This is a genomic window from Bifidobacterium sp. UTBIF-78, from assembly GCF_006408945.1.
Taxonomy (GTDB): Bacteria; Actinomycetota; Actinomycetes; order Actinomycetales; family Bifidobacteriaceae; genus Bifidobacterium; species Bifidobacterium myosotis.
This window is the reverse complement of sequence record NZ_JFAO01000021.1, coordinates 1-57671: the sequence shown is the minus strand read 5'-3', so window position 1 is coordinate 57671 and position 57671 is coordinate 1. Positions and strand designations below refer to the sequence as shown.

Here is a 57671-nt window from a genome sequence, read left to right as displayed (position 1 = left end):
CCACTACGTACGGCGTGAAGTTGTACGAGCTCGCCACTTCGATTTGGGCGGCGCGCACCGCGTCGACCGCGCCCAGCACGGAGATGAGGCCCACATCCTTCTGCATGGAGATGAAGTCGTTCATCAGCGCCGGAGCGACCTTGCGCAACGCCTGCGGGATGACGATCATGCGCGTGGTCTGGCCGGCCGTAAGACCCAGGGATCGGGCCGAGGCGCGTTGCGAGGGATGCACGTCGTTGAAGCCGGCGCGCAACACTTCGGCGACGTAGGCGCTGTAGCCCATGATGACGGCTATCGTGCCGAGGATAGCCGGATTGATGCGGCCGAACAGGCCGAGGCCGGGGATGCCGAAGCCGATGAGGTAGAGCACGACGATCATCGGGATGCCGCGCATGACGGTGGTGTACAGCGCGGCCAGCACGCGCAACGGGAACATTACCGGGTTCTTGCTGGTGCGTACCAGCGCGATGAGCGTGGCGAAGATCGCGACGCCGATCACGGCCACGACCAGCACCTGGACGTTGAGCCACAGGCCGTCCAAGGTCTCCGGCAACGACTTCATGAAGTACTCGGGGGAGAAGAACGTCTGCTTGACGCGCGGCCAGCCGGGGGACATCTTCAGTCCGGCGACGACGATGACGGCCAGCACGATGGTGCTGACGAGACTCGTGACCACCGACTTGAGCTGTTGCCGGCGCCGGTAGTCACGGCGGGAAAGTTCCACCTCGCTCACCGAAGACGTGGACGTCGTTTCGGCGGCAAGGTCATGCGTGGATTGCGAATCGACCATATGTGGATTCTATTGCAGTGTCCGAACCGGTTTGATGCCAGACGTCCATTCTGCGAGTCGCCTTGACGGCAAAGCCCGTTCCCGGCATGACGAGGCGATGGGGGACGGGCTTTGCTCTGCGATTCTCCGATGGACGTGGCGGCGCGGTGGTTACTTGAGCTCGGTCAGGTCGGTGGTGTATTCGGCCAGCCACTTGTCCTGCAGCTGCTTGAGGGTGCCGTCGGACTCGAGATCGTCCACGGCCTTGGTCACGGCCGCGGTGAGCTTGGAGTCCTTCGGCAGCACGATGCCCAGGCCGTCCTTGTCCTCCGAGCCGGCGATGCGGCCCAGCACCTTGGCGTCCTTGACCTGTTCGGACTGCACCATGTACACGCTTTCCACCGTGTTGGTGACCAGCGCGTCGATCTGACCGGCGTCCAGCGCCTGGCCGAGCGCGGCGTCGTCGTTGAACGTCTGGATGTCGTCCTTGATCTTGTCCTTGACGATGGTGTAGGCCTGTGTGCCCACCATCACCCCGATCACGGCGTCCTTGAGATCGGCAAGCGACTTGGCGGAGGCGAACTTGCCGTCCTTCTTGACCACTACGGACTGCGTGTCCTTGTAGTAGCCGGAGGAGAAGTCGACGGCCTGTTTGCGCTCATCGGTGATGCCGAACTGCTGGATGTTGAGGTCCCAGTCCTTCGGACCCGGCGCGATGGCCGAATCGAAGGTGGTACGGGTCCAGACCACGTCGGCCTTGTCGAAGCCGAGCTTGTCGGCCACGTCGTAGGCGAGCGCGGCCTCGAAGCCCTCGCCGGATTCCGGCTTGTCGTTCATGACCCACGGCTCGTAAGCGGGGTCGCCGGTGGCGATGGTGAGCTTGCCCGGCGTGACGGTCTGCTGCGTGATGTCGGAGCTGTCTGCGTTGGCCGAGGCGGCGTCGGACGAGCCGCTGTTGGAGGCGCCGCACGCGGTGGCGAGCATGAGGGATGCCGCGGCGAGTCCGGCCGCGACGAAGCGGATGGTGGTTTTGAATGACATGGTTGCTCTCCTTCTTCGTTGTCTGTGTCGGTCGTTTTTCGGAACGAGACGTACCGATTCCGGCTGGACGGAACCTCTCCTGACCCTTGTGCAACTGGCAACTATAACGTGCCTGCGTAAGCGACATGTTGCCGGGGCTATCGATTCCTATGATGGCCGGTTATCGGCGGCGGCTGGTCGTCGGCTTGTTGGCTGATTGGCTTGGCCGTGTGCGACGAACCGGTTGAGGATGGGTTGGCCTCTTGGTTATCGGCTTCCGGCTTATCCGTTCATCGGTTCATCAGTTCCTTGACAGGTCACTCCAGAGTGAACCCCTCGAAGGTGAAACCGGGGGACACCACGCACGAGACCAGGGCATCGCCATGCCCGGGGACGGTGCGTTGCCAGACGCCGGCCGGGACGACCGCATGGCCGACGGGCATGGTAGGCGTACCGGCCGGTGCGTCGATGCCTTGGCCCAGCACGACGGCCCGCCGTATTGCGGGGTCGTCGGACGGGCTGTCTCCGTCGCCGCCGAACTCCAGCGTGACCGGTGCGGGCCCGTGCCACAGCCAAATCTCGTCCGCGTCCACTTTGTGCCATGCGCTGGCGTCGCCCTCCGGCAGCAGGAAGTAGATCAGCGACGTCAGCGGACGGCCGGTGGACGGTTCCGGCAGCGGTGACTGCCAGTCTCGCCTATACCATCCGCCTTCGGGATGGGGTTCGAGGCCGAGACGGTCCACCAGGGAACGGGCGTAGGGGCTCATGGCCTCCAGTGCAATGCTCATCAGGTCATCATCCTTCTCGTTACTTGTCATGCTGCAGCGTACGACTGTGCTCTATCATGCGTCGCTCCATCATGCGTCGCGCTGTCATGCGCCGCTTTACCATGCACCGTCGTTGTAGGCGATGCGGCCGGAGATCACGGTGGCGCGATTCGTTCCGGCTCCATGGCATACCAGCTCCTCGAGCGTGTCCTCGATGCCGCGCGGGGTGGCCACATACACGGGCACGTCGAAGAACGCCAGATCGGCCATGGCTCCGGCGTTGATCTGCCCGATGCGGCCGGCGCCTACATGCATGCCGAGCTCCTGCGCGCCGCCTAGTGTCATCATGCGGATCAGACGATGGGTCAGGTCGTCCTTCGCATAGCCCTGCTCGCGGGCCAGATCGTAAAGCACCGCCACATCGTCGAGCACATCCAGACTCGGCGAGCTCGACAGCGAATCCGTGCCGATGGCCAGCAGATTCCCCTCTTCGAGATATTCGCGGATCGGTGCGTCACGACCGGTCACCGTGATTCGGTTCGATCGGGGACACAACGCCACGCCCACGCCGCGCTGGCGCAGGATGCGTCGGTCCTCGGCGTCGGCCCACACGCCATGCGCGATATGCACATCCGGGCCGAGCGAACCGAGCTGGTCCAGGAATTGGATGGCGGACGCGCCCTTGCCCGCCTCCTTGAGCTGCTGGTAGCTGGTCCAATCATGGTCGCGCCAGGACGCCGTGGAATACGTGGATAGCGTGGTCTCGCGTTCGCCGGCCTCCATCGGCGTCTCCGCCAGATGGATATGCAATCGCATGTCAAGCTGGCGTGCGATATCCGGCAGATCCACAAACGGCGCGGTCTCCAGCGTATAGGGGGCGTGCGGACTGATGCCGATACTGGGCAGGTCCTCCTGACGCATACGGCCCAGATGCCGGACCAGTTCATGTACGCCGGCGTTGCGCCAGTCGTCGTTATGCCAGTCCATCACCTCCCAGTACGCCACGCCGTGTATGCCTTGCGAGGCCAGGGCCCCGGCTGCTTCGGCATCGGTGACGATGTCCGCCGCGGCGGTGGTCCCCGCCTCGACCATCATGCGCGCGCCCTGCTCGGCCGATGTCTTCCAGTCGCCTTCCTTGCACAGGCGCTCGTATACCGGGTTGAAACCGAGCTCCCAATCGCGGAAGCTGCTGTAGGAGCCGCGGCCGACCTCGGCCATGTTGGTGTATTGCAGATGGGTATGCGCGTTGACCAGGCCCGGCGTGATGATGCCGTGCCAGTGATGCTCCTCGATGTGGCCGTGCGCCGACATATCCTGCTTGAGCGTATCGAGTACCCAGCGCCGCGTGCCTACATGCACCACGCGGCTGCCGGCCACCGCGACGGCTCCGTCCATGATCACCGGTCCGGTGACCGGGATGATGAGTGGTGCGCTGTATAGCGTCACCGAATCCAATGGGGCCGGGTGCGCCGCCGCATACAACGGGTCGAACGAATCGTCGGTCAGAGTCATACCTCCTTTTATACCGGGTGCCGTATGGGTGCCGACCATAGGCATGTCGTACGTCATACGGTGTCGTCGAATCGGGTGAGACGCCAGTCATAGCCGTTGTCGGCCGTGGCGTGGCTGGCGGACAGACCGCGCGTGCGCAACGCGATGGCGGCGATATGCCGGTCGGATGCCGCTGACAGACGATGCACTTGCGGTGGCAGGCGATGCTGTCCGCTTCGATGCGCGAGCAGATGATGGACCGCACTGACCTGCACGGCGAAACTGAGATCCATGATCTCGATGGGATTGCCGCCGCCGGCCGTGTAGTTCACGCCGTCGCCCTGTGCCAGCAGCGTGAGCGTCGGGCCGTCGGGCACGGCGATGGCGTCCACGGGTTGCGTGTTGTCGTGATGGAAACCGGGGATGTCGTCCAAGGCGATTTCGTTGGCGATGCCTCCGATGACCGACAGCACCGCGCGCTCGCGCATGAGCCGCATATGCTCCACGGTGATGGTGTGCCGTACGCCGGTGGCCGAAACCACGATGTCGGCATCGACGACGGCCTCGTTGATATCGCGGGCGTCGAATCCATCGAACACGGCCTTGAGCGCGGCCACCGGGTCGGTGTCGCAGATGGTGACGTTCGCGCCGAGCGCGCGCACCCGCAATGCGAATCCCCGCCCGACCGGACCGTAGCCGATCACGGTTACGGAGGCGTCTCGGAAACAGTGCGCGCCAAGGAGCTGCTGCATGGTGGTGACGCAGGTCTCGCCGGTGCCATGCGCATTGTCGAAGCCGGTTTTCAGCACGCTGTCGTTGACCGCCACGACGGGGAAGGTGAGTGCGCCGGCGTCCTGCATGGCTTGGAAGGCGCGCACTCCGCTGGTCGTCTCCTCCGCCACGCCGATCAGGCCATCCAACAGAGCCGGGCGCTTGGCTGCGGCGAGTCGGGCGAAACTGGCGCCGTCATCGATGATGATATGCGGTGCGATCGCGTCGAGCAGCCGCAGCGCCCCGGCCTGCGCCTGCTCGGCGGTCCAGCGCGCATCGGCTTCGACGGTGATGCCTTCGCGCCGTAGCTGATCCGCCACACGCTGGTCCGTCTCCGATGGGTCGGCGAACACGCCGACCAGTGCTCCGGCGGCCTTCAGCTGGCGCAGCAGCACCGCCGTTTTCGGCTCCAGAACGAGACAGACGGCAATGCGCAGACCGTTGAAATCGGTGCCGGACCGCAACTCGGCCATCAGCGTGCGCATCACCGGCATGTGCCGTTCGGCGTAATCGATCGCATCCTTGCCGCTCAGCGTCCGGGCGTCCTGCACCTCCCGCACGTCCAGCGCAATGGAGGCCGTTCCTTCGGCATTGACGTCGGTTCTGGCACCAATGTCAGTGTCATCGGCATCGGCCGACACGGTCACGCCCCACTGGACGGCCGCATTCCGGAATGCGGATGCCGGCTGTTCCCGTTCCGGTCGCAGGCGCGACCCGGCCAGCGACCGGTTCGTTCGTTGGGAGTAGGTCATCGCCCATTCGGCGAAATCCTCATCTGCCATGTCGCTTCCTTTCTTATGACTGTCATCACTTACGTGACTTACGTGACTTACGTGACTTACAGGGTCGTTGCATGCAACGTTATCGTCTATCACATCGAACCGAAAAGACCGGTGCGGCACACGTCGTATGCCGATGGGCGAATCGCCGCCCAGGTGTTGTCCCGCGTCAGGAATTCGTTGACGAATTGACACCCCTCAGTCCCGCTTTGCGGGCCAGCTCCTCCTGACGGGGGATCTGGCCCGCATCACTCAACGCGCCGGCGAAGAATCGGGCCAGCTCCTCCTGACAGGGGAAGCCAAAACATAATCAACGAATTAACGGCGAGACATAAGAGTGAAGCCCGCACGGTTGCAAGACGGTGTGGTCATGCCGCCTCCTTGCGCCGTGCCGACCGTGCGTTGGAGGACAGCCCCAGCGCGTCCAACGCATCCTGCAGCGTGCAGACCTCCACCAGCGTGCACCCCTCGATATGCAGGGGTTTGCGCAAGGGTGGCACCACGGCGGTGGTGAAGCCCAGACGCGCGGCTTCCCTCAGACGGTATTCCATACGCGGCACGGGTCGAATCTGCCCGGTCAGGGAAATCTCTCCGATCGCACATGCGGTGCGCGGAAGCGGCTTCGACGTGGCGGCACTCGCCAATGCGCCCACAATCGCCATGTCGCAAGCCGGCTCCCGCGCCTGACCTCCCGCGATGGTGGAGATGTACAGATCGTTGGAGAGCAGGTTCATCTTGCCATGGCGGGACAGCACCGCGGCCAGCATGGCGATGCGGCTGGGGTCCACTCCATTGACCGCGCGACGCGGCGTCGGCAGCACGGACGTGGTCACCAACGCCTGCACCTCGACGGGCAGGCTCCGATGCCCGTCCAGCGTGAACGTCACGCATGTGCCTTCGACGGGTGCCGCGTTCCCCGCATCCGGACCACTGCCGGAAAGGAACAATCCGGCCGGTTCGGTGACCTCCTCGATGCCCTCGCCGCTCATGTCGAAGCATCCGACCTCGTCGGTGGGGCCGAAGCGGTTCTTGACCGCGCGCAGCATCCTCAGTGCGGTCTCGCTGTCGCCCTCGAACTGGCAGACCACATCCACCAGATGCTCCAGGGTTCGAGGTCCGGCGATGGAACCATCCTTGGTGACGTGGCCGACGAGAAACACGGGGATATCAAGGGTCTTGGCGGTATCGATGAGGGCGCTCGCCACCTCGCGCACCTGCGTCGAGCCTCCGGAAATGCCATCGACCTCCTGAGAGACTATGGTCTGCGCGGAATCGACGATGGCCAATGCGGGGCGATGCTCCTCGATAAGCCCCAGCACCGTGGCCAAATCGGTGGTGGAGGCCAGCAGCAGGTTCGGTTCCACGGCATTGATGCGCGAGGCGCGGAGTCGGACCTGCGCCTGCGACTCCTCACCGGAGATGTACAGCACGGTATCGGAATGGCCGTCGCCGGATGCCGAAGCGGCGACGTCGTGCCGTGCGCCGCTGCGGGAAACGGATCGTGCCACATTGCCGGCCGTCTGCAGCAGCAGGGTGGATTTGCCGATACCCGGTTCTCCGGCGATAAGCGTGACCGATCCGGGAACCACTCCGCCGCCCAGGACGCGGTCGAATTCGGAGAACCCGGTGCCCAGACGCTTCACGCTTTCCGTGCCGATTTCGGTGATCGGACGCGCCGCCGTGCGCCCGGTCGATGGCACGGCCACCGATTGCGTGCGTGACGTCCTGCCCGGTGCGGCCGTGCGCGATCCCGCGGCGGCACGGGCCTCGTGGAATTCCTCCACCGTGCCCCACTGCCCGCACTCAGGGCAGCGGCCGTACCACTTGGGGCCGTTCCAGCCGCACTCGGAACACACATACTGCACACTTGATTTCGCCATACATTCACCCTAACCCCGAAAGATAAGGTCGGTAAAATTTTACCGAAACGCACGAAGTCAAGCCGAAAACAACCGTTTGAGGATCTGGTGGCGGTGATCAGGGTGGCAGCTCGGCGCAGGCGGCCGTCGCCACACGAGGTGCGGCGGGGTCTCCTGCCGATTCACGATACATTCACGCAGGAGTCGGGAAACGAGCTGAGTGGGGCTGTCTCGCGTCACGCCGCTGTGAGAGAATCGGGGACATGACTAACACCGAGAACTCTTCGACCACGCAGTCTCATGGCAAGCTCATCGCGGTGGTGGTTGCCGCCGCCGTTGTCATCATTCTGGCGGTGCTGTCGGCTTTCGTCTGGCCGGGCTGGGCCATCAAGAAGGACGCCGGCACGGCCGCCCCGAACGGCAGCAGCCAGCAACAGTCCGCCGAGGCCGAGCCCACCACGCCGACCATCGAGGCCACCGCGCTGCCGGACGATGCCACCGAACTGCTCAAGGCCATGCCGGACAGCGTGCTCAACTACGCGCGCACCAAGGCGGAGGCGTCCACCACATGGAGCGCCGCTTCGCCGCTCGAAGAGTACACGTTGACCTACTCCACCGGCGACAAGGCCAAGGATGTGACGTTGGTCGCCGCGCAATGGTCCACCGCGGACAGCGCCAAGACCCAGTACGATGCCTTGGTGAGCGCCCAGACCGGTGATGATCAGGCCTCCGGCAACGTGAAGGTGTCCGGCAATGTGACCGGAGCGTATGTGGTCAAGGCCGATGCCGCCGATGCCAAGAAGTCCGTGGCCATCTGGCAGAACGATACGGTGGTGTTCCAGGCCACCGGCACCAAGGAGGCCGTCGAGCGCTTCTATCAGAAGTTCCCGATGTGATGCAAGCCGATTTCCGAGGGTGCGGCCGTCCGGCCGTTTCCCTCTGAAACCCGCATGTTTCCTAGCATTCATGCAGGATTCATCCACGGGTGGGCCGTGATTTCGACGACACAGGTATCATGTCGGTTTCGTCTGTCTGGTTGGATGTGTAGTATTGTGCGAGTTGCAACTTTTACGATTAATCGAAATGGAGGCTTCAGATGGGTTCTGTCATCAAGAAGCGCCGCAAGCGGATGAGCAAGAAGAAGCACCGCAAACTGCTGCGTAAGACCCGCCACCAGCGTAAGTAGTCTTACCTGCAATCAAGGCATGAAAACCCCGCAAACCTCAGTAGGTTGCGGGGTTTTTCGTAAGCACAGAGCCCCTGAATAGTAGGGGAACGGCGGCGTGGCTCGTGCGAGTCCGATGCCGCCCTGGCGGTCCAATCAGGCGGCCTTCTTGCGTCCGCGGCGCTTCATGGTGCCGGCGGTGGCATTGGCCACGTCGAAGATCACGGTCTTGCTTTCCGGGTAGGCGGCGCCGGCCACGGACTGGTACGCCACTTCGCCCTCGGGGGCCTCTCCGACGGGCAGGTATTCCTTCACTGCCTCGACCAGCACGGGCTCCTTGACGCTTACGGATGCCGTCTGCTTGCCTTCCGGCTTGCTGAACTTGATCGCGTTGTCGGCCGATTCACTGGCCGGCGTGACGGCGATCTGCCGGGTCTTCCCGTTGATGAGCACCTTCACATACGCCGGGAAGCCCAATGCCTCGGCGGTGGCCTTGTTGAAACGGATAGCGGTATCCGTAACGGTCAACACCGTTTTGCCAAGCGGCTTGACCAATTGCACTTCTTCAAATCCCTGCAGCAAGGAAGCCATGACATTCTCCTTAATGATTGACGTTATCTCGTGAATTCCGGTTCCGATTGTAACGTTTTTCATCCACGAATGACAAATGAAAAAAGTGGCTTCCGCTATATATGTCGCGCGAAAAACTTTGTGGAACAACGTCGTGCGATTATCGCGTGATGTGACTGTTGGTTGCTGCTATCGATGCCGCTATTGTCACGCAAGGCAACCGCATGAATAATGATTATCACAGTGGCTATTGTGCGGATGGTCACATGACCGTATCGGATGTTGAGGCCGTAGGCGAATCAAATATCATGTTGATTCCACGCTTGATTTCCGCATATACCCGCACGAATACTTCGCGTGATTGGCGGTGAGGGTCCACGGTGTCGTTCGCTCGGGGAAGGAACGGCCGGATCATCGACATGGCGTCCAGCGTTTCGCGGATTCCGACGTCATAAGGGGTGCCGATGGGTGAACCGTGATGATGCAGGTATTCGCATGCATTGACGAAATCGTCGAATAGCGCCGTCTTGCGAACGGCGGATGGATTCCACCTCGATAATTCGTTGATGTGATCGCGTTCAAAACATAGGGTTACATCCGCATTCGAGATGATTTCCCGATTGATGGACGTGGAACGGTGGCCTGTTGCGTCGATGCCATCACCGGCCAGTAATTCCACGGTCATCGGGTCGGCGGCGTGCGGTGGATATTGCAATGTGCCGGCGCTGGATACGGTGATATCCGTATCGGCTGCGTGGGCATTGATGGTCGCGCGCGTGAGATATTCGGCCATCACCGAGCGGCACTGATTACCGGTGCAAACGAAAAGAATGTGCATGGATATCCTTCGTAATGGCGAGTGTTGACAATGTAAATCGCGTTGGGTTGCGTCGGCGAAAAGCCGCGTCCGGCAATGGCAGGGATACTCCGGAGACTCATGGTATGGAATCTGCTTCTCGGCATCCTTTGCCTATTCGGCGCAGTGTGATACGCGGCGAATTGCCGAATGATGGATATGGTAAAGACAATGAAAAACCGGGAATCACAAGATTCCCGGTTTTATAGTGCGACTGCTGGAGGGGATTCTGCGGTCGCACTGGGCTGTCCAGATACTGCCATGCCGCAGGCCGTTAGCCGGCTGCTCTCCAGCGTTATTTCAGTGCCCCTAATGGGGGTCAGCGGCGCTGCCCGGCTCCTCGGCGGACGGCGAACAGCGCGAGGCCGGCTGCGGCCAACAGCACGGCGGCCACGCCGTACGGCGCGATGGCGGCACCGGTATTGGCCGTAGTGCCGGACCCGCCGGCGTTACCGATGATGCCGCCGATGCCGCTGTCGCCATTGCTGCCGGACTGGTCGCCGGTGCCGGTGGCCGGTACGGTGATCTGCGCGGTGCGGGAGCCGGACTGCGCGCCGACTACGGTCACGGTGATCGTCTGGCCGGCGGCCTGTCCTTCCTTGAAGATGTAGCGGAGGCTCAGCGAGCCGTCCGCGGCGGCGGTGAACGTGCGCTCGCCGATCTGCTGCACGTCGGCGACGATGTTGTCGTCCCATGTGACGGTCACCTGCTCGTTCGGCTGGAAGGCTCCGGCCGGGAACGTGACGGTGGCGGTGTTGCCGCTGACCGTCACGGAGGCGCCGTAGCCATCGCCATCCACGGCGAAGGCGGTGACGGTGGCGAAGCTCAGTCCGAGCGCGGTGGCAATGACGGCCAGAATGGCCATGATTTTCTTAGTCATATCTGCTGTTGTCTCCTTGGGGTCGGGGGCTGCATACCGTGATTCAAGCCGGTTCGGTATCGGTGCCTGTGCTGGCGCAACGCCAAAGCGGGTGCTTGTGGTGATGACGATGCCGGAGTCCGCAAACCATGGCGTGATGCCGCGGACGGCTCGGCGTCGGTGGTGTGTTCCGTGCGTTTGATTATCACGGCGCAGCGGTCTGTTCCTGCGCAATACCCCCTACTGTACATCCCCCCGTACGACGATATACGGGGTATTTCGGTGGATGGAAGGGGGTGTGGATGAGTGTGAGCGGTAACATTGACTGTCGCTCTGTGGCTTCGAACGGCATAGGGTGCCCGGAAATCGTTGCATAAGTTGACTTTTGGTAATTTGCCGCAGGGTGCATACGATACATGCCTTGCCGTGAGGGGCGCCGACACGCCGAATGGTGCATGACGGCAGCGCGCGGCGTGATTCCGGGACGCATTGCCTGTATGCGCCGATGGATAACGGTGCGCGAACGGGAATCGCCGAGACGGAAATCACCGATATTCCGCAATATCGCGTGCGATGCCGGCGAAGCAACTGCCTGCTGATCAGCCGTCGCTGATCAGCGCAAATCGACGCAGCTCAATACCAAAGGTGGCAACAATCAGTAGCTCTTGTAGGTGAGCCAGTAGTTGTAGGCCGCCGTGATGCCGCCGTAGCGCTGGTTGCAGTAATCGATGAACCACTTGAACTGCGTCTGGTAGTTCGTCTGCCAATCGGCGCCCGCCGAGGCCATCTTGCTGCCCGGATACGCCTGTGCGAGGCCATATGCGCCGGAGGAGGGGTTGGTCGCGGTCGGGCTCCAGCCGGATTCGTGGCTGATGATGTAGTTCGCGGCCGTGAAGTCCTCTTCGGAGTAGCCATTGGCCAGCAGATAGTCATGCGCCCAGGACTGGATCTCACCGGCCGGCGTGGTGGTGCCCAACGCGCCGCCGGCCGCGCTGGTGGCATCCGAGCCGGTGCCCACCAGAATCACCTTGTCGACCGGGGCCTTCTTGACCCACGAGGCGAACACGTTGGAGGAGACGACCTTGCCGCCGGCGCGCGTGACCAACGCCGTGGTCTCCATCACGCCGTTCTCGCCCTCGGTCTCCACCTTTTCCTGACCCTTAGGCAGGCTGGAGGTCTCCTTGCGCACCTCGTTGAAGGCGATCGGAGTGTCGCTGGTCTCCACATTGGCGCCTGCGCGGTCGATGGTGATCACCGTGGCTTCGGTGACCTTGGTCTTGAGCGACGGGCTCACCGCATCGTTCGGGTCAAGGGTGATGTTGCCGGTCTCCAGCACATCCTTGACGGTGGTCATGTTCTGCTTCTCACCGAGCACCGTGCGCGGATCGCCATTGATCTTCACGGTGACGAAGGTGGTGTTCTTGTCCGCGCTGCCGATGGCGCCGCGGGTCGCGGAGCGCGAGGCGGCGGAGTCGGTGGCCGAGAACGCGGTGACGTTGGAGTATGACTGCGGCGCCTCGTTCTGGTAGAAGTTGCGGGAGACCACGCCTGCGGCTGCGATGAGACCGACTGCCGCGACCACTGCCGCGATTCTGGTCCACTGGCGTTTGCTCAGGGACTGCAGCAACGGGGTATGCCTGACGTGCTTCGACATTATGCTCCTTGGTCGGCCATCAACGGTCGTGATTCACACTGCACACCATGATAAGGCGGCGCGTGGATGAACGGAAATCAAAGGATATACGGCAACCGCCATATGTAGTCGCTGTGAAATCATGCGGACACTACATATGGCGGTTGATGGGGGTTGGCGGTGATTGGCGCGGAATCGGCGCCTGCGCCCGCGTCTTGCTTCCTTCGCGCCGCACCTCGCTCCCGCGCGGCGGCCGAATGCCCCCCGCTCTTATGCCTTCGTCGCCGGGGCGGCCGGGGCTGGAATCAGTTCTGCTGGGCTGCCGCGGCCTGAGCCTTGGCCGCCGCCAGGTCGAGGGCCTTGGCCTGGGCGATGAGATCGTCCAGATCGGCGGCCTGCAGCGCGCCGGCCTGCTGGAAGATGACCTCGCCCTGCTTGGCGATCATCAGCGTGGGCACGGCCTGAATGCCCGCGGCCTGCGCCAGATCCTGGTTGGCGTCGATGTCGACCTTGACGAAGGCGATGCCCTTGTTCTCCGGATTGTCGGACGCGGCCTCGAAGATCGGGCCGAACGCGCGGCACGGGCCGCACCATGTGGCCCAGAAGTCCACGAACACGATCTCGTTGTCGGTGATGGTCTGCTCGAACTCGGCTGAGGTGATGGCCTTGGTTGCCATAATGTCTTCCTCCTGCTTTCCCAACTTCAGCTGTATAAGAATTGAATGGTATGGAACCTTCCAACCAACAGCTTTCCAGCACCACCCAACATTTTGCCGGGAATGAACCGGCGCAAGCGGTGCCGGGCCTCGGGCTCGTCTGCTGCCGCCATGCGGGAGCCGAGTCGGGAAATATTCGGGATACATCCACCTGCCTCCCTGCTTTCGCGCGATAATGGGAGGCATGCCAGTCATGAATGACGAAGTGCCCGACGAGGGCGACTACGACGCGGGCCGCAACCGCGGCGAATTCGACAACATCACGCCCGAGGACTTCATCCACGGCGGGTCCGGCCACGGCAACCCTCCGGGATGGCTCGGGCCGGCGGACATCAACCGCGCACGCCACCAGATGCCGATCGCCTATGTGGAGATCGTCCCGGTGCGTACGGACGACATGGGCCGCATCTCGCAGGTGGGTTCGCTGCTGCGTGTCTCGGACGACGGCTCGATCGAACGCACGCTGATCACCGGCCGCGTGCTGTTCCATGAGTCGCTGCGCGAGGCCATCGCCCGCAACGTGGCCAAGGATCTCGGCGACATCGCGCTGCCGATGCTGCCCGCCTCGCTCCAGCCGTTCACGGTGGCCGAATTCTTCCCCACGCCGGGCCTGAGCGAATACTACGACCCCCGCCAGCACGCCATCGCGCTGTGCTACGTGGTCGCGATCGCCGGCGACTGCAAGCCGCAGGACGAGACGCTGGACGTGGAATGGGTGGCGCCCAAGAGCGACATGATGGAGACGTTCATCGACCAGATGGTCAACGGGCACGGCCGGATCGTCCGTCAGGCGCTGGCCTGGGCCGGCGCGTAGGGCGTGTCGATGCGCCTGGCGATGCGTAAATGCGTGAATTGACGAACGACGAGTGGTGAAGGAGCAAGGAACCATGGCAATCGAATTGGCCAATCATATCTACCGCGAGGGCGAAGGCGTGCCGGTGGTGCTGATGAACGCCTACCCGGTGGACCATCGCATGTGGGACGTGTGCGCGAAGGCGCTCGCCGACTTCGCCGATCTGGACGACGTGCCGCCCTTCCCGATCTGGGCGCCGGACATGGCCGGCTCGGGTGCGTCCCCGGTGCCGAGTGAGGCCGATTCCGGCCCCCGCATGGCCAACGGCGCGTATAGCGAGGCGTTGGACCGACTGGCCGGGGCGTATGTCGATCTGGTGAAGTCCGCCGGCTACGATCAGGCCATCTGGGTGGGCCTGTCGATGGGAGGATACGTGGCGATGGACATCCAGCGCCTGTACCCGCAGTCCGTGGCCGGGCTGGCCCTGTGCGACACGATGGCCGCCTCCGACGGCGTGGGCGGCGAAGGCCGTCTGGCCATGGCGAACGCCGCCGAAGAGACCGATTCCGTGGAACCGGTGATGCACTTCGCACGTCCGTCCGAGGGTGATTCCACAGTGAAGCGCACCCCCGAATTCATCAGGACGATGACGGACTGGATCGGCGAGCAAAGCCCGGCCGGTCTGGCATGGCGGCAGCGCATGACCTACGGCCGCCCCGAGATGGGCGACGTGCCCGCCGCCATCACCGCGCCCACGGCCGTGGTCTCCGGCGAACTGGACCCCACCAGCAATCCGAGCGTGATGAAGCCGTTGGCCGACAAGATCCCCGGCGCCACGTTCACGGCCATCCCGGATTGCGGTCATTTCAGCGCCGTCGAGCATCCGGACACCGTGGCCCGTGCGCTGCTGGCACTGGTCCGGCGCGTCCAGGCCAGGGGCTGAGGCCCGACATGCGAATAATCGCGGGCGTTTGAGCGTATTCGAAAGCGCGCGATCATTCGCGGGCAGCGCCGTGGCCCGCTGTGTCATGGCTGTAATGATTGCGTCATGGTTGCGTCATGAAGGAGTTTCGTATGACCGCTGACATTCATTTCTCGCCGCTCGCCCTGACGCGGGCCCTGCCGTTCCTGCCGTTGGCGCAGGGCGACATCGATTATCAGGTGGACCGCCGCAGCGAGCCCGGGCTTATCGGGCAGCTGCTGGCCGACCCCAACACCAAGGTGATTCTCACGCGCAGCGGCCGCATCGCGGTACCCCGTGGCCAGGGTGAGCTGGTGGACTACGAGTCCGTCAAGATGCGCCTCGCCACGCTGCCCGGCGCCTACGTGTCCGCCGAGCTGGAACGCCAGCCGGAAGCGGTGGCCATGTTCCTCGGCTCCTACGGTGGCGTGCGCGGCGAATGCGTCGTCGCCGTGGACATCACGCGCGTGCCGGTCGCGGGCAAGACCAGCGCCTCCGACTCGGCCGGTCAGGGCGCGGACGACGCCTTCGACGACAGCGTGGACGACGGCGGTCGTTCGGCCGCGAAACCCACCCTGCTGCAGGAGGCCGTGGGGCGGTTCGATTGGGTCGACCTGCGCGGTTTCGCACCCCACGCCAATGCGCGCGAGGCCGGACAGGCCACCAGCGCCGTCACCCTGAGCATCTGGCACACCCGTCAGCGGTTCTGCCCCACCTGCGGCGCGCCGGTCGAAACCGCGCTCGCCGGCTGGGCCCAGCGCTGCACCAGTGAGGCGGACGGCAACCGTGTGCTGTTCCCGCGCGTGGAGCCGGCGGTGATCACCGCCATCGTGGATGGGCAGGATCGTCTGCTGCTCCAGCACAACGCCGCATGGAAGGACAGCCGGCTGTATTCGGTGTCCGCGGGATTCGTGGAGGCGGGGGAGAACCTTGAGCACGCCTGCCGCCGCGAGGCTCTGGAGGAGACGGGCATTCGGCTCGGCGAGGTGCGCTACCTCGGCTCCCAGCCCTGGCCGTTCCCGGCCTCGCTGATGATGGCGTTCAAGGCCCACGCCATGACCACCGACGTGCATGTGGACGGCGAGGAGACCATGACCGCGCGCTGGGTCACGCGAGACGAATACACCGCCGAACTCATCTCCGGCCGCATGGCGGCGCCCGGCAAGGCCACCATCGCCCGCTACATGATCGAGGAGTGGCTCGGCCGCGAATTGTAGTCGCGTCGTGCGCCCGGAATCATGCGCCGGAAAGCGCGCGGCGGACGCGTGCGGGCCCGGGCGATATGGGTTAGTCTGGTATCCATGAACGAAGACGACAACGAACAGCCATTGAACCTCGACATCCCCGACCATCTCGAGTACTCCGAGGAGCATGTGTGGGTGGACCGTTCGGTCGACCCCGCAATCATCGGCATCACCGAATACGCCGCCGACCAGCTCGGCGAACTGGTGTTCGTGGACATGCCCGAACCCGGCTCCCGCGTGGAGGCCGGTGACGAAGTGGTGGAGCTGGAATCCTCCAAGGCCGTCCAGCCGCTCATCAGCCCCGTGGCCGGCACCGTCCGGTACGTCAATCATGACGTGGCCGACGATCCATCCGTCGTCAACGGCGACCCGTACGGCGAAGGCTGGATACTGAAGATCGAGCTCGATGATGACGAGCCCGAGCTGCTGAGCGCCGACGAATACGCCAAGATCGTCAAGTAGCGTCGTCCGCATCCCCGCGTTGGAGATCCGCCACCGCGCAGCCAACGCCCTCGAACCCGTTTCGTGGGGCCGGCTCCCCGGGCGGGGAGGTCGTGACATGACCGGTGGGTCTGACGCGGGACGCCGGACGCTGGCAGTAGCTACACCGCAATGACCAAACTGGTGATTTAAGGGTTTTCCCTGAGCCTTCTCATAAGCCCCATGTCCTACTATGGGGCTTATGAGAAGCCCACGTGAGGATTTTGAAGCGGCCGACCGACGGCTAAGGCATCAGGCGCAGCCCGATTTCGACGACATGCCCACCGTGCCCATTCCCGCGCGCAAGGCCGTCACCACCTTCGATGCCGCGTCCAAGCGCGAGCGCATCGAATTCAAACCGTTCACCACACGTCTCATCCGTCGCACGATCACCGGAGTGTTCGGCGCCTGGTCCCGCATCTCCACCGCCGTGGTGCGTCACCTCGGCTGGTATCCGCGTGTCGAGCCATATGTCGGCTACGGCACCGGCGACTACTCGCGGCTCATCTGCCGCACGGTATACGCCCCCGAACGCGCACAGTCCGGCGTGCTGAGCCGTGGCATCCGTGGGATGCTCGCGGTGCCGGCCCCGCGCACGCATGTTCAGGCGAGCATCGACGGCGTGCCGCTCAACACCGTGCAAGTGGGCGTTTCCGAAACCTATGACAAGGTCGATTCATCGCAGATCCGGAGCGTGGAATACGCCGTCTCCGACTCGGCGGGCTATCTCGACCTGGTGGCCGAGCACCGACTGACCCCCGGCATCCACCGGGTCTTCTACACGGTGGGCCGGCGCAAGCCCGTGGGCGCGAACCTGTACACCATCCCGGCCAGTGCCAAGGTGGGCATCATCTCCGACGTGGACGACACCATCATGATCACCCAGGCGCCGGTGTTCTGGAAGGCCGCCTACAACCTGCTGTTCCTCGATCCCAAGAAAAAGGCCTCCGTTCCGGGCATGAGCGTGCTGTTTGCCCGTATCGCCGACCTGTTCCCGGGCGCGCCGTTCTTCTACCTGTCGACCTCGCCGTGGAACGTGGAGAGCTCGATCCGCCACTTCATCACCGACCACGGCTTCCCGGAAGGGCCGCTGCTGTTGCGTGACCTCGACCCCCGGCCCAAGACCTTCGTGCCCACTGGTCCCCAGCACAAGCTCGAGTTCGCCGAGCAGCTCATGGCCGACTTCCCGGACATGAAGTTCATCCTCGTGGGCGACGACGGTCAGAAGGACCCCACCACGTATGCCACCATCGTCCGCCGGTATCCCGGTCGCGTGCTGGCGATTGCCATCCGCCAGCTGAGCCCGCGCGAGACCCCCGGACTGGCTTCGGTGGCCGGCATGACCTCCACCCAGCCGATTCCGGTCACGGATGTGCCGGTCTTCACCGGGACCACGGGGGCGAATCTGCTCAAAACGATGATTCCGTATCTCAAGACGCATCTGGAACAGTGAGCGTTCGGCCGCCCATCGGCTGATCATCGGCCACCCATCGGCCACCCATCGGCCGCACGGATGGCCCGCGATGCCGGGAGCCACGCCTATAATCGCCTCCATGACTGAAAGCATGAACGAGACGGCCGCGATGCCGCCGGTGGCCAAACGCGAGCCCACACGCCGGGAATTCCACGGCGATGTGTTCGAGGACGATTACGAGTGGATGCGTGACAAGGAGTCCGCGGCGGTCCAGGACTACGTGGCCGCGGAGAACCGCTACTGCGACCGGCGCATGGCGCATTTGGAGGGCTTCCGGCACATGCTGTTCGAGGAGCTCAAGGCGCATGTGGAGGAGACCGACATGTCGGTGCCCACGCGCGTGAACGATTATTGGTATTTCACCCGCACCCAACAGGGCAAGCAGTACGGCGTGCAATGCCGCATGCCCGTGCGCGGCGCCGACGATTGGGACCCGCCCGTAGTCGATCCGCAGGGCGCGCCCGGTTCCATGCCCGGCGAGCAGATCGTCTTCGATGCGAACGTCGAATCCGAGGGGCATGACTTCTTCCGCCTCGGCGGCTTGGACCTGAGCCATGACGGCCGATGGCTGCTGTACGGCGTGGACGTGAAGGGCGACGAGCGCTACGACTTCCGCATCCGAGACCTCGCATCCCGCACCGAGGACGGCGGTCCGGTCGAGCTGCCCGAGCGGTTCGACGGTATCGGTGGCGCGTCCTTCACCCCTGACGGCAAGTGGGTGTTCTGGGTCGAACTGGACGATTCCTGGCGTCCCTGCGCGATTTGGCGTCATCAGGTGGGCACGCCGACGGATGCGGACGTGTGCGTGTACCGCGAGCAGGACGAACGGTTCTGGGTGGGTGTCGGCATCAGCTTCGACGAACGCAGCATCGTCATCGGCACCGGCTCCAAAACCACCACCGAAGTGCTCATGCTGCCGGTGGCGACCCCGGAAGGCGAGTTCCAGGCGTTCATACCCCGGCAGCAGGACGTCGAATACGACGTGAGCTTCGCCTGCTTCGAAGGCGCGGGGGAATACGGCGAGGACGTGCCGCTCGCCGTCGTCTATCACAACGCCTCCAATCCGAACTTCGAGATCGACGTCATCGACATGCGCGACCATGAGCCGCCGTACCGGCTGGGCGAGGGCGTGTGCGTGGCCGCAGGCTCACCCTATGGATGCGAACACGGCGAGCCGGACCGTCCGATCACCGAGGCCTACTTCGATCCCGTCAACCCGGCCATCCTGCAGGGGGCGCACGGACTGGGCATCGAGGGCATTGGGCTGCACCGCCATTTCGTCACCTTGAGCTACCGGTCGGACGGTCAAGCGCATGTGGCGTACATGACCAAGACCGATGCCGCCGCCGATTTCCTGGCCGGACGGCCCTGGAGGTTCGTCGAACTGCTGCCGCCGCCGCTCGAGAACGACTGGGACATGGTCGCCGCCGACCGCGCCGACGAGACCGGCGACCACGGCGAGACGTTGTGGACGGGGGCCGACGGCGTGCGCCCCGCCGACCACACCTCCTCCTCGGACGGTGCCAGCGACGACCATCTGCCTGGCGAGACCCGACGGCTCTACACCATTGGCACCGGAGGCAACCCGTCCTATGACGCGCCGCGCATGCGCTACTCCTTCGCCAGCTACACCCGTCCCGGCGAGCTGCATGAGATCGACCCGATCACCGGGCGGGATACGCTGCTCAAACGAGCCACCGTCCTAGGCGACTTCGACCCGCGCGATTACATGGAGCGGCGGGTGTGGATCACCGCACGGGACGGCGAACGCATCCCGGTCTCGCTGGTGTGGCACCGGGACTTCCCCGCGCAGGATTCCCCGATGTTCATCACCGGATACGGTGCGTACGAGATTTCCTCGGACCCGGGCTTCTCGGTCTCGCGTTTGAGCATGCTCGATCGTGGCGTGCTGTACGCCGTGCCGCATATCCGCGGCGGCGGCGAAATGGGCCGTGCCTGGTACGAACAGGGACGGCGGCTCAACAAGAAGCATTCGTTCGAGGACTTCGTGGACGCCACGCGCGCGCTCGAGGAGGCCCATCTGGCCGATCCCCGGCGCACGGTGGCCAACGGCGGCTCGGCCGGAGGCCTGCTCATGGGCGCGGTGGCGAACATGGCGCCCGAATGCTACGCGGGCATCGAGGCGGATGTGCCGTTCGTGGACGCTCTCACCTCGATACTCGACCCGGACCTGCCGCTGACCGTGACCGAATGGGACGAGTGGGGCGATCCGCTGCACGACCCCGAGGTATACCGGTACATGAAGTCGTACACGCCGTATGAGAACACGCCGCTCACCGTGGTCGACGCCGCGGACTTCCCGCGCATCTTCATCACCACGTCGATGAACGACACGCGCGTGCTGTACGTCGAGCCGCTCAAATGGCTGGCCCGGCTGCAGGCCGCCGGCGTGGACGCCGTGGCCAAGATCGAGGTCGAGGCCGGTCATGGCGGCATCTCCGGACGGTACAAGCAGTGGGAGGAGGTCTCCTACGAGAACGCCTGGTGCATGGACGTGATGCATCTGGCGCGGTAGCCCTCGCGCCTCGACTCGTCGCATGTATTCCCGGCTCCGCGTGTGATAGGAGCCGGGGCGGCGTGTCCACCAGCTGAGCGGATGATAACCGGCTTGTGGGCGCGCGAGTACGCTCCAGAAGCTATGGCAAAGACATACAAAATCGCCGTCATCCCCGGCGACGGCATTGGCAAGGAAGTCACCCCGTGGGCGCAGAAGGCCTTGGAAAAGGCCGCTCAGGGCGTGGCTGATTTCGAATACGAGCACTTCGACCTGGGTGCCGAGCGCTACCTGCGCGACGGTGCCATCCTCCCCGAAGAGGAAGAGGAGCGCATCAAGGCCAACGACGCGATTCTGCTCGGCGCCGTGGGCGACCCGCGCATCAAGGCCGGCATCCTCGAACGCGGTCTGCTCCTGAAGCTCCGCTTCGATCTGGACCAGTACGTGAACCTGCGTCCTTCCAAGCTGTACAAGGGCGTGACCTCGCCGCTCGCCAACCCGGGCGACATCGACTTCGTGGTGGTGCGCGAGGGCACTGAAGGCCTGTACTGCGGCGCCGGCGGAGCGGTCCGTCGCGGCACCCCGCAGGAGGTGGCCACCGAGGTGTCCATCAACACCGCGTATGGCGTGGAACGTGTGGTGCGCTACGCGTTCAAGCTGGCCATGAAGCGCCGCAAGCATGTCACGCTCGTGCACAAGAAGAACGTGCTAATCAACGCCGGCGACATGTGGCAGCGCATCGTGGACAAGGTGGCCGAGGAATACCCGGAGGTCTCCCACGACTACCTGCACATCGACGCGACCACCATCTTCCTGGTGTCCGACCCGTCCCGCTTCGACGTGATCCTCACGGACAACCTCTTCGGCGACATCATCACCGACGAGGCCGGCGCCGTGGTGGGCGGCGTGGGCTACTCCGCCTCAGGCTGCATCAACGCCTCCGACGAGTATCCGTCCATGTTCGAGCCGATTCACGGCTCCGCACCGGACATCGCCGGGCAGAACAAGGCTAACCCGACCGCCGCCATCCTCTCCGCCGCGATGCTGCTCGAGCACCTCGGGTTCGACGATGCGGCCAAGAAGATTCACGCCGCGGTTGAGGCGGACATCGCCGAGCTCGGCTCCACGGTCCGCAGCACCGACGAGGTCGGTCGCGACATCCTCGCCCGCATCTGAGCTGAGCGTCCAAGCGGGGTCTGCGCGACGTCTGTGGAGGCCCGCACGGGTATCCACAGGGTTCAAGTGGGACGAAACGTAACATGGCGTCGTCGCTGACTTACGTTTCGTCCCGTGCAAACGACGTCGCGGGCGCCTGGGTCGATTATTTGCCGATAATGAATCCCGGGGAGTGGGTTAATGGTCTGCCACCATCCCGGGGATTGGGTTATGGTGGTGGAATGAGCGGGATAATCGGACGCGGCGAATACAAGACTCCGGGCGGCAAACTGGTGGCGGTGACCGTGGTGCTGGCGGGTCACGCCATGACGGATGTCGCCGCAGTGGATGGTGCTATAGCTGGTTACACCATGGCGGATGGCTTCGCAGCAGATGGTGCTGTGGCTGATGATGCCACGGCGAATGGGACCGCGGTTAATGGGAGCGTAGCTGATGGCACCGTAGCTGACGATGCCACAGCGAATAGCGGTGATATCGTGCGCGGTGCCGGCACCCAAGTCGGTACTCCAGTCGGTGCCGTCGTGGAATCCTGCCGCGTGGACGGCGATTTCTTTGTGGAAGCGGCGTCGGATGCCGAATCCGAGGCGCTGCTGCATGACATCGAACTGGCCTTGGCCCAAGGCCGCCCGGTTCGAGTTGCGTTGGACGCCCATCCCGATGTCCGACTGGTCGGTACCGATGCCGACGCCATCGAAACCGCCTACGCGCGCGCTCTCGCCGGACTTCACGCCGGCGGCACAGAGCAATCGGATGACTCCCGAAAGTATCGGGGTGAGTCCATCAGGCGGTCATGCAAGGAGTCGACTCGGCGCCGACAGCCTGTGCAGAAAAGAGCTTCCGTCAATCCGTCACAGGGGGATTCCTTCGCCCTTTTCGAGCGGAACTCGCCGGACGCGGTCGCCGATTCGTCACAGGGGGATTCCCCGGACGTCGCGCCGGGCCAAGCCGGGGGATTGGGGCATACCGGGGAGCTAGGCCATACCAAGGAATGCCACGCCGAGGAACTGAGTCATGCCGAGGAATACCGCGCCCGCTGGGAGTCGCTGCGGCGGAATCTCGTCGTGGTTCATGACATCCCGCGCATGCCCGCCGAACAAATGACGATTGACGAGACTTGGGCGCGCGAGGTCGCGACGGGGGAACGCCGCCCCACCCTGCGTCTGTGGGAGTGGGCAGGGCCTGCGGTGGTGATCGGACGGTTCCAGTCCGCCCCGGACGAGGTCAATCTGGACGTCGCCGAACGATACGGCTTTGATGTGGTACGGCGCTGCACCGGCGGCGGTGCGATGTTCATCGAACCCGGCAACACCATCACCTATTCCCTGTATGCGCCGCTGGATTTCGTACGGGGCGTCAGCATCGAGGAGTCGTACCGGCTGTGCGATTGGTGGCTGGTCGAATCCCTGCGCGGACTGGGACTGGACGTGCGGTTCGCCGGACTCAACGACATCGCCTCGCAATACGGCAAGATCGGCGGCGCAGCACAGCGGCGATTCCCGGTCGATACGGGTAGGGCCGGCGCGGCAGCGGTGACGGCAGACGCCGATGCCAAGGGCGCGGCCGAGGATGCCGGTGCCGGTTTCGGGCGCGGGCGCGGACGCGGCGCCGGCGCGGTGCTGCACCATGTGACCATGGCGTACGACATCGACGCGGCGAAGATGGGCGCCGTGCTCAACACCAGCCGTGAGAAGATGTCCGACAAGGCGGTGAAGTCGGCGGTCAAACGCGTCGACCCGCTCAGAAGCCAGACCGGACTGAGCCGCGAGGCGATCATCGACCATTTGCTGGCATGGTTCGCGTGACCTTGCACCGCAGGGTGAACGTCTCGGGAGAAACCAGCGACGGCGCGCTACAATATGACGGACGGCCGAAGACGGTCCTGGATCCCGGAGTGAAGGCAAGGATGGTGTAATGAGCTTGAATACGCCCAATGCGTTTGCCGACGAGGAGAACATCCTGTTGCACACGGCGCTGTTCAAGCAGGTGTCACCCACCGAAGCCGAGGAGCTGTTGCCGCATCTGCGGCGTGCGGCATACGACAAGGGCGATTACATCTTCTCCGAAGGCGACACCGACCACCGTATGTACCTGCTCGAACAGGGGCGGGTGAAACTGATTCGCACGTCGTCCGACGATCGTGTGCAGCTGCTGTCCATCCATGCGCCCGGTGAGGTGCTGGGCGAGATTCCGGTGTTCGACCCGCACGGCGGCCCGCGCACCGCCTCGGCGGTGGCTATGAGTCACGGCACCCGTGTGGCATGGCTCGAGCATGACGCCCTGTTCGCATGGCTGGACGAGCATCCCCGCGTGGCCATCGACATGCTCCAGGTCATGGCCAACCGCCAGCGCGCCAACAACGAACGGATCTCCGATCTGGTGTTCATGGACGTGCCCGCCCGTCTGGCCAAGACGTTGCTCAATCTCGGTTCGCGATTCGGCGAGCCGGTGGAGCAGGGACTCAAGGTCCCGCACGATCTGACGCAGGAGGAGCTCGCGCAGCTGGTGGGCTCGAGTCGCGAGACGGTGAACAAGGCGCTCATGGACTTCTCGAACCGTGGCTGGATCGCGCGAGACGGACGTTCCATCATCATCTTCCAGCCCGGCATGCTCATCCGGCGTTCGCGGCGATAGCCTCGCGGCATAGCGGTTTGTTTCGTCATTGTCTGAGCGGTGTTGGCTCCCTCTGATGAGATGGGCTGGCAGTGAAGCTGACTGGGGAGAGACGGATATCAGTGAGACGGATCACTAAGCCCTCCGCGACATATTCGGCGGATATTCAGCGAATCTTACGCTAGTGCGGTTCTTGTGATGATATGCCCGCGCCCGTGGTGGTGGCGGGCGGTTGGTAGGGCGGCCCCTTTAGAATGGCCGCATGCCCAAAAAGAAGTCCCTCACCGTCCATCGTGTGCTCATTCTCCTTCTGGCCTACGTCATGCTCGCCGTCTCCGGTGGCGTGGCGGCCAGCGTGTTGTTCGTGCCGGGCGTGTTCGCCGCCAACAACGCGGCCAAGGCCGTGATCCCCTCGCTCAAGGTGGAGAACGTGGACTTCGATGTGACCAGCCTGCCGCAGAAATCCATCATGTATGCGAACGACGGCAAGACCGTGATCGCCACCTTCTACAACCAGAACCGCATCGTGGTGCCGCTGAGCAAGATCTCCAAGACCATGCAGCAGGCGGTGGTGGCGCGTGAGGACCGTCGATTCTGGACCCACTCCGGCGTGGACGTGCAGGGCGTCATGCGCGCCTTCGTGCAGACCTATCTGCTCGACCGTGAACAGCAGGGCGGTTCCTCGCTCACCCAGCAGTACGTCAAGAACGTGCTGCTCATGCAGGCCATCGAGGACGACGACCCGATCGCCCAGTACCACGCCACCGAGGACACCATCGCCCGCAAGGTGCGCGAGATGCTCATCTCGGTGCAGATGGAGAAGAAGTACTCCAAGCCCGAAATCCTGCAGGGCTACCTCAACATCGCCCAGTTCGGCGTGAACACGTATGGCGTCGAGACAGCCGCGCAGCGATACTTCAGCGTTTCCGCCGCGGACCTCAACGTGGTGCAGTCGGCCACCATCGCGGCCATCACCAAGAACCCGAGCCAGTTCGACCCGCTCATCGAGGCCAACCAAAAGGCAAGCCAGAACCAGCGCGACACCGTGCTCAAGCTCATGCTCGATCAGCAGTTCATCACCCAGAAGCAGTATGACGAGGCAGTCAACACCCCGCTCAAGGACACGCTCAAGCCCCAAAGCGTCAACGTGGGTTGCCAGGACACCGGCGACTACGCCTTCTTCTGCGATTTCGTGGTTCACCGCATTCAGAACTCCAAGGAATTCGGCAAGACCCGTGCCGAACGCAGCAAGCTGCTGCAGGAGGGCGGCCTGAAGATCGTGACCACACTGGATGTGGATGCCAACGCGCAGATGATGGAGGCCGCGCGCAACGCCATCGCTCCCAACGATTCGAGCGGCATGGAGATCGCGATGGCTTCGGTCAAACCGGGCACCGGCGAGGTGCTGGGCTTCGGCCTGAACCGTTACTACGACGCCACCTCCGCGGCCGATAGCGATCCGACCAAGTCCGGCCAGAACTTCGCCGTCGATCTGGCGGACGGCGGCGGCTCCGGATGGACCATCGGCTCGTCCTGGAAACCGATTAACCTCATCGCGTGGATGGAGTCCGGCCATTCGATCAATGACAACCTCCAGACCACCACGAACTATCCGACCACCGACTTCGCCTGCGACCGATACTCCGGCGGCGCCGACTCCTGGTCCGTCCAGAACGCGTTGGGCGCCGGCACCGTGAACCCGGAAAGCCCGTTCCTCGGTCTGGTTCGCTCCCACAACACCACACAAGCCACGATGGGCACCATCATGAAGCTGTGCAAGGTGGCGGACACGGCCACCGAAGTGGGCTACCATGATGCCGCCACCGGCGAGACCATCGACAAGACCTCGCAGTTCACGCCGTCCATGATGATCGGCTCGGTCAACGTCTCCCCGCTCACCATGGCCAGCATCTACGCCGTGTACGCCTCCAACGGCGTGCAGTGCAACCCGATCGCGCTGAAGAAGGTCACCGACCGTGATGGCAACGATCTCAAGGTGCCGTCCGCCAACTGCCATCAGGCCGTGGACAAGGACATCATCCAGACGCTCGCCTACACGCTGAACCAAGGCGTGGTCAGGGCCGACGGTGCCGGCGGCACGTTCCAGCTCAACAACGGGCGCAAGTCCTTCGGTAAGACCGGTACCAGCGACGATCTCGCCATCTCCGGCGGCTCGTTCATCCCGAACCAGATCGCCACGTTCGCCGTGGCCGGCGACGCGCAGAACCCGTACTCCAACCGCATGTCGAACATGACCATCAACGGTGTGTACGCCAGCGTGTGGGATGGTTCGATGATTCCGGCGCCCGCCGTGCGCAACTTCCTGAACGCCTATGCGGACAAGAAGCAGCTGCCGATAGACAACGACTATGGAACGCCGGTCGCGAAGTACACGAGCACCGGCAAGTACTACGGCATCGGCGGCCGCGCGTACACCGTGCCGCAGCAGTCCACGAACAATAACAGCAACCAGTCCACCACACAGGGGCAGGGCCAGACTCAGACTCAGAGTCAGGGCAACCAAACCGGAGGCACCACGACGACTCCGGAAGCCAACCAGAACGGCAATCAGAACCAGACCCAGAACCAGGGCGGGCAGACCAACAGCGGTCAGTGACGGACTGCCGGGTATCGGCTGATTGGTTTGCGGACGGCTGGTTCGCGAATGGTCGGTCCATGACCATTCGGTCGCGGTTCTTCCGTAATTACGTAGTTAACGGGCGTTTGTCTCTTCAGACGGCGCCCGTTCTACAATATTGAGGGATTGCATTGAACCGGGCCGCGGGGACGGCCACGATGAAGGGGAGCGATGAGCGATACCACTCACGACGAATTGACACACGAGAATTTTGATTTCCGGGGATTCGATCTGCCGGATCTCAAGGCGGTGACTTTGAACGCGGCGAATGTGTCGGGCAAGGGACCGAAAGGCTCCGGACCGGATGGCGCCAACGGTGACACGACCGGCGGAGCCGGCAAAGCCGGCAAGAGCAAGGGCAGGAATTCGAAGAAGAGCGAGAAAGGCGGAAAGGCCGTGGCCAAGGAGAAAAACGAGAAGAACGGCGTTGACAAGAAGAGCCGTCCGGGACTGTTCACACCGATGGAGCTGCGCGGGCTCACCGTGCGCAACCGCATCTGGCTGCCGCCGATGTGCACCTATTCGGTGTTCGCGCGCGACGGCAGGCCCACGCCCTTCCACTACCAGCATTACGTCTCCCGCGCGTTCGGTGGGTTCGGCATGATCATCGCCGAGGCGACCGCCGTGGCGCCGGAGGGGCGTATCTCCCCGTGCGATACGGGTCTGTGGGAGGACGGCCAGATCGATGCATGGCGCTGGATTGTGGACGGCATCCGCGAAGCCGGCGCGGTGCCGGCCATCCAGCTCAACCACGCCGGACGCAAGGCTTCGACCGGCTGCTTCGCGTTGGGGTACGAAGGCCAGAGCGTGCCTGAGGAGGCGGGCGGCTGGCCCACGGTGGCGCCTTCGCCGATTGCGTTCGGCGGGCTGGCCACGCCTCGTGCCCTGTCCGTGGACGAGATCCATGGCATTGTCGGAGCCTTCGCCGCGGCCGCCGGCCGTGCGGTGACGGCCGGATTCCAGGCCATCCAGATCCATGCGGCCCATGGATACCTGATTTCCCAGTTCCTCGACCCGCTGTGCAACGAGCGCGACGACGAATATGGCGGCGGTCTGACCGGCCGCTCCCGCTTCCTCATCGAAGTGGTGGACGCCGTGCGCGGTGTGGTGCCGGAGGATATGCCGGTGCTGGTGCGCGTCTCTGCGACCGACTGGGCCGCAGGCGGTTGGGATCTCGACCAGACGATCGCACTGGCCAAGGTGCTCAAGAACCATGGCGTCGATCTGGTGGACGTCTCCACCGGTGGCATCGTGGCGGGTGTGTCCATTCCGGTCAAGCCCGAGTATCAGGTGCCGTTCTCGGAGCAGGTGCGACTCAAGGCCGAGGTGCCGGTCACCGCGGTGGGGCTCATCACCAAGCCGAAGGAAGCGGCCAAAGTGCTCTCGCGCGGCAAGGCGGATGCCGTGGAGATTGGCCGCGCCGGCCTGCGCGACCCGTTCTGGCCGTTGCGCGCCGCCAACAAGCTGGGCGTGCCCGTCACCGAGGCCCCGTATGCGCCGCAATACGTGCGCGGCGCGTTCTGAGTGGTGTTGGTGATGGAAGTGAGTGCGTAGCGATAGGGCTCTTTTGGCGCTTCATCGTGGAGCGTAGATAGTTGAGGGGAGTTACGGGTGTTGGCCCGTGGCTCCCCTCAGTCAGCTTTGCTGACGGCTTCCCTCAGGGAAGGGAGCCGCTGTGTGGGGAGGCTTGTCTTTGTCCGTCGGGTCTCCTCGGGGAGAGAGCCGCTCTGTCTTATGCGTCTACACCGACGGCGTCGGATACGTGCTCGAAGCCGTCGCGGCGCAGAAGCTGCGCGAGGCCGCGCTTCAGTACCGTGATCTGCTGCGGGCCGCGGTACATCAGCGAGCTGATGAACATGACCAGATCCGCACCGGCGCGAATCTTGGCGTAGGCCTGCTCCGGGGTGAAGACGCCGCCGATGCCGGCGATCGCGAACCGGTCGCCGAATTCGTGGCGCACGCGACGGACCAATTCGGTGCTTGCCGTCGAGCACGGTCCGCCGGAGAGTCCGCCCTCCCAATCGCGCGGAATCTCGAGGCCCGTGCGGTCCTTCTGCAGATTGGCTAGGGACACGCCCTGCACATTGTGCTCGGCGAGCACGTCAAGCAGCTCACGATATTCCGGCCACGGCTTGTTGAGCGGCATCTTGACCAGCGTAGGCTGCGGACGATCGATCTTGTCCAATGCGGTGAACAGGCGGTCCAGATTCTCCGGGCTGGCCGTGAACGGCTCGCCGACATGCGTGTTCGGGCAGGAGACGTTCACCTCCACCATCGCGGTGCGGCCGGCAGCCCGGCGCATGGAGATGCAGTAGTCCTCAATGCCCTCGTCCAGGTCGCCGCACAGCTCATCGTTGGTGCGCGCGATGGAGACGGACACCTGCATCTGCCGGGCCTGCGTCCAAGCCTGCTCGGCGCGGGCGATGACCTTGTCGGAACCGATGTTGGCGAGTCCGACATGCACCATCATCGAATCGTATTCGGGCAGACGATGGAACCACGGCTTGGGGTTGCCGGGGCAGGGGCGCGACGTGGTCGACCCCACGGTCTCGAAGCCGAAGCCCGCGTTATCCAGCAGCACCGGCATCTCGCAGTTCTTGTCCAATCCCGCCGACAGGCCGAACGGATTGGTGAAGTCAACGCCCATCACCTGCGTCTCGAGAATCGGGTCGGTGTAGTCGAGCATCGTGCGCTCGGCCCACAGCAGCGGCGGCATGTGCTTGACCACGCTGCAGAACGTGATCATCTGGTCATGCGCCTCGTCGGGGCGGTGGTTGAACACGAAGTTCGGCTTGATGATGTGCTTGTAGCCGAAGGTGAAGAGGTCCGTGGTGGCTTTGTTGACGGCATCATGCCAGAAACTTTGCGAAACGTAGGTCATGCTTCCATTGTCTCACGGGCCCGTCGCCCTCGGTAGGGGTGGGGCCGTCAGATGGGCGGAGGCAAGGGCGCGCACAATGCCGCCGCGTCCATGAGAAGCGTGGAACAGTGCGGCGGATTGTTCGGCGGCCTCCGGGAATGCCGACGCGCCCGTGAGAAGCATGGACCGTCGGTCGGGTGGAGTCTAAGGCGGACGCTCGTCATGTCACTTTGTGCGGTTTCCTGCTTGGTCCTTCTGCGTGCCTGCAGCGCCTGCATATCCTCGTCGCCGGGGTGTCGCCCACTTCGTCTTCATCGCCCCAAACATGCGTGCCCGTTGCGCCCTCGTCGCCGGGGCGTCAGGGCGTCGGGCGGCACAGGAGGGTCGTGAGAAGACGCATGACGACGGCCGACTGCCGAACCGACAACGACCGGGCCGATACGTAGTTTCGCGACCGCGAATGTGAGATTTTGCGCGGTTTGGCGGTGGTGAGGTGGCAAAACTACCGAAATGGGCGCCAAAAGCTTCATAACGTCGGAAATTTGTCCTCAAAACGCTCAGTTCGGTTTGGTTTGTGAGCTTTTGTGTGCGATAATGTTCGTATGATTTCGTCACAACGTCAGCACCTGATCCTGAGCAGGCTGCGCACGCGAGGTGCCGTGCGCATCACCGCGCTCTCGAAGGAGCTGGGGGTGTCAGCGATGACCATTCGCCGAGACATCGCCGAGCTTGCGGACAAAGGTCTGCTCAAGCGCGTCCATGGCGGTGCCGTGACCACCAGTACCTTGTTGAGCGAGCCATTGTTCTCCGTCAAGTCCCAGATGGACATCGGCCTCAAGGACGCCATCGCGCAGGAGGCCGTCCGATACGTGGCCCCTGGCGACGTGATCGCCATCGGCGGTGGCACCACGGCGTATGTCTTCGCCCAGCATCTGCTTGAATCGCAGCAGTCCAGCGGCATCACCATCCTCACCAATTCGATTCCGGTGGCCGAACTGGTCCAGGCCCTCGAATCGAAGGACGTCGAGGTGATCGTCACCGGCGGCGTGATTACCCGCTCGAATTCGCTCGTCGGGCCGATCGCGGACAAGGTCGTCGCCTCGCTGCGCGTGAACACCGTCTTCCTCGGCACCCATTCGGTGTCGATTCCCCGTGGCTTCCTCATGCCGAACTCGCTGGAGGCCGCAACCGATATGGCGATGATGGACATCGCCGATCGCACCATAGTTTTGACCGATCACACCAAGTGGAGCTGCACGTCGTTGTCGTTGTTCGCGCGCTTCGATCAGGTCGACACGGTCATCACCGACGACGGGCTCGATCCCGATTCCGCCGCCAAAACCAAGGATTTGGTCAAGGAACTCGTGCTGGCCCACCAGAGCGAGACCAATGAGGAAAGTGAGTGACACCCATGGCTGATTTCGCCAACTACACCCCTGGGGAGTATGCGAAGGAGCACATCCGCATCACGCCGACGACGCTTGCCGACGGCCGTGATTTCTTCTACCTGGACGACGACCCCGAGTACGTCTCCGGCGCCAAGACCCGCGAGCTCAAGGACCCGCGTCCGCTGGGCTACCGCTTCGCGCCGCATCTGGACGCCGACGGCAACGAAGTGCCGTACGCCGCCCCGCAGATGCGCCGCGACCCGCTGACCGGCGACTGGATTCCGATGGCGACCGCCCGCATGAACCGCCCGATCACCGCCGGCCCCGGCGCCACCGCCAAGGGCAACCCGCTGGCCGCCCGCAAGCCCGGCGACCCCTACCAGGACGGCGAGGTGCCGGACACCGACTACAACGTGGTTGTGTTCGAGAACCGTTTCCCCTCGATGGTGCGCGTGCCCGGCGAGGACGACTCCACGAAGTTCGTGAACGGCAACCAGCTGTGGGAGCAGAAGCCCGCCGCCGGCCGCTGCGAGGTCATCTGCTTCGACCCGAACGAGGATGGTTTGCCGGCCGACCTGCCGGTCTCCCGCCTGCGCACGGTGGTCGAGGCCTGGGCCTTCCGCACTGCTGAAATCTCCAAGATGGACGGTATCGAGCAGATCTTCCCGTTCGAGAACCACGGCGCTGAGATCGGCGTCTCGCTGGCCCACCCGCACGGCCAGGTCTACTGCTACCCGTTCATCGCGCCGAAGATGGAGAAGGAGCTGCAGCACACCGAGGCCTACCATGAGAAGACCGGCGGCAACCTCCTCAAGGACATCATGAACGCCGAGCTCGAGGCCGAGGAGCGCGTGATCATGCGCAACCACAGCTGGGTCGCCTACGTGCCGGCCGCCGCCCGCTGGCCTCTCGAGGTCCACGTCGCCCCGGTGCGCGACGTGCTCACCCTCGACCAGCTCAACGACGACGAGCGTTGGGACCTCGCATCGATGTACTCGCACCTGCTCAAGCGCGGCAACGCCTTCTTCGACAAGGGCGACGGCAAGGGCATGGACCTGCCGTACATCGCCGCCTGGCACCAGTCCCCGATCCACGACCCGCGCCGTGAGAACTACCGCCTGAACCTGCAGTTCTTCTCCTTCCGTCGTGCCGCCAACAAGATCAAGTACCTCGCCGGCTCCGAGTCCGGCATGGCCGCCTGGATCTCCGACACCACCCCGGAACTCATCGCCAAGCGCTTCCACGAGCTCGGCGACGTGGACATCGCCGACTGAATCCAGTTCTCTCCTCTCTCTTCTGCCCGCCTTGCGTCTGGCTCCCCTCCATGAGGGGAGCTGCCGGGCGAAGCCGGCTGAGGGGAGCCTAAGCAATTGCGTACAGAAAGAAAAACATCAATGACTGCTGTTGAATTCATCGAACCGATCTCACATCAGGCCGGTGTGGAGCAGGCCACGGCGCTGTTCGCCAAGACCTATGGCGTCCAGCCCGAAGGCGTCTGGGCCGCTCCGGGCCGTGTGAATCTCATCGGCGAGCACACCGACTACAACGCCGGCCTCTGCCTGCCGATCGCACTGCCGCATCGCACGTTCATCGCCCTGAGCCCGCGTGAGGACACCAAGGTGCGTGTCGTCTCCGACGTCGCCCCGGACAAGGTCGCCGAAGCCGAGCTCCAAGACCTGCAGGCCCGTGGCGTGGACGGCTGGTCCGCATACCCGACCGGCGTGGCATGGGCGCTGCGCGAGGCCGGCTTCGACAAGGTCAGGGGCTTTGGCGCCGCGTTCGTCTCCTGCGTGCCGCTTGGCTCGGGTCTGAGCTCCTCCGCCGCGATGACCTGCTCCACCGCTCTGGCCCTTGACGACGTGTACGGTCTCGGCTACGGCGCATCCGACGCCGGCCGCGTGACCCTCATCAACGCCGCCATCAAGTCCGAGAACGAGATGGCCGGCGCCTCCACCGGTGGCCTCGACCAGAACGCCTCGATGCGCTGCACCGCCGGCCATGCGCTGCTGCTCGACTGCCGTCCGGAACTCACCCCGCTGGAGAACGTCTCTCAGCAGGAATTCGACCTCGACAAGTACGGCCTCGAGCTGCTCGTGGTCGACACCCAGGCCCCGCACCAGCTCAACGACGGCCAGTATGCCCAGCGCCGCGCCACCTGCGAGCAGGCCGCGAAGATCCTCGGCGTGGCCAACCTGCGCGTCACCGCCGACGGCATCTCCAAGTCCGATGATCCGTTCCAGGCGCTGAAGGAGACGCTGGACGCCCTGCCGGACGAGACCATGAAGAAGCGCGTGCGCCATGTGGTCACCGAGATTGAGCGTGTGCGCTCCTTCGTCCGCGCCTTCGCGAACGGCGACATCGAGGCTGCCGGCCGTCTGTTCAACGCCTCCCATGATTCGCTCGCTGCGGATTACGAAGTCACCGTGCCCGAGCTCGACGTGGCTGTGGCCGTGGCCCGCAAGAACGGCGCCTACGGTGCGCGTATGACGGGCGGCGGCTTCGGCGGCTCCATCATCGCGCTGGTCGACAAGGGTCGCAGCCACGAGGTCGCCCAGGCCATCGCCGACGAATTCGAAAAGCAGGGCTTCCACGCGCCGAGGGCGTTGGCCGCTGTAGCGGCTGCATCGGCGTCGCGCGAGGCGTGACGTCAATTCAGCCGAGGAGAGCCCAGTGGGCTCTCCGGCTACAGCGGCCGAGGGTGAGCCGATAGGCGAACCCGAGGTGATATTGAGTCGGCCGTAGGCCGTCCTTAATTGCAGGACTGCGGTCGCGGCATCTCACCTACGGGCAGTCCACTGGACTGTCCGTTTGACGGTTTGGCACGCGAAGCGTGACAAGAGCCGACGGCGCGTTGGACAGTCCAGTGGACTGTCCAACGACCGCGGCCGAGACAAGCCGATAGGCGAGTCGAGGTGGCATTGAGTCGGCCGTAGGCCGTCCTTAATTGCAGGACTGCGGTCGCGGCATCTCACCTACGGGCAGTCCCACTGGACTGCCCATTTGACGGTTCGGCACGCGAAGCGTGACCAAATATCGGCTTGGCTCCCCTCTATGAGGGGAGCTGTCAGCGAAGCTGACGGAGGGGAGTCGTCAGCGAAGCAAGGTGAGAAGGGAGTCCTAAGGAAATCCCGCAAGTCAACTCCATCCACCCCGCGACACGCGCGGCCCGACTTACGAAAAATCGAAAATCGTATTACGGTACCCCGTGACTTGATAATCGCATGCCTTTGGCGTTTTCCGCCTGAAGGCATGCGATTTTTTGTTGCCGACCGAGACCCGGACGTTAGGGGTGTTCGGCTTCAGCCAAAGACGCCACGCAACGGTTCGGGCCGCGGCATGCTCCGCGGGCCCGGCCCGGCGTGAGCCATGGCCAGCCGCCGGTGGCGACACAAGCGCACATGAGAGAGGTATTTCAGTTGTCCGTCGATAAGACAACCGTACGTAAGAATCAATTGATCGATGCGTCGTTCGTGCCGGACAGGCCGCATCACATCGACCATCCGCACAAGGTCATGCTCGGCCTGTACATCAGCGTGTTCCTGGGCATGCTTTCGGAGACATCCATGAACATCACCCTGCCCGACCTGATGACCGATTTCGGCGTCTCGTCCGGCACGGTGCAGTGGATGGTCGTCGGCTACATGCTCGCCATCGGCGTGGTGCTGCCGTGCGTGGGATTCCTGCTGAAGTGGGTCAAGGCCAAGACGCTGGCGCTGTTCGCGCTCACCTGCTTCCTGATCGGTGCAATCGTATGCACCTTTGCCCCGACCTTCCCGATCCTGCTCGCCGGCCGTATCGCCCAGGGCATTAGCACCGGCATCGTGCTGCCCACCATGTATGCGGCCATCATGCGCGTATTCCCGCCGCATAAGATCGGCGCGGCCAACGGCGTCGCCGGTCTGGTGATCATGTTCGCTCCGGTCATCGGTCCCACCATCGCCGGAGCGCTCATCGGCGCCCTGTCGTGGCGCGCGATTTTCGCACTGTTCGCCGTGGTCGCCGTCATCGCAATCGTGTGCACGGCGCTGTTCTTCATCACGCCGATCGAACGCACGCGGCCGTCCGTCGATGTGCTGTCCGTCATCGCGTCCGCCGTCGGCTTCGGATGCCTCGTCGCCGGCGTGAGCCTGATCAGCGACATGGGCTTCTCGCCGGTCGTGATCGGTCTGCTCGTCGTTGGTGTGCTGGTGTTGGCGTTCTACGCGCGCCGTCAGCTGACGATCGCATCGCCGTTGCTTGATCTGCACGCGTTGGGCATCGCGGCGTTCCGCGTTCCGGCCATCATGGTCAGCTGCTCGTTCGCCTGCACGTTGGCGTTCATGTACTTGGTGCCCCAGGAACTCCAGCGCGGTCTTGGGCTGAGCTCCACCGTCGCCGGTCTGCTCATGCTGCCCGGCGGCGTCGTCAACGCGATCTGCACGCTGATGGCCGGGCGTCTGTTCGACCGTCATGGCGCGAAACGACTGGTGTGGTTCGGCGTGGCGATGACCGTGATCGGTGGCGCGATGTTCTTCGCCATCGGCACGGATTCGACGATTGCGCTGTTCATCGCCGCGCACGTCATCGTGATGGTCGGCATCCCGTTCATCCAGCAGTCCGCGCAGTCGGCGGCGCTGAAATCGCTGCCCATGCACATGGCGGCGGACGGCAGCACGATCATGAACACCATGCAGCAGGTGTGCGGCGCCATCGCCACGGCTGTGGCCACATGCCTGCTCGGCCTTGGCCAGATGCGGTATGTCGCGGCGGGCGGCGACAACCCGGCCCAGGGCTTCGTGGACGGCTCCCGGTACGGGTACCTGTTCGGTCTGGCGCTGGTGGCGGTGGCCCTGCTGTTCTCGTTCCTGCTTTCGGAGCATACGGATGAGCCGAAGCTGGTGCCGGTGCACGTCGATATCGAGAAACTGGCCGCGTGACGCGCCGCGCGCCCCTCGGCAGGTGCTTCCCGATTTCCCATGATTCCCTGTAATCAGCGCTGAATGGACCATGCTACGGCATGGACATTCCGGGTGTTCGCAACGGGTGTTTCCCTATACTGGAAACACCCGTTTTTTCGTCTTCAACCTGAATCAGGAGAGCCATGAACAAGGCCATCATCACCGTCGTCGGCCAGGATACCGTCGGCATCATCGCGCGCGTGTGCACGTACCTGTCCAATCACCACGTCAACGTGCTCGACATTTCGCAGACCATCATCGACGGCTTCTTCAACATGATGATGATCGTCGACTACTCCAATGCGGACAAGGAATTCAGCGCCATGGTGGGCAACCTCGAGGATCTCGGCGACGACATCGGCGTGCGCATCCGTTGCCAGCGTGAGGAGATCTTCACCAAGATGCACCGCATCTGAACCAGCCCGCTGGCCAGGCTGGTTCACGCGAGGAAGCGGAAAGCCCGGTGTGCTTTCCACCGACGGAACCAGCCTTGTCGCCACCAACACATGGATAGTATGCCGCGTCGTAAGTTCGTTGATGATGCCATGTTTCCCCTTGTCAGAGGAACCGGGCCGCGAAGCGGGCCTGAGGGGCAGTCGATTCGTCAATGAGTTTTCCGATGCAGGGCAATAGAACCTAAGGAACACACCATGCTGAACATCATGGAGGTCCACGAGACCAATCAGATGATCGAGCAAGAGAAGCTCGACGTCCGCACCATCACGATGGGCATCTCGCTGCTTGACTGCGCGGCGTCCACCGTGGACGAGACCTGCGACAACATCTACCGCAAAATCACCACGTACGCCAAGGACCTCGTCTCCACCGGCCAGTCCATCGAACGCGACTACGGCATCCCGATCGTCAACAAGCGCATCACCGTCACCCCGATTTCATTGGTCGGCGCGAGCTCCTGCAAGACCAGCGAGGATTTCGTCAAGATCGCGCACGCGCTGGACCGCGTCGCCAAGGAGGTCGGTGTGGACCTCATCGGCGGCTACTCCGCGCTCGTCTCCAAAGCCATGACCCCGGCCGAGAAGCTGCTCATCGAGTCGCTGCCGCAGGCGCTCGCCGAGACCGACATCGTTTGCTCGTCGGTCAACGTGGGCTCCACCAAGACCGGCATCGACATGAACGCCGTCGAGCTGCTGGGCCGCATCATCAAGGACATCGCCTACAACACGCGCGACAACGACTCCTACGGTTGCGTCAAGTTCGTGGCCTTCTGCAACGTTCCGGACGACAACCCGTTCATGGCGGGCGGCTTCCACGGCGTGACCGAGGGCGACGCCGTGATCAACGTCGGCGTGTCCGGCCCGGGCGTGGTCTCCCGCGCGCTCGACGCGGCCAAGGGCAAGGACTTCGAGTTCCTGTGCGAGACCATCAAGCGCACCGCCTTCAAGATCACCCGTGTCGGTCAGCTCGTCGCCCAGGAGGCGTCGCGCAGGCTCGGCGTGCCGTTCGGCATCATCGACCTGTCGCTTGCCCCGACCCCCGCCGTAGGCGACTCGGTGGGCGAGGTGCTCGAGAAGATCGGTCTGGAGCAGGTCGGCGCCCCCGGCACTACTGCGGCACTCGCCATGCTCAACGATCAGGTCAAGAAGGGCGGCATCATGGCGTCCTCCTACGTGGGTGGCCTGTCCGGCGCGTTCATTCCCGTCTCCGAGGACAAGAACATGATCGACGCGGCGTCCTCCGGATGCCTCACCATCGAAAAGCTTGAGGCGATGACCTGCGTGTGCTCGGTGGGCCTCGACATGATCGCCATCCCCGGCGACACGTCCGCCGCCACCATCTCCGGCCTCATCGCGGACGAGGCGGCCATCGGCATGGTCAACCAGAAGACCACGGCCGTGCGCGTGATTCCCGTCTACGGCAAGGGCGTGGGCGATATGGCCAACTTCGGCGGTCTTATGGGATACGCCCCCATCATGCCGGTCAATCAGACCAGCTGCGAGGCCTTCGTGACCCGCGGCGGCCGCATCCCGGCTCCGATCCACAGCTTCAAGAACTGAGTCGTCGGGGTATCTGCGTTGCAAGGGGTACTTCTTGCCACTTGCGGACAGCTATCCGCTTTGCAAGGGGTACCCATATACGAAAACCACGGGTATGAACGTTGCAATATCAACGCCCATACCCGTGGTTTTCTCGTTGAAGTACCCCTTGCAAAGCAGATAGCTGTCCGCGGAAGTGAAAATGTACCCCTCGCAAGGCAGATAGGGCTGCGAAGGCCGTTGCGCACGGGTGTACGGAGGAGGATGCGGTCGATGTGGCCGCTTCTCCCAATTTCATGGTTCCGCAATCTGCCCGGTGCTGACGGGGTTCTTTCCTAACCCTCCGGTCCGTTGGGACGGGAATGGGGGGATGGAGGGAGCGGACCGGTGGGGCGACAGACCGCAGTCCATGCGGAAAGGCCGGGAATCAAGTAAGCGGAATGGGAATGGTGACGGCTTCCCTCACCGGCCGCCAGCGAACCCCAGCTGTCGCCATGCCTCGTAGATGGCGATGGACGCGCAGTTGGTGAGATTCAGCGAACGAAGCGACGGGCGCATCGGGAGCCTCACCTGCTCGGCCACATGCGGGCCGGCCATGATGTCCATCGGGTCCGGGATGTCACCGGGCTCCGGCCCGAACAGCAGGATGTCGGTCGGACGGTATTCGATGTCGGTGTACAACTTGGTGGCATGCGCGGTGAACGCGATGATGCGCGAATTGGGCATCGACTCCACCAGATTCTCAAAGTTCGGGTGCAGCACCACATGCGCCATGTCGTGATAGTCGAGCCCGGCGCGGCGCAGCTTGGTGTCGCGCAGATTAAAACCGAGCGGCTCCACCAGATGCAGGATCGTGCCGGTCACTGCGCACAGGCGGATCGCCGAGCCGGTATTGCCGGGGATGCGCGGCGAGTAGTAGCACAGATGCGGTGTGACGGTCTCGGCGGCTGCGGCCTTCTCAGCCGACAGCATCGCGTCCACCACCGAGATCGGGTTGCCGTGCGCATCGGTCACCAGCTCGTCCGGCCCATAATTGGACTTGCGGTAGCCGTATTCGAACATCTTCTCGACTTTGGCTTCGGGGTCGGCGGCCGGGCCGACCGCCGAGTCGGCCACCTGCGCCGAAACGGTCTGGGCGCCCTCGGATGCGGGGATGTGCGGGTTCACTTCTGCCTCGTTCGTCATAGCTGCTAAGAATAAGAACGATGAACGACACGATGTGGCTTCGCTCCCGTCCGGGCGCCGGCAAGGAACCACGATGGCTGGTTGGTCGGACGCACGGCATTGCAAGGCGCCGCGGGGCATGAGGGACATCGCAGGGGGAGGGCATGTTCATGACGAGGGACACGGACGTGACTGATGACGCCGGTGCGGTGGATACCAGTGCTGCCGGATGCGTCGGTTCCACTGGGAGCGTCCGGATGCTTGGTGACATCGATGTGGTTGTCGGTGCCGCCGATGCGTCGGTCGGTGGAAGAGCCGGCGTCTGCGATATGACCGGCACCGGCGCCTCGGGCTCGGCATCGCCGCATGCCGAGCGCATCCGCCTCAGGCTCGCGGCGTGGTGGGAGGCCAACGCGCGCGACCTGCCGTGGCGTTTCGGACGGGCGACCCCGTGGGGTGTGCTTGTCTCCGAAGTGATGAGTCAGCAGACGCAGATGAGCCGCGTGGTGCCCTACTGGACCGATTGGATGGCCCGCTGGCCCGACGCTCGTGCGCTCGCCGCCGCGCCCAAAGCCGAGGTAATCACCGCGTGGGGGCGGCTTGGCTATCCGCGCCGCGCCCTGCGATTGCAGGAATGCGCGCGCGTCGTTTCCGCTGATTACGCCGACGAACTTCCACGCACCTACGACGAGTTGACCGGCCTGCCCGGCATAGGAGACTACACCGCATCCGCCGTGATGAGCTTCGCGTTCGGCAAGCGCATCGCCGTGATCGACACCAATATCCGTCGCGTGCTGAGCCGCGTGTTCCTCGGCGTCGAGTCACGCGGGGGAGCGGCAAGCCCGGCCGAACGCGCGCTCGCCAACCGTATGCTGCCCGTGGATTCTGTGGATTCCGTGGATGACGGGCCCGCCGTGACGCGGTGTGGAACCGGGAATGCCGTGGCCGGTAATAAGGGAAGCGGTATCGTCGGCCGCCGCACGGGACGGGATGACGAATCCGGCAATAGTGACACCGCACGCCGGTCGGTCATGTGGAACCAGTCGGTGATGGAACTGGGGGCGGTGGTGTGTACGGCGAAATCGCCGTTATGCGATGCCTGCCCGGTGGCTGGCGACTGTGCGTTCCTCAAGGCCGGCCGCCCCGGACTGGGGGAACGGCGCACCCGCCCGCGCCAACGGTTCCAAGGCACGGATCGGCAGGTGCGCGGACTGGTATTGGCCGCATTGCGCGGTCTGCCCGCAGGGGCCACGCTCGCTCGGGTCGATGCCGAGAAACTGTGGAAGGACCAGGTGCAGCTCGCCTCGTGCATCGCCAGTCTTGACGATGACGGTCTTGTCGAGATGACGCAGGACGGAGCGTTGCGGCTGCCGCGCTAGCTAGACTGGGAAGTTGTTATGGCTCAGGTGAACAAGCGCAGGGTCGGCAAAGCTGGTAAGGCCGGTAAACCCAGGAAGCGCAAGATCAGCAAGAAGCAGCAGGCCATCTATCGCCGCCGCCGTATCGTGGTGGGCGTGGCGCTGTTGCTGGTGCTTGCGCTCATTTCGTTCTGCGTCTACAGCCTCGGCCGCGGCATCGGTGCCATCAACACCGCGATTCACCATGACGAGGTGTATGCGGTCTCCCGCGACTCGGTGCCCACGCCCAGAAAGACCAGCAGTGTGAAGGACTGCTCGGCCAAGAACCTGTCGTTGCAGCTCTCCTCGAAGTACCAGTCCGCGGCGGTGGGCGGCAGCATGGAATTCACCGCGACCATCGTGCATGAGGGCACCGACAGTTGCTTGGTGGACGGCTCCGATGAGGGGCGCGTGCTCACCATCACTTCCGGCAACGAGACCATCTACAAGTCGGACGTATGCCCTGCGGATTCGCGCATGCTGCTCATGGCCAAGGGCGACAAGGACGTCCAGCAGATTACGTGGAACGCCGATGCGAACGCCACGCTCACCGAGTGCACCGACGAATCGACATGGCCCAGGGTCAACGCCGGCACATATGTGGCGCAGCTGAGCCTGAAGGACGCCCCGAAGGTGAAGAGCGAGCCGTTGGTGTTCACCGTCCAGTAGACGCCGGGGCCTGCGGGGCTTCGGCATGCCGCGCCGGACGCGACTCCACACCGTCCAGTAGATGACGGCCGGTGCGGCATCGTGCGGCATCGTGCGGCATCGCAGTGGCATTGTGCCGCACCGTGCACGCATCGTGCCGTGGCGGCGCTTGACGGCAACCCTGAGGCAATGTCCGGTTGTCCTTCCATACTGCTAGATTTAAGATTTTGCATACGGTGTGTCATATTGCGGGCATGCCACCGACAATGAAGCGTCCGCATAGGCATATGGTGGCCATGCCGGCGCTCCCAGGGGAATTACTCAATCTAAGCGAGCGATAAGGAACGTCCATTGGCTAACACAGCTACGACGAACACCACCACCATCACCGCACGCGCCGACCAGCATGACATCGACCTGCACAAGGCGTCGGATCGCGTGAACTTCGGTTCCATCAAGGAACCCATCGATGTGCCCTACCTGCTGGGCGTGCAGACCGACAGCTTCGACTGGCTGATCGGCAACGAGCGCTGGAAAGCGCGCGTGGCGCAGGATGAGGAGAACGGCACCAACACCGTGCCCCACGTCTCCGGCCTCGACGAGGTCTTCAACGAGATCTCCCCGATCGAGAACTTCGCCCAGACCATGTCCCTGACCTTCTCGGACCCGTACTTCGAGGAGCCGCGTCACACGGTCCAGGAGTGCAAGGAGAAGGATTACACCTACTCCGCGCCGCTGTACGTGAACGCCGAGTTCGAGAACGGCGACACCGGCGAGATCAAGTCCCAGACCGTGTTCATGGGCGACTTCCCGCTGCAGACCCCGCACGGTACCTTCATCATCGGCGGCACCGAGCGTGTCATCGTCTCCCAGCTCGTGCGTTCCCCGGGCGTGTACTTCGACCGTCAGCAGGACCGCACCTCCGACAAGGAGGTCTTCGGCGCGAAGATCATCCCGAGCCGTGGCGCATGGCTTGAGTTCGAGATCGACAAGAAGGACCAGCCGCAGGTGCGCGTGGACCGCAAGCGCAAGCAGTCCGCCATCGTCTTCCTCATGGCCATCGGCATGACCAAGCCCGAGATCCGCGAGTCCTTCAAGGATTACCCGCTGGTGCTCGACGCCCTGGACCGCGAGACCCTGGAGACCCAGGAAGAGGCCCTGGTGGATCTGTACCGCAAGATCCGCCCGGCCGACACCCCGACCCCGGAGGCCGGCAAGAACCTGCTCGACTCCTTCTACTTCAACACCAAGCGTTACGATCTGGCTCGCGTGGGCCGCTACAAGATCAACCGCAAGCTGGGTCTGGCCGCCGACTTCAACGACCGCTCCCTGCACCGCGAGGACATCATCGCCACCATCAAGTACCTGGTGGCCCTGCACGACGGCGCCCAGACCTTCCCGGGCAAGCGTGACGGCCAGGACGTCGACCTGCGCGTGGACGTGGACGATATCGATCACTTCGGCAACCGTCGTATCCGTCAGGTCGGCGAGCTGATCCAGAACCAGCTGCGCACGGGCCTGTCCCGCATGGAGCGCGTGGTGCGCGAACGCATGACCACGCAGGACGCCGAGGCCATCACCCCGCAGTCCCTGATCAACATCCGTCCGGTGAACGCCACCATCAAGGAATTCTTCGGCACCTCCCAGCTCTCCCAGTTCATGGACCAGAACAACCCGCTCTCCGGTGTGACGAACAAGCGTCGTCTCTCCGCCCTGGGCCCCGGTGGTCTGTCCCGCGACCGCGCCTCCATGGAGGTGCGCGACGTGCACCCGTCCCACTTCGGCCGTATGTGCCCGATCGAGTCCCCTGAAGGCCCGAACATCGGTCTGATCGGCTCGCTGGCCACCTTCGGCCGCGTGAACCCGTTCGGCTTCATCGAGACCCCGTACCGCAAGGTCGTCAACGGCCATGTGACCGACGAGGTCGAGTACATGACCGCCGACCGCGATTTGGACCACGTCATCGCCCAGGCCAACCAGGAGCTGGACGAGAACGGCAACTTCGTGCAGAAGTCCGCCCTTGCCCGAGTGGGCGAGGAGGAGGCCGTCGATGTGCCGGTGAGCTCCGTGGACTATATGGATGTCTCACCGCGTCAGATGGTCTCGCTCGGCGCCTCCCTCATTCCGTTCCTCGAGCACGATGAGGGCCACCGTGCACTGATGGGTACCAATATGCAGCGTCAGGCCGTGCCGCTGATCGAGTCCGAGCGCCCGCTGGTGGGCACCGGCTCCGAATGGCGTGCCGCCAACGACTCCGGCGACGTCATCAAGGCCGACAAGGACGGCGTGGTCACCTACGTGTCCGCCGACCTGATTCGCGTGATGAACGACGACGGCACCACCAGCTCCTACAAGCTGGCCAAGTTCCAGCGCTCCAACCAGACCACCTGCTACAACCAGCGCCCGATCATCCACGACGGCGAGCGCGTCGAGGCCGGTTCCGTGCTGGCCGACGGCCCCGCCATCCAGAACGGCGACCTGGCCCTGGGCAAGAACCTGCTCATCGCCTTCATGCCGTGGAACGGCTACAACTACGAGGACGCCGTGATCATCTCCCAGCGCCTCGTGCAGGACGACACCCTGTCCTCCATCCACATCGAGGAGTACGAGATCGACGCCCGCGAGACCAAGCTGGGCGCCGAGGAGATCACCCGCGACCTGCCGAACGTCGGTGAGGACGCGGTGGCCAACCTGGACGAGCGCGGCATCATCCGCATCGGCGCCGAGGTCGAGGCCGGCGACATCCTGGTCGGCAAGGTCACCCCGAAGGGCGAGACCGAGCTGACCCCGGAGGAGCGTCTGCTGCGCGCCATCTTCGGCGAGAAGTCCCGCGAGGTGCGCGACACCTCGCTGCGCGTGCCCCACGGCGAGACCGGTACGGTCATCGGCGTCAAGGAGATCACCCGCGAGGATGCCGAGGAGGACGGCGACGAGCTGCCCAACGGCGTCAACCAGATGATTCGCGTGTACATCGCCCAGCACCGCAAGATCACGGTGGGCGACAAGCTTTCCGGTCGTCACGGCAACAAGGGCTGCATCTCCCGCATCCTGCCGGAGGAGGACATGCCGTTCCTCGCCGACGGTACCCCGGTGGACATCATGCTCAACCCGCTGGGCGTGCCTTCCCGAATGAACCTGGGCCAGGTGCTCGAGCTGCACTTGGGCTGGATCGCCCATTCCGGTTGGGACATCTCCCTCGACCCGAACATGGAGGCCGAGTGGAAGAAGCTTGTGCCGAACGGCGCCGAGAAGGCCGAGCCGAACACCCCGGTGGCCACCCCGGTGTTCGACGGCGTCAAGCCGGAGGTCCTCAAGGGCCTGCTGTCCACCACGCTGCCGAACCGCGACGGCGATCGTCTGGTCGGCCCCGACGGCAAGGCCACGCTGTTCGACGGCCGTACCGGCGAGCCGTACACCAAGCCGATCTCCGTGGGCTACATGTACATGCTGAAGCTCCACCACCTCGTGGACGACAAGATCCACGCCCGTTCCACCGGCCCGTACTCGATGATCACCCAGCAGCCGCTCGGTGGTAAGGCCCAGTTCGGTGGCCAGCGCTTCGGCGAGATGGAGGTGTGGGCCCTTGAGGCCTACGGCGCCGCCTACACGCTGCACGAGATGATGACCACCAAGTCCGATGACGTCGACGGCCGCGTGCGCGTCTACGGCGCCATCGTGAAGGGCGACAACCTGCCGCCGGCCGGCATCCCGGAGTCCTTCAAGGTGCTGCTGAAGGAAATGCAGTCCCTGTCCCTGAACGTCGAGGTGCTCAACGCCGAGGGCGTGGCCATCGACATGAAGGACGAAGAGGACGATCCGGCGAGCTCCACCGACGACCTCGGCTTCAACATCGGCGCCCGCCCGGACGCGGCCGCCAAGGAAGACCAGAAGGCCGAAGAGCCCGAGTACCAGTGATTCCACGGGCCGACCGCCGAAGGCCGACGCCGTCCGCCGATTCCTTTGATTAAAGGATCGGCGGCGCGTCGGCCCGGCGGTCCGGCTCCCACCCGGCGTGGAACCCACGCGAACGTGAACAAACCTTTCAAACAAGAAACGGATTAACAAGTGCTGGACGTCAACGCATTTGACAAGCTTCGCATCGGCCTGGCCACCACCGAAGACATCCGCGGCTGGAGCCACGGCGAGGTCAAGAAGCCTGAAACCATCAATTACCGCACCCTCAAGCCCGAGAAGGACGGTCTGTTCGGCGAGCAGATCTTCGGCCCGACCCGTGACTGGGAGTGCGCCTGCGGCAAGTACAAGCGTGTGCGCTTCAAGGGCATCGTCTGCGAGCGATGCGGCGTCGAGGTGACCCGCTCCCGCGTGCGTCGTGAGCGCATGGGCCACATCGAGCTGGCCGCCCCCGTGACCCACATCTGGTTCTTCAAGGGCGTGCCGAGCCGTCTGGGCTACCTGCTCAACGTCACCCCGAAGGATCTGGAGCGCGTGATCTACTTCGCCTCCTACATGGTCACCGAGGTGGATGACGAGACCCGTCACAACGATATGCCCGGCCTGCAGGACGAGTTCGATTCCGAGATCAAGCGTCTCGAGCAGCGTCGTGACGCCGATATCGAAGCCCGCGCCAAGAAGGTCGAGGAGGATCTCGCCGCCCTTGAGGAGACCGGCGAGGCCAAGGGCCCGGCTCGCGCCAAGCTGCGCAACGGCGCCGAGCGCGACATGACCGCCATCCGCACCCGCTACAACGACCAGATCGCCCGTGTGGATGCCGTCTTCGACAAGTTCAAGAAGCTCAAGCCCGGCGACATGGTCGACGACGTGGACCTGTGGCGTGAGATGCAGGACCGCTACGGCGACTACTTCGACGGCTGCATGGGTGCCGAGGCCATCAAGAAGCGCCTGCAGTCCCTCGATCTCGAGTCCATCTCCAAGGAGCTCCGCGAGGAGATCAAGGACGCTTCCGAGCAGCGTAAGACCAAGGCCCTGAAGCGCCTCAAGGTCGTCAACGCCTTCCTGACCACCGGCAACAAGCCGGAGGCCATGGTGCTCGACGTGATTCCGGTCATCCCGCCGGATCTGCGCCCGATGGTCCAGCTGGACGGTGGCCGTTTCGCGACCTCCGACCTCAACGACCTGTACCGTCGCGTGATCAACCGCAACAACCGTCTGAAGCGCCTCATCGAGCTCGGCGCCCCGGAGATCATGCTCAACAACGAGAAGCGCATGCTCCAGGAGGCCGTCGACTCCCTGTTCGACAACGGCCGTCGCGGCCGTCCGGTCACCGGCGCCTCCAACCGCCCGCTCAAGTCCCTGTCCGACATGCTCAAGGGCAAGCAGGGCCGCTTCCGTCAGAACCTGCTCGGTAAGCGAGTCGACTACTCCGGCCGTTCCGTGATCGTGGTCGGCCCGTCCCTGCGCATGCACCAGTGCGGTCTGCCCAAGCCGATGGCCCTCGAGCTGTTCAAGCCGTTCGTCATCAAGCGTCTGGTGGACATGAACTACGCGCAGAACATGAAGAGCGCCAAGCGCATGGTCGACCGTGGCGACACCGAGGTGTATGGCGTGCTCGAGGAGGTCATCTCCGAGCATCCGGTGCTCCTCAACCGTGCACCTACGCTGCACCGTCTGGGCATTCAGGCCTTCGAGCCGATCCTGGTGGAGGGCAAGGCCATCCACCTGCCGCCGCTGGCCTGCGCCGCCTTCAACGCCGACTTCGATGGCGACCAGATGGCAGTCCACCTGCCGCTGTCCGCCGAGGCCCAGGCCGAGGCCCGCTCGCTGATGATGGCCTCCGACAACATCCTGAAGCCGGCCGATGGCCACACCGTGACCATGCCGAGCCAGGACATGATTCTCGGTCTGTACTACCTGTCCACCGTCATTGAGGGCGCCAAGGGCCAGGGCCGCGTGTTCTCCTCGCTGGAGGAGGCCGAGATGGCCCTCGACCGCCACGAGATCGACATGCAGGCCAAGGTGCTCATCCGTCTGCCCGAGGACTTCACCCTGCCGAAGAACTGGGAGCCGGGCGAGGTCAAGGTGCTCGACCCGCGCGAGGGCGAGACCGACGTGGCCAAGGAGGAGCGTCTGCACGACGGCACCGTCCTGTTCGCCACCTCGTACGGCCGCATCCTGTTCAACGAGACCCTGCCCACTGACTACCCGTTTGTCAACGAGCAGGTCGCCAAGGGCCGCCTGTCCAAGATCGTCGATGACATCGCCATGCGTTACTCCACCCAGCAGGTGGCCGCCACGCTGGATGCCCTCAAGGATCTCGGCTTCACCCGCGCCCCGTGGTCCGGCGTGTCCTTCGCGTTCTCCGACGTGAACGAGCCGCCGGAGCGCGACCAGAAGATCGCCGAGTACGAGGCCAAGGCCGACAAGGTCAACGCCAACTACGAGATGGGTCTGTTGACCGAGGAGGCCCGCCGCCAGGAGCTCATCGACCTGTGGACCGAGTGCACCGCCGAGGTGTCCAAGGAGGTCGAGGACAAGTTCGATCCGACCTCCAACCTGGCCATCATCGTGCAGTCCGGTGCACGAGGCAACATGATGCAGATCAACCAGATCGCAGGCATGCGTGGCCTCGTGGCCAACCCGAAGGGCGAGATCATTCCGCGTCCTGTGAAGTCCAACTACCGCGACGGCCTGTCCGTGCTGGAGTACTTCATCTCCCAGCACGGTGCGCGTAAGGGTCTGGCCGATACCGCACTGCGTACCGCAGAGTCCGGCTACCTGACCCGTCGTCTGGTGGACGTCTCCCAGGACGTGATCGTGCGCGAGGAGGACTGCGGCACCAAGCAGGGCCTGATGATTCGTGTGGCCGATCGTGACAACGACGGCAACCTCGTGCTCGTCAAGGCCGCCGACGGTGGCCCGTACTCCCGTCTGCTCGCCTCCGACGTCATCGACCCGGCCGATGGCCAGACCGTGCTGTACAAGCGCGGCGACGCCCTGTCCATGGACGTGCTCAACGACCTTGTGGCCCACGGCGTCGAAGAGGTCAAGTGCCGTTCCGTGCTGACTTGCGAGTCCAAGCGCGGCGTGTGCGCCAAGTGCTACGGCTGGTCGCTGGCCACCAACAAGCTTGTGGACGTCGGCGAGACCGTCGGTATCGTGGCCGCCCAGTCCATCGGCGAGCCTGGTACCCAGCTGACGCTGCGTTCCTTCCACTCCGGTGGTGTCGCCGCGGCTTCCGATATCACCCAGGGTCTTCCCCGTGTCACCGAGCTTTTCGAGGCTCGTACGCCTAAGGGCGAGGCCCCGATCACCGAGTTCGCCGGCACCATCAAGATTATGGAGAACGATCGCGGCCGCCAGATCATCCTGAGCCCGGACGCCGATTCCGGCGCCCCGAAGGAAGAGGGCATCATCAAGCCGATCACCTACCAGGTCTCCAAGCGCGTGCCGCTCAAGGTGGCCGACGGCGATCACATCAAGGTCGGTACCCAGCTGGTCGAGGGTTCCGTGGATCCGAAGAAGATCCTCACCATCCTCGGCAAGCGCGCCGCCCAGGTGAACATCGTGGAAGAGGTGCACACCGTGTACCGCTCCCAGGGCGTGGATATCCACGACAAGCACATCGAGGTCATCGTGCACCAGATGACCCGTCGCGTGACCATCATCGACTCCGGCGACACCGATCTGCTGCCGGGCGAGCTGGTGGACAACGCCCGCTTCCGCGAGATCAACCGCAACACGGTCAAGAACGGCGGCAAGCCCGCCGTGGGCCGTCCGGCGCTGATGGGCATCACCAAGGCCTCGCTGGCCACGGATTCCTGGCTGTCCGCCGCGTCCTTCCAGGAGACCACGCGCGTGCTCACCGAAGCCGCTCTCTCCGAGAAGGTCGACGACCTCAAGGGCCTCAAGGAGAACGTCATCATCGGTAAGCTCATTCCGGCCGGTACGGGCCTCGCCCGCTACCGCAACGCCGTGGTCGAGCCCGACAAGGCCATCCGCGACACCATCTACCCGAACTTCGGTCTGGGTGGCGATGGCGACCTTGGCGACGCAAGCTTCTCCGATGCCGACCTGTCCGACCTGAACTTCTCGAACCTCGAGTTCGGCGATCTGAAGCTCGGCGACGACTTCAACCCCGACGACTTCTACAGCGATCAGGGTGGTCAGCCCGACGGCGACGATCAGCCGCTGGTCTGATGCGGCTGGCTTGACACGCTCGGTCTGATTGGTGGATTGTCGCTTTCGGAGCGGCGGTCCACCAGTGCTGAGCCGTGATTGTTCGGTTTGATACGTGTCAGATTCGGTTGGTCAGCTGGTCATCTTGTCGGCTGATCGGCTGATTGACTGATTGGTAGGCCGTTGTCTTTCGGCGCCGATGGCTTGCCGATACCGAGCCGTGACACGTCGTGAACGTCATATATACGAAAGTGGCCCGGAACCGTTCCGTTATGGAAGGTTCCGGGCCACTTTCGTATATACAGGGCGATGCGGGGATGTCCGGGATGTCCGGGAGCCAGAGGCACCGGTACATCCGTTTCCTGAAATGCACCCGCCTTCAGGAGGCCTAGCGCAGCGCGAGGTTCGCCGCACCGATCAGACCGGCGTCCTGACCGGCCGTCGCGGCCACGATCTTGGCATGGCCGCGGTATGCGCTGCCCTCAAGGAATCGCTGGTAGTTGTAGCGGGCCGGCTCGAGCAGGATGTCGCCCACGGCCACCACGCCGCCGCCGATCACAAACAGATCGGGGTCGAGCGCCGCGGCAACGGCGGCCATCGTGCGGCCCAGCCATTCGCCGATCTTGTTGAAGGCGTACAGGCCCAGTACGTCGCCCTCCTGGGCGGCCTGGGAGACCATCGGGCCTTCGAGCTTGGTCACGTCGCCGCCGCACAATTCGAGCAGGCGGCCGGCATCCTGCGGACGGCGGCGCACCGCCGCCTTGGCGAAGTGCTCCAGCGCGCTGCCGGACGTGTAACGCTCGGCGCAACCGCGAAGGCCGCAGCCGCAGGTGTCGCCGTCCGGGACCATCGGCAGGTGGCCCAGCTCGGCGGCCATGCCGAAGGAGCCGCGGAACAGGCGTCCCTCGATGACGATAGCGCCGCCAAGGCCAGTGCCCACGGTCAGTGCCACCATGTTGGAGCTGCCCTGACCGGCGCCATGCACGTATTCGCCCCAACCGGCGCAGTTCGCGTCGTTCTCCACGACGACCGGAACGGCGTGGTCGATGAGCGCGCCCACATGCTCGGACAGATCGTAATTGATCCAGGCGGGGATGTTGGCGGCGAAGGTGAGCGTCTTGCGGTCCGCGCCCACGTTGCCGGCCGCGGAGATGCCGATGGCTTGGATGTCGGTGTGACCGGAGGCTATGGCCTCGCGGTAGATTTCGGCGATGTGCTGGTTGATGGCATTGGCGTCCATCGGCGTGGGAACACGCCAGCGCTGGACAATGGCATCGTTTTCATCGCACACGGCGGCGGCGATTTTGGTTCCTCCGATATCGATGGCGAGCGTGGTCATGGCCTCTCCTTTGATTGTCTTAGTGCGCTGCAAACACTGGAATGATAACGGTTGCTGGAGACGTTACGGCGTATTTGACGCATGTTTTGATGGAATTTGGTCATGGTTTGCGCGCTGTTGTCATAATGAGAGCGCTCACATTGGATGTGCCTTAGTTACCAAATGGCAAGCAAACGCTGTCATTGCAGCGCATCCGCGGTGGACACCCATCCCCCTGCCGGCGCAACAGTTGCAACTGTCATTGCAGCGCATCCGTGGCGGGCGCTCTAGCTGTGATGGGTCGCGATTTCGGATTACCTGAGTCCCGTGTGGCGAAGGTGATCGAGGGTGACGTTGGATATGAGCCCGTGGGTGGGTCGATAGGTCCTGCGCCTCCGCGACGCCTTTCAATATGGGACGAAACGTAAGTCAGCGACGAGGCCATGTTATGTTTCGTCCCGTTTTGGAGTGTCAAAGTGGAACGAAACGTAACACTATGTCGTGTGAAACTTACGTTTCGTCCCGTTTGGGGTTTCGTTCCGCGGTCATATCCTACGACACGCCGAGTTGCGATTTGCTCCCGTGGTCATGTAATATATCCACTCGTGCCTCACGAGAGTGAGTACCACACGGCCCCGTAGCTCAGTTGGTTAGAGCGCCGCCCTGTCACGGCGGAGGTCACCGGTTCAAGTCCGGCCGGGGTCGCCCGTCAAGGCTTCCGATGATTCGGAAGCCTTTTTTGTTATCACAGGAGCGTCAACCAAAATGCAACGACCCATCATGACTTCACGATCCTTCCTCCGCACGCCGTCTGAGGATGCTGTTCCCGGCGATGAAATCACGGCACAGGATCTGGTCGACACGCTGGAGGCCAACCGTTCGCGTTGTGTGGGCATGGCCGCGAACATGATCGGCGTGGGCAAGCGCATCATCGCGTTCGTGGACGAGGACCTTGGCGGCCGTATCACCGTGATGTTCAATCCCGTCATCACTGGTGCCGATGGCGCGTACGAGACCGAGGAGGGGTGCCTGTCGCTGACCGGTGAGCGTCGCGCTATGCGATACCGCCGTATCGAGGTCGATTACCAAGACCGGCGTTTCCGTGCTCGCCACGCGACCTTCACTGGCTTCACCGCCGAAATCATCCAGCATGAGGTCGACCACTGCAACGGCATCATCATCTGATGCGTAACGGTGAGGCACAACGGTGCCGCGTATGCCGTCGCTGGCTTCTTGGTCACTTTTGGCAGAAGTTGCGGTGAAGCAAACAGCGGAGCTGTTTGTAGGCGATGTGCGAGCCGACAGGCGAGCCAGCGGGCCGCACGTAGAGCGTGTCCATAATTGCAGGATGGACTGGCAGCAAGACTGGCTGGGAAGAGAAAAGGTTAGAGTCCTCAATAATTGCTGAGATTGGTCACTGGTGGGATATCTTGCAATTATCCGAGTGGTAAGGTCCTCTGATGAAGGGGCTGGCCCGCAGTCATCACCGTGACTGAACCCTCCCCAATAGTCTCTCTCTAATGGTGGCCGACATCGAAGCCGTCTGGGGAAAAAGGAGCCGGAATCCTCAATCATTGGTGAGATGGATCACTTGAGTCTGGAGACTGCATGGCTCGGCACCTACCGCGACACGCCGAGTGAGGATGACCGAGATGCGAGACGGTGGATAACCGGTCTGGCCGACGGTGGACAACCGTCCTGTAAGCAGGGTTGTCCACCATCGGCCGAATGAGTTATCCACATTTCGCATCCTCGGAATCATGCGGTTTTCCACTTATCCACCAATCGAATCACAGGAGTTGCAAACGTTGGCAGTATTGCCGTACAGTGAGTGGCACGGCGGAAGGAACATCCGCCGGCCAACGCTTGACGATTCGTTGTTGTGAGGTCGTTGCGGTCAATCTGCGCCGACAGTTCCGATGGTGATTCGGCGCTGACTTTTCCGAATATGGAAAGCCGAACTGCCCTATCCGGGCGTAGTCCGAACCTGTGGTGCGATGATTCGGTTTGCCGCCGGATGCCGGCAGCCGGGCTGGTGCGGGCCTTGTCACGACCCGCCGTCGCAGTGTGGGGGACGCTTCGCGGGCGGCCTGCCGGAATAGGGGACCGGCGGGCCGGGCGTCGCGGGGTGCGGGTGATACCGCAATCGTGTGATGGGGTGCTCTATTGAGGTGCTCGCTATATCGGTTCTATAGATTCGATGGTGGAACCAAGTCGGCGATGGGGGAGGCCGGATTGGATGAGGCGGGTGGAGCGGCCGTCGCGTCGGCGGTGCATTGCTTCAATGTTTGTTCGGCGGGTTGAGCGGTGCTTTTCCCGCAGAAATGTCGAATGTGCCTAAGCAATGAAAACTAAGCAATGAAAACGCATGGCCCTTACGCGCCAAAATCGGAAGAGCCGGAAACGCCGCTCAGGAGGCCAACTTGCTAAAACGCCGGCGGGCAGGTTTGTCGCGTCGGCGGACAGATCCGTCGTCCGTCTGGTCCGTCATCAGTTGGTTCCGTCGTCCGGGTCTCCGTATTGATTCGGACGTGGAATCGCGGCTTTTCCCGCCCTGGCTGTGTCTTGAGGATGGGATGTGGTCTGGGATTTCCTTAGAGGAAACCCGACCGGCTCGAATCCGAGGTTCCGAGTCATGCCGATTGTGGCGTAACGGAGCGAAACTACCCGTGTTAATCGTTGAGGCACGTTGCTCGATGCCAGTGGTGATCAGCAAAAACCGTTGGAATCATTGGTGACACGCCGTCGCTCAAACTATTAATTCAATCGTTTGACAAACATAGTTCAATGGTTTTATTATTAATGCCGTAATCCGTTGAACCACTACAGCAAAGGAGCACCCAAATGGGTCTGTGGGATGTTGACAAGGTCGAGTATGTCGGTCGCGCCAAGGGACCGAAGGAGGGCCTGGCCTTCCACTACTACGATGCCGACAAGGTTGTTGCCGGTAAGAAGATGAAGGACTGGCTGCGTTTCGGCGTCGCTTGGTGGCACACCTTCAACCAGGAGCTGGTTGATCCGTTCGGCACCGGCACTGCGCACCGTCCGTACTACAAGTACACCGATCCGATGGATCAGGCTCTGGCCAAGGTCGACTACGCCTTCGAGCTGTTCACCAAGCTCGGCGTCGAGTACTTCTGCTTCCATGACCGCGACATCGCCCCCGAGGGCGACACTCTGCGCGAGACCAACGCCAACCTCGACAAGGTCGTTGACAAGATCGAGGAGAACATGAAGGCCACCGGCGTCAAGCTGCTGTGGAACACCTCCTCCCTGTTCACCAACCCGCGCTTCGTGTCCGGCGCCGCCACCTCCCCGTTCGCCGACATCTACGCCTACGCCGGTGGCCAGCTCAAGAAGAGCCTCGAGATCGGCAAGCGTCTGGGTGCTGAGAACTACGTGTTCTGGGGCGGCCGTGAGGGCTACGAGAACCTGTGGAACACCGAGATGAAGCGCGAGACCGACCACATCGCCAAGTTCTTCCACATGTGCGCCGACTACGCCAAGGAAATCGGCTTTGACGCCCAGTTCCTGATCGAGCCGAAGCCGAAGGAGCCGACGCTGCACCAGTACGACTTCGATGCCGCCACCGCCATCGAGTTCCTGCGCAGCCACGACCTGACCGATGTCTTCAAGCTGAACCTCGAGGGCAACCACGCCAACCTGGCCGGCCACACCTACCAGCACGAGATTCGCGTGGCCCGCGAGAACGGCTTCCTTGGCTCCCTCGACGCCAACCAGGGTGACAAGCTCATCGGCTGGGACATGGATGAGTTCCCGACCGACCTCTACGAGACCGTGGCCGTGATGTGGGAGGTCCTGCAGGCCGGCTCAATCGGCCCGCGCGGTGGTCTGAACTTCGACGCCAAGCCGCGTCGTACCTCCTTCTACGCCGAGGACCTGTTCCGTTCGCACGTCGCCGGCATGGACTCCTACGCCGCCGGCCTGCTGGTCGCCGACAAGATGAACCAGGATCACTTCATCCAGGATCTCATGGAAGAGCGCTACAGCTCCTACGACTCCGGCATCGGCAAGGACATCGACGAGGGCAACGTCACGCTGGCCGACCTCGAGGCCTACAGCCTTGACAAGCCGCAGTCCGAGCTCATCGCCGCCACCAAGTCCGACCACCTCGAGTCCGTCAAAGCCACGATCAACAACTACATCGTGGACGCTCTGGCCGAGGTCGAGTGACCTTAGGTCTTTTCGATTGGCCGATTGACTAGGTGATGGCTGATCGTTGATTGATGATTGGCTGATGACGGATGGGCTGATATCTGTCCATCCGTCACCAGCCGATTGTTCATCGGTCGGCTTGCGGTCGAATGGTTCGCGCGTGCGTGACGTCCCTTACCCACGCGCGGACCGCTCTGGCTGAGCTGGTCGGTTGTTTGATTATTCATTTGATTGACGTCCTACCGCCAATCAGCCTTTGGCGGGATGCGGTCCTCGGATGTATGAGGTCGCAAACCGTCGCAGGCGTGGCTGCTACCATCTGGCCGGTTTCGTGCGGTCGTTGTAGGTCGGCCATTGTAGGTCTAGGGGTTGCGGCGGCTGTCGCCGTCTTGCAAGCCCGATGAATAACTGAACAGATAACTGAATAGCGCGGATGTGCGGCATCGTTGCCCAGCGTCCGCGTAGCATTACCGTTCTTCTAACTCCTTCTCCTTTCCTTCCACCGGAAAACCCGCTTGGGCGCAGTGTCCAAGCGGGTTTTCCGGTTTTATGGCGAGGACGACGAGTGACGGGGTGGGCAGTTGCCCCGATCCAACCGGTAAGGGTTTGAATCTGATGGGGAGACAATAATCCTTGCCCCCATACCAGGATTTGGGCATTTTTGTTCAATCGGGACAAGCCTGATATGGGAAGCTCAGCATGCCGCTTCCGCAGAATGGCGTAACTTCAATGATTTGATAAGGCAGCTGTTTGCCCCGATATGAGTGTGAATCGTTTAATGCAGTAATGGGGGCAAGCCTTCTTGTCCTCGTTCTCAATAAAGACCGATTAGACACAATGGGGACATGATTTTCTGTCCCCGCATGCGTCAAAAGCCACGGATGAGGGCTACGTCCCACTGACAGAATGGTCGATGGATGATTAGGGGCTTGACCTACCGCGACTTGTACCGAAATGCGTTTGGGGGGTATCGTTGGTGTCCCGGGATGATTAGACACCGGGATTATTGGTCCTTGGCCCGCGCCAACCGTTGTGTACTGTCGCGCACCACAAGCGAGGTGGACAGAATCACACGTTTTTGGATTTTGCGTCTCTCTGTGGTATCGATGATCATGCGGGCGGCGGTGGATGCCATATCCTGCAATGGCTGACGTACGGTGGTGAGGGCGGGACCCATGTATGCGGCGGTCTGAATATCGTCAAATCCGATAACTGACAAATCTTCCGGGATACGGATTTTCAATTGCCGCGCCGCCTCATACACGCCCATGGCTTGCAGGTCGCTGCCGGCGAAAATGGCGGTGGGGCGGTTGCGTTCGTCTTCCAATAAGGCCTTTGCGCCTTCATATCCTCCTGGAGTGGTGAAGTCGCCCTCCGCAATGAGCTCGGGAGAGCTGGGGATGCCGCGCTCGGCCAGCGCCGCGGAATAACCGTCAAGACGCGCCCGAGAGCACAGCATCTCATCCGGACCGGTGATGATGCCGATGCGTTTGTGGCCAAGCTCCAGCAGATGGCGGGTGGCAATCACGCCACCCATCCAGTTGTCCGCCTGCACGGAAAGGTCGTCCAGAGCGGGGTTGCCTGAAGGGTCGAAGACGACGAACGGGATGTTGTAGGACTGGAACATCCCACGCTCCCTGTCGGTCAGGTTGGAGAACACCAGAATCGCGCCGATGGGTTGACGCTCGATGATGCCCTCGATCCATGAAGGGTCCGGATGCTGCCGGTCGCCGCTTTCCGCCACCATGACGTTGATGTCGTGTGGCTTGGCTTCGCGAATGATGCCGCGCAGCACCTCCAAGGCCCAGATGGTTTCGAAATCCTTGAACACCACCTCAATGGTTCGTTGTCTGCGGGTTGGAGATACTCGGCGGACGTATCCGCTTTCCTTAAGCACCTTGTCGATGGCCTGTCTGGCGGTCTCCGAGATATCGCCCTTGCCATTGAGCGCTTTGGAGACCGTGGCTAGAGAATAGCCAGTCTGCTTGGCAATGTCCGAAAGCTTGACTTTTGTGCCGTCGTTGGCTCGGTGTGGTTCGGTTGATGTCATCAGTGTCCACCTTATCGATAGAAAAAGATAACACCTAGTATATTCGAAACTTTCGTAAAGTCAAAAGTAAGCCCGTTGTTGTGCAATGATGTTATAAACGCTGTAATTTCAAGCATCCTTCGGGTTATGTTATGGAGATATGTTTCGTTTGACCGATAAATTATCTCAATCTATGATGGAGTTATCGAAAATAAGGAAGCGAGTTTTCGATAAGGTTGAAGAGGTCTGTTGGTGAGCTTTTACAACGGAGAAGTTGCGGGTGAGCCTGCGTCACATCATCAAGTCGGCGATTGTTGTGATGTATGATTTTCGAAACTTTCGTAAATCGCTTGTTGGTTATGAACAGGTCGATACAGAACAAAGGAGAAGACAATGAAGTTCAGGTCCGTAGCTGCAGCGGCACTTGCTGTGGCCGCTGTGGTTGGTATGAGCGCGTGCGGTAGCAGCAATTCCGCTGATGACAACACCATCGTGTTCTGGCACAACGCCACTTCCGGTG

The 57671-nt window shown here is 63.3% G+C and carries 41 protein-coding genes and 1 tRNA gene (1 of these 42 running past the window's edge); 27 read left to right on the top strand and 15 right to left on the bottom strand.

What is annotated here, in order from left to right:
- The 6 genes from BG22_RS05815 to radA form a co-directional block, all read right to left on the bottom strand.
- Positions 1 to 790, bottom strand: the 5' portion of a protein-coding gene (locus tag BG22_RS05815) for an amino acid ABC transporter permease (protein ID WP_140494024.1). The gene continues 101 nt to the left of window position 1, outside the view; the window shows 790 of its 891 coding nt (coding positions 1–790); its start codon is at positions 788 to 790; its stop codon lies off the left edge, out of view.
- 150 nt (positions 791 to 940) lie between these two features.
- Positions 941 to 1753, bottom strand: a complete 813-nt coding sequence (locus BG22_RS05810) for an ABC transporter substrate-binding protein (protein WP_375137703.1) — start codon at positions 1751 to 1753, stop codon at positions 941 to 943.
- A 353-nt stretch (positions 1754 to 2106) separates the two neighbouring features.
- A complete protein-coding gene (locus tag BG22_RS05805; protein WP_140494020.1) occupies positions 2107 to 2577 on the bottom strand; it encodes a cupin domain-containing protein in 471 nt (156 codons plus the stop codon).
- A 96-nt stretch (positions 2578 to 2673) separates the two neighbouring features.
- Complete coding sequence (locus tag BG22_RS05800) at positions 2674 to 4068, bottom strand: amidohydrolase family protein (RefSeq protein WP_181163404.1); 1395 nt, start codon at positions 4066 to 4068, stop codon at positions 2674 to 2676.
- A gap of 53 nt (positions 4069 to 4121) precedes the next feature.
- Entirely contained in the window at positions 4122 to 5600 is a 1479-nt protein-coding gene (locus BG22_RS05795) for an adenosylhomocysteinase (protein WP_140494018.1), read from the bottom strand.
- A gap of 365 nt (positions 5601 to 5965) precedes the next feature.
- Positions 5966 to 7477 (bottom strand): DNA repair protein RadA, encoded by a 1512-nt coding sequence (radA, locus tag BG22_RS05790; protein WP_140494016.1) that lies wholly within the window; start codon positions 7475 to 7477, stop codon positions 5966 to 5968.
- Between the two features lie 242 nt (positions 7478 to 7719).
- On the opposite strand from radA, the gene BG22_RS05785 reads away from it, so the two are divergent.
- Together BG22_RS05785 and BG22_RS05780 are read left to right on the top strand one after the other, a co-directional pair.
- Positions 7720 to 8352: a hypothetical protein gene (locus BG22_RS05785; protein ID WP_181163403.1), complete on the top strand. Its 633-nt coding sequence runs from the start codon at positions 7720 to 7722 to the stop codon at positions 8350 to 8352.
- A gap of 200 nt (positions 8353 to 8552) precedes the next feature.
- Positions 8553 to 8642, top strand: coding sequence for a 30S ribosomal protein bS22 (locus BG22_RS05780; RefSeq protein ID WP_004268639.1), 90 nt, complete (start codon positions 8553 to 8555; stop codon positions 8640 to 8642).
- A gap of 135 nt (positions 8643 to 8777) precedes the next feature.
- On the opposite strand, the gene BG22_RS05775 is transcribed toward BG22_RS05780, so the two are convergent.
- The 3 genes from BG22_RS05775 to BG22_RS05765 all read right to left on the bottom strand — a co-directional run bounded on the left by BG22_RS05775 (position 8778) and on the right by BG22_RS05765 (position 10927).
- The gene (locus tag BG22_RS05775) at positions 8778 to 9212 is read right to left on the bottom strand and encodes a hypothetical protein (protein WP_140494014.1); all 435 of its coding nucleotides are present in this window, start codon (positions 9210 to 9212) and stop codon (positions 8778 to 8780) included.
- 241 nt (positions 9213 to 9453) lie between these two features.
- Positions 9454 to 10029: a protein tyrosine phosphatase gene (locus BG22_RS05770; RefSeq protein ID WP_140494012.1), complete on the bottom strand. Its 576-nt coding sequence runs from the start codon at positions 10027 to 10029 to the stop codon at positions 9454 to 9456.
- Between the two features lie 337 nt (positions 10030 to 10366).
- Positions 10367 to 10927: a hypothetical protein gene (locus BG22_RS05765; protein ID WP_140494010.1), complete on the bottom strand. Its 561-nt coding sequence runs from the start codon at positions 10925 to 10927 to the stop codon at positions 10367 to 10369.
- A gap of 427 nt (positions 10928 to 11354) precedes the next feature.
- Between BG22_RS05765 and BG22_RS10835 the strand changes: the two genes are divergently transcribed.
- Positions 11355 to 11519, top strand: coding sequence for a hypothetical protein (locus tag BG22_RS10835; RefSeq protein ID WP_181163402.1), 165 nt, complete (start codon positions 11355 to 11357; stop codon positions 11517 to 11519).
- A gap of 42 nt (positions 11520 to 11561) precedes the next feature.
- Here BG22_RS10835 and BG22_RS05760 read toward each other — a convergent pair whose 3' ends face one another.
- Positions 11562 to 12560: a G5 domain-containing protein gene (locus BG22_RS05760; protein WP_140494006.1), complete on the bottom strand. Its 999-nt coding sequence runs from the start codon at positions 12558 to 12560 to the stop codon at positions 11562 to 11564.
- Between the two features lie 284 nt (positions 12561 to 12844).
- Positions 12845 to 13216, bottom strand: coding sequence for a thioredoxin (gene trxA / locus BG22_RS05755; RefSeq protein ID WP_140494004.1), 372 nt, complete (start codon positions 13214 to 13216; stop codon positions 12845 to 12847).
- Positions 13217 to 13439: 223 nt separating this feature from the next.
- Between trxA and BG22_RS05750 the strand changes: the two genes are divergently transcribed.
- From BG22_RS05750 to BG22_RS05700, 11 genes are all read left to right on the top strand, one after another.
- Entirely contained in the window at positions 13440 to 14069 is a 630-nt protein-coding gene (locus tag BG22_RS05750) for an NUDIX hydrolase family protein (RefSeq protein ID WP_140494002.1), read from the top strand.
- Between the two features lie 73 nt (positions 14070 to 14142).
- Positions 14143 to 14991, top strand: a complete 849-nt coding sequence (locus tag BG22_RS05745; protein WP_140494000.1) for an alpha/beta fold hydrolase — start codon at positions 14143 to 14145, stop codon at positions 14989 to 14991.
- 131 nt (positions 14992 to 15122) lie between these two features.
- Complete coding sequence (gene nudC / locus BG22_RS05740; RefSeq protein WP_140493998.1) at positions 15123 to 16226, top strand: NAD(+) diphosphatase; 1104 nt, start codon at positions 15123 to 15125, stop codon at positions 16224 to 16226.
- A gap of 84 nt (positions 16227 to 16310) precedes the next feature.
- Positions 16311 to 16715, top strand: a complete 405-nt coding sequence (gene gcvH / locus BG22_RS05735) for a glycine cleavage system protein GcvH (protein ID WP_094666961.1) — start codon at positions 16311 to 16313, stop codon at positions 16713 to 16715.
- A gap of 220 nt (positions 16716 to 16935) precedes the next feature.
- Positions 16936 to 18186, top strand: coding sequence for an App1 family protein (locus BG22_RS05730; RefSeq protein WP_181163401.1), 1251 nt, complete (start codon positions 16936 to 16938; stop codon positions 18184 to 18186).
- Between the two features lie 100 nt (positions 18187 to 18286).
- Complete coding sequence (locus BG22_RS05725; protein WP_140493994.1) at positions 18287 to 20743, top strand: S9 family peptidase; 2457 nt, start codon at positions 18287 to 18289, stop codon at positions 20741 to 20743.
- Positions 20744 to 20866: 123 nt separating this feature from the next.
- Complete coding sequence (locus BG22_RS05720) at positions 20867 to 21898, top strand: 3-isopropylmalate dehydrogenase (RefSeq protein ID WP_094666959.1); 1032 nt, start codon at positions 20867 to 20869, stop codon at positions 21896 to 21898.
- A 221-nt stretch (positions 21899 to 22119) separates the two neighbouring features.
- On the top strand, positions 22120 to 23700 hold the full coding sequence (locus tag BG22_RS11160; RefSeq protein WP_258186228.1) for a lipoate--protein ligase family protein: 1581 nt from the start codon (positions 22120 to 22122) through the stop codon (positions 23698 to 23700).
- Between the two features lie 109 nt (positions 23701 to 23809).
- Complete coding sequence (locus BG22_RS05710; RefSeq protein ID WP_094666957.1) at positions 23810 to 24529, top strand: Crp/Fnr family transcriptional regulator; 720 nt, start codon at positions 23810 to 23812, stop codon at positions 24527 to 24529.
- A 241-nt stretch (positions 24530 to 24770) separates the two neighbouring features.
- On the top strand, positions 24771 to 27125 hold the full coding sequence (locus BG22_RS05705; RefSeq protein ID WP_140493993.1) for a transglycosylase domain-containing protein: 2355 nt from the start codon (positions 24771 to 24773) through the stop codon (positions 27123 to 27125).
- 192 nt (positions 27126 to 27317) lie between these two features.
- Positions 27318 to 28670: an NADH:flavin oxidoreductase/NADH oxidase gene (locus BG22_RS05700; protein WP_181163400.1), complete on the top strand. Its 1353-nt coding sequence runs from the start codon at positions 27318 to 27320 to the stop codon at positions 28668 to 28670.
- Between the two features lie 208 nt (positions 28671 to 28878).
- Here the strand turns inward: BG22_RS05700 and BG22_RS05695 are convergent, their stop codons facing one another.
- Entirely contained in the window at positions 28879 to 30027 is a 1149-nt protein-coding gene (locus BG22_RS05695) for a quinone-dependent dihydroorotate dehydrogenase (protein WP_140493991.1), read from the bottom strand.
- 581 nt (positions 30028 to 30608) lie between these two features.
- On the opposite strand from BG22_RS05695, the gene BG22_RS05690 reads away from it, so the two are divergent.
- The 6 genes from BG22_RS05690 (at position 30609) to BG22_RS05665 (ending at position 38346) form a co-directional block, all read left to right on the top strand.
- On the top strand, positions 30609 to 31412 hold the full coding sequence (locus BG22_RS05690) for a DeoR/GlpR family DNA-binding transcription regulator (protein ID WP_140493989.1): 804 nt from the start codon (positions 30609 to 30611) through the stop codon (positions 31410 to 31412).
- Positions 31413 to 31417: 5 nt separating this feature from the next.
- Positions 31418 to 32668 (top strand): galactose-1-phosphate uridylyltransferase, encoded by a 1251-nt coding sequence (gene galT, locus BG22_RS05685; RefSeq protein ID WP_140493987.1) that lies wholly within the window; start codon positions 31418 to 31420, stop codon positions 32666 to 32668.
- Between the two features lie 120 nt (positions 32669 to 32788).
- On the top strand, positions 32789 to 34039 hold the full coding sequence (gene galK, locus BG22_RS05680; RefSeq protein ID WP_140493985.1) for a galactokinase: 1251 nt from the start codon (positions 32789 to 32791) through the stop codon (positions 34037 to 34039).
- A 753-nt stretch (positions 34040 to 34792) separates the two neighbouring features.
- On the top strand, positions 34793 to 36310 hold the full coding sequence (locus tag BG22_RS05675) for a DHA2 family efflux MFS transporter permease subunit (protein WP_094666950.1): 1518 nt from the start codon (positions 34793 to 34795) through the stop codon (positions 36308 to 36310).
- Positions 36311 to 36474: 164 nt separating this feature from the next.
- Positions 36475 to 36747, top strand: a complete 273-nt coding sequence (locus BG22_RS05670) for an ACT domain-containing protein (RefSeq protein WP_094666949.1) — start codon at positions 36475 to 36477, stop codon at positions 36745 to 36747.
- Positions 36748 to 36981: 234 nt separating this feature from the next.
- Positions 36982 to 38346 carry a PFL family protein gene (locus BG22_RS05665; RefSeq protein WP_094666948.1) on the top strand — a complete coding sequence of 455 codons (1365 nt, stop codon included), beginning with the start codon at positions 36982 to 36984 and terminating at the stop codon, positions 38344 to 38346.
- 441 nt (positions 38347 to 38787) lie between these two features.
- On the opposite strand, the gene BG22_RS05660 is transcribed toward BG22_RS05665, so the two are convergent.
- Entirely contained in the window at positions 38788 to 39510 is a 723-nt protein-coding gene (locus BG22_RS05660; RefSeq protein WP_375137702.1) for a tRNA (cytidine(34)-2'-O)-methyltransferase, read from the bottom strand.
- A 308-nt stretch (positions 39511 to 39818) separates the two neighbouring features.
- Here BG22_RS05660 and BG22_RS05655 point away from each other — a divergent pair, with 308 nt between their 5' ends.
- The 4 genes from BG22_RS05655 (at position 39819) to BG22_RS05640 (ending at position 49649) form a co-directional block, all read left to right on the top strand.
- Positions 39819 to 40868: an A/G-specific adenine glycosylase gene (locus BG22_RS05655; protein ID WP_094667063.1), complete on the top strand. Its 1050-nt coding sequence runs from the start codon at positions 39819 to 39821 to the stop codon at positions 40866 to 40868.
- A gap of 18 nt (positions 40869 to 40886) precedes the next feature.
- The gene (locus BG22_RS05650; protein ID WP_258186227.1) at positions 40887 to 41555 is read left to right on the top strand and encodes a hypothetical protein; all 669 of its coding nucleotides are present in this window, start codon (positions 40887 to 40889) and stop codon (positions 41553 to 41555) included.
- A 330-nt stretch (positions 41556 to 41885) separates the two neighbouring features.
- Positions 41886 to 45449 (top strand): DNA-directed RNA polymerase subunit beta, encoded by a 3564-nt coding sequence (locus BG22_RS05645; protein WP_094666947.1) that lies wholly within the window; start codon positions 41886 to 41888, stop codon positions 45447 to 45449.
- Between the two features lie 150 nt (positions 45450 to 45599).
- Positions 45600 to 49649, top strand: coding sequence for a DNA-directed RNA polymerase subunit beta' (locus BG22_RS05640; protein WP_140493983.1), 4050 nt, complete (start codon positions 45600 to 45602; stop codon positions 49647 to 49649).
- 367 nt (positions 49650 to 50016) lie between these two features.
- Here BG22_RS05640 and BG22_RS05635 read toward each other — a convergent pair whose 3' ends face one another.
- Positions 50017 to 50967: an ROK family glucokinase gene (locus BG22_RS05635; protein WP_140493981.1), complete on the bottom strand. Its 951-nt coding sequence runs from the start codon at positions 50965 to 50967 to the stop codon at positions 50017 to 50019.
- Between the two features lie 610 nt (positions 50968 to 51577).
- Here BG22_RS05635 and BG22_RS05630 point away from each other — a divergent pair.
- The 3 genes from BG22_RS05630 to xylA all read left to right on the top strand — a co-directional run bounded on the left by BG22_RS05630 (position 51578) and on the right by xylA (position 55140).
- Positions 51578 to 51651 (top strand) — tRNA-Asp (locus BG22_RS05630).
- Between the two features lie 60 nt (positions 51652 to 51711).
- On the top strand, positions 51712 to 52131 hold the full coding sequence (locus BG22_RS05625; protein ID WP_140493980.1) for a peptide deformylase: 420 nt from the start codon (positions 51712 to 51714) through the stop codon (positions 52129 to 52131).
- A gap of 1659 nt (positions 52132 to 53790) precedes the next feature.
- On the top strand, positions 53791 to 55140 hold the full coding sequence (gene xylA / locus BG22_RS05620) for a xylose isomerase (RefSeq protein WP_094666943.1): 1350 nt from the start codon (positions 53791 to 53793) through the stop codon (positions 55138 to 55140).
- Between the two features lie 985 nt (positions 55141 to 56125).
- Here xylA and BG22_RS05615 read toward each other — a convergent pair.
- Positions 56126 to 57172 carry a LacI family DNA-binding transcriptional regulator gene (locus tag BG22_RS05615; protein ID WP_140493977.1) on the bottom strand — a complete coding sequence of 349 codons (1047 nt, stop codon included), beginning with the start codon at positions 57170 to 57172 and terminating at the stop codon, positions 56126 to 56128.
- Between the last annotated feature and the right edge of the window lie 499 nt (positions 57173 to 57671).

Coding starts and splice junctions, on each gene's coding strand:
- BG22_RS05800 (WP_181163404.1), bottom strand. CDS start 4,068: ATGACTCTGACCGACGATTCGTTCGACCCGTTGTATGCGGCGGCGCAC.
- BG22_RS05775 (WP_140494014.1), bottom strand. CDS start 9,212: ATGGCTTCCTTGCTGCAGGGATTTGAAGAAGTGCAATTGGTCAAGCCG.
- galK (WP_140493985.1), top strand. CDS start 32,789: ATGACTGCTGTTGAATTCATCGAACCGATCTCACATCAGGCCGGTGTG.
- BG22_RS11160 (WP_258186228.1), top strand. CDS start 22,120: ATGAGCGGGATAATCGGACGCGGCGAATACAAGACTCCGGGCGGCAAA.
- nudC (WP_140493998.1), top strand. CDS start 15,123: ATGACCGCTGACATTCATTTCTCGCCGCTCGCCCTGACGCGGGCCCTG.
- galT (WP_140493987.1), top strand. CDS start 31,418: ATGGCTGATTTCGCCAACTACACCCCTGGGGAGTATGCGAAGGAGCAC.
- BG22_RS05805 (WP_140494020.1), bottom strand. CDS start 2,577: ATGAGCATTGCACTGGAGGCCATGAGCCCCTACGCCCGTTCCCTGGTG.
- BG22_RS05690 (WP_140493989.1), top strand. CDS start 30,609: ATGATTTCGTCACAACGTCAGCACCTGATCCTGAGCAGGCTGCGCACG.
- BG22_RS05810 (WP_375137703.1), bottom strand. CDS start 1,753: ATGCTCGCCACCGCGTGCGGCGCCTCCAACAGCGGCTCGTCCGACGCC.
- BG22_RS05635 (WP_140493981.1), bottom strand. CDS start 50,967: ATGACCACGCTCGCCATCGATATCGGAGGAACCAAAATCGCCGCCGCC.
- radA (WP_140494016.1), bottom strand. CDS start 7,477: ATGGCGAAATCAAGTGTGCAGTATGTGTGTTCCGAGTGCGGCTGGAAC.
- BG22_RS05695 (WP_140493991.1), bottom strand. CDS start 30,027: ATGACCTACGTTTCGCAAAGTTTCTGGCATGATGCCGTCAACAAAGCC.
- BG22_RS05615 (WP_140493977.1), bottom strand. CDS start 57,172: ATGACATCAACCGAACCACACCGAGCCAACGACGGCACAAAAGTCAAG.
- BG22_RS05785 (WP_181163403.1), top strand. CDS start 7,720: ATGACTAACACCGAGAACTCTTCGACCACGCAGTCTCATGGCAAGCTC.
- BG22_RS05765 (WP_140494010.1), bottom strand. CDS start 10,927: ATGACTAAGAAAATCATGGCCATTCTGGCCGTCATTGCCACCGCGCTC.
- BG22_RS05770 (WP_140494012.1), bottom strand. CDS start 10,029: ATGCACATTCTTTTCGTTTGCACCGGTAATCAGTGCCGCTCGGTGATG.
- gcvH (WP_094666961.1), top strand. CDS start 16,311: ATGAACGAAGACGACAACGAACAGCCATTGAACCTCGACATCCCCGAC.
- BG22_RS05650 (WP_258186227.1), top strand. CDS start 40,887: ATGGCTCAGGTGAACAAGCGCAGGGTCGGCAAAGCTGGTAAGGCCGGT.
- BG22_RS05730 (WP_181163401.1), top strand. CDS start 16,936: ATGAGAAGCCCACGTGAGGATTTTGAAGCGGCCGACCGACGGCTAAGG.
- BG22_RS05780 (WP_004268639.1), top strand. CDS start 8,553: ATGGGTTCTGTCATCAAGAAGCGCCGCAAGCGGATGAGCAAGAAGAAG.
- BG22_RS05720 (WP_094666959.1), top strand. CDS start 20,867: ATGGCAAAGACATACAAAATCGCCGTCATCCCCGGCGACGGCATTGGC.
- BG22_RS10835 (WP_181163402.1), top strand. CDS start 11,355: ATGGTGCATGACGGCAGCGCGCGGCGTGATTCCGGGACGCATTGCCTG.
- BG22_RS05625 (WP_140493980.1), top strand. CDS start 51,712: ATGCAACGACCCATCATGACTTCACGATCCTTCCTCCGCACGCCGTCT.
- BG22_RS05705 (WP_140493993.1), top strand. CDS start 24,771: ATGCCCAAAAAGAAGTCCCTCACCGTCCATCGTGTGCTCATTCTCCTT.
- trxA (WP_140494004.1), bottom strand. CDS start 13,216: ATGGCAACCAAGGCCATCACCTCAGCCGAGTTCGAGCAGACCATCACC.
- BG22_RS05760 (WP_140494006.1), bottom strand. CDS start 12,560: ATGTCGAAGCACGTCAGGCATACCCCGTTGCTGCAGTCCCTGAGCAAA.
- BG22_RS05710 (WP_094666957.1), top strand. CDS start 23,810: ATGAGCTTGAATACGCCCAATGCGTTTGCCGACGAGGAGAACATCCTG.
- xylA (WP_094666943.1), top strand. CDS start 53,791: ATGGGTCTGTGGGATGTTGACAAGGTCGAGTATGTCGGTCGCGCCAAG.
- BG22_RS05670 (WP_094666949.1), top strand. CDS start 36,475: ATGAACAAGGCCATCATCACCGTCGTCGGCCAGGATACCGTCGGCATC.
- BG22_RS05660 (WP_375137702.1), bottom strand. CDS start 39,510: ATGACGAACGAGGCAGAAGTGAACCCGCACATCCCCGCATCCGAGGGC.
- BG22_RS05675 (WP_094666950.1), top strand. CDS start 34,793: ATGAGAGAGGTATTTCAGTTGTCCGTCGATAAGACAACCGTACGTAAG.
- BG22_RS05745 (WP_140494000.1), top strand. CDS start 14,143: ATGGCAATCGAATTGGCCAATCATATCTACCGCGAGGGCGAAGGCGTG.
- BG22_RS05665 (WP_094666948.1), top strand. CDS start 36,982: ATGCTGAACATCATGGAGGTCCACGAGACCAATCAGATGATCGAGCAA.
- BG22_RS05655 (WP_094667063.1), top strand. CDS start 39,819: ATGACCGGCACCGGCGCCTCGGGCTCGGCATCGCCGCATGCCGAGCGC.
- BG22_RS05725 (WP_140493994.1), top strand. CDS start 18,287: ATGACTGAAAGCATGAACGAGACGGCCGCGATGCCGCCGGTGGCCAAA.
- BG22_RS05700 (WP_181163400.1), top strand. CDS start 27,318: ATGAGCGATACCACTCACGACGAATTGACACACGAGAATTTTGATTTC.
- BG22_RS05795 (WP_140494018.1), bottom strand. CDS start 5,600: ATGGCAGATGAGGATTTCGCCGAATGGGCGATGACCTACTCCCAACGA.
- BG22_RS05750 (WP_140494002.1), top strand. CDS start 13,440: ATGCCAGTCATGAATGACGAAGTGCCCGACGAGGGCGACTACGACGCG.